The sequence below is a fragment of the Desulfovibrio sp. UIB00 genome (assembly GCF_022508225.1).
Taxonomy (GTDB): Bacteria; Desulfobacterota; Desulfovibrionia; order Desulfovibrionales; family Desulfovibrionaceae; genus Desulfovibrio.
Map to the genome: position 1 here is coordinate 1 of NZ_JAETXJ010000011.1, position 57,671 is coordinate 57,671.

Below are 57,671 nucleotides of genomic sequence, written 5' to 3' on the forward strand. Positions count from 1 at the left end.
TGCTCATCCGGGCCAGCAGGGCCAGCCTGGACAATACGGGCATGGCTTGGACGCTTCACGCGTTTGCGGGTACGCACCGAAAGGTTTTCTTCCTGGTAAATCCTTTCTGTCCGCTTGTGGTTCTGCACCAGCTCTTCCCGGCGCAATAATTCATGCAAGCGCGGAGAACCGAAACGACGTCGGTCATTTGCCAGTTCCAGCATCCGCGTTCGTAAAAGAAGATCACGGTCTTCAGACGGTGATCGCCTGGCTGAACTGCGGTTAAACTGAATCTCTCGGCAAGCCCGCCGCTCTGAGTAGCCATGCGCAGCCTGAATGTGATGTACGGCTTCCCTGTTGGCTGCGGGCTTCAAAAGTTTTTTGAGATCATGTCCTTCAGGACGACGATATCAAGCGCTTGTTCACCTACAAGTCTTTTCAGACGGGCGTTCTCTTCCTCCAACTGGCGCAACACCGCTTGGCATCAGAGATGTTCATCCCGCCAAACTTGCTGCGCCATTTGTAAAAGGTCGCATCCGAGATGCCATGCTGACGGCACAGATCAACGACACGAACTCCAGCCTCGGCTTGCCGCAAAATCCCAATAATTTGCTCTTCAGTGAATCCACTACGTTTCATTTTTGTGCTCCTATGTCAGGAACACTAACTTTTCAATGGCATACTTTTCGGGGGGAGGGTCAAAATCATGAATGGCTCAGCTAGGCAAGACCCTTTATTTTTTACTTACCATTTTCAATGAATTTAAAAAATAGCGAGCAAAATCAGGATATGAATCTACAAGCTTAGGCAATACGGGCTCGACTTTTTCTTCTTCACTCCTCAGTGAATCGTATAAAAGACAATCTGCAAAAACCCCATTGCTTAAATCTTTAAGGATGTGTTCGTATCTTCCTTCAAAATGTTTGTTTATAACATCATAGGCTTCGATTTCCTTCATACCGAAAAGAGACCTATGCTTAAGACGATCTTTCTCGGCAACAAAATATATTCCTTGCTTGTGTCGTCGATATACACTCATTACTTTATTTATGAAGCCAATTTTCCCCTTCTCTGCATGCAACAGGTGCAAATACCAGTCGCCAGGACATAAATCGGATCGGAACCAATCCGGCAATCCTCCACGAAAACGCCACCGATACATAACAGAATTTGTTTGAATAAGATTACACTTAAGCAAATCACTCAAATAATAGAATTGGCAAACTCCACGAGGAAGTTCACTTACTGGAGGATATAAGCGTTCACGTTCTGGCTCATCCTCATACAAAACACGTACAAGATGAAAGCATAGCGATGCAGTTTTATTTTCTTCCAAAAAGTCATACTGAAGTTGCAATTTATAAGGATCAGTAAAATAATCGTCTCCATCACACGAGGCTACATACTGACTTTCAGCACTTTCATAAAGTGCAGCATAATTCTCCCCACCACCAACATGATGTGTATGTAGAATTGGAGTGATAGATCTATACCTGTTGGCGTATTCACGGATAATTTCTTGAGTACCATCTGTAGAACCATCATCAGCAATAATATGCTCCACAGGGAAATTCGTTTGCTGTAAAAGCACGCTCTCAATCGTTTCGGCAATAAAAGCTTTATGGTTGTAAGTCGCTGTAAGCACAGAAACCTTTGGCATGTCAACAACACATATTTTATGATACCCGTGCACACGCTCAACGGCCTGCAAACAGCGCAGTGCGACTTTAGGAAGTTGATGGGAAGAAGTGCGCGCGCCCTTCAAAATACGCTGAGCAAAATCTGAAGATAAAGATTTAGCCAATTCCATAGCCATAGCATCATCTAACAGTTCAAAAGGCTGCCACTTCTTGTAGGCAATATCTCTTTGCTCCAAAGCCTCCTTGAAAAAAACATTTGGATCCATATGTTCGTACAAGCTCTTATCTTTTTTCAAGTACGTTTGCCACAAATCACTTCTTAACTGCGGAGATAATAACGGACTTGTGTTCGTCCCTCTTTCTAAAAAAGCACTTTGATCATACCAAAATAGTCCCGTCTCAGAAACCTCCTTGCATTGGGTGAGATTAATACTTTCAATAAACTTAAGCACCTCCTTTGAAACAAAAGGTAAGATCAGATTATTATTAGAGATTAAACTGACACTATCGTTAGATGAGATGTTAAAAATCTGAAGCAAGTCAGAATGCACATCACTGTTACAACTCATCCCCTTAGCATTACGAAAATGCAATGAACACCCTTCTATCACACTCAATTTTTCAAAACATTCATTCAGAGTTATAATATTTGATAGCTGCTCTTTGATATACTTCCTAATCGAAATATTCCACGAACTACTTAAACTTAAATAACAGGCACTTTCAATTTCGACATCAGGCAATTGAGGATATACAAAGATACGATATTCTGAATCGATGAAGTACTCTTTGAAAAGTTCAACCCAAACTGCAATTTTCAGAAGATCATGTGAGCAATATGACAGATTAATCCCAACAGTATGGATTGTTGTATTTGCATTGCAAGTCGCCAAAACGTCTACTATTGCTTGTCGAGCAGGGCTCGCAACCCTATGATCTCTTAAGAAATTAATATGATTTTCATATGTCAAATCTAATGGGAGATCAAAAGAAGGCACTGAGCAACCAACAATACCGTTCTCATTTAACAATCGAACATTCTGAAGGAAAAAATTACTCATGGATTGCGCAACAGCATACCCTCCAACAAATAAATTTATAAATTTGACCATAGAACGTATTCCAAGGCATCAAAGCCGCAAGTTGAAGAGTTGTATGATGTGTTGTTAGGCTCGATATAAAAATATTGCCTAAACATCAGAAGAAAATTCATGACGTTTACCATAAATGCCCATCCAGCTCGCTTTTGCCCCTAATCTTCCTCCAGTTCCCAAGTACAAACCAACAAAAAATAAATTAATACTAGCCACAAGCAGTTGGGCAATAACATTTTGTCGCCTTTGCGGATAGAAATGTCGAGAGCCACGAAGACGCCAACAATCATTAAAAAACCAAATATCTTCTAGGTACATAACCCATTTAGAGCGCTGCTGTGCAGGGGCAAGCAAGTTCCCCATAAGCATGCGTATACTTTGCGGATAGTATGGACGAACATGAGTTGGATCATAATAAAACCGCTCACCAAGGACAGGACTTATAATTATCAACTTTCCATCAGGTTTTAATAACTCAAGATAGCTATTTATACATGCGGTAAGTGATGCTAAATCCATATGTTCAATAAGATGAGACATAAGAATCACATCATACGATTCTGTCCGAGGGAATTTATCTGGCGTAAAAACATTGTAACCCTGCTCCACGAGTTGAGATACTTGCCGGGGGTTACTGTCAACACCAGTAACTTTGCAGCCCATACGACCCAATATCGACAAATATTTCCCCAACCCGCAACCAACGTCCAACACGGAAGCAGATGAAAACCGTTCAGCAAATAGGTTCACAAGCTGTTTTTCTTCAAAGCGCTGATAATGAGCAAGACTCATAAGCTGTTGCAAATAAGTAGACATAGCCCCCCCCAAAAAAAAATTTATGTAACATGCCTAGATATAGACATTGAGAAAATGCCCAAGAGTGTTTTTGCACACTCAATATCTACAGATTGCAAAGCACTTCAAACTTTATATTTACAAACTTGAAATCACACATCTCGCGACATAAGCAACCTCCTCTCGTGAATAACGGTGGTCTAGGGGAAGCGGCAAAAGATTAGATTCCAGCGATCGCTCAAAAGCTTGCATATTTTCAGTTTCGAGCATGCCTGACCAAAACGTCGGAATAAATATTTTCATGTGCAATAGCTTTTCTTTAGCCCTGCTACTATCACCTGGTAAGAGTAAAGGGTAGACCAAAGGGACATCGTCAACTTCCAATTTGAGAGAAAGCATATTCAACGCCCCTAATTCATCATGCAAAATAGCAAAATTTTCACGCCGTTTCTGTGCGCAGCGCATATAATTTATCATGCTTAACAGTCGCTTAGTGACAACTGACATTGCCTGTAACGGCAGAGACTCTATAAGAACTTCATTTAGCAGGAAGTTGGAGTATCCTTGCTCCAAGTCGCCCTCTGCTCGTTGCAGCAAGTGACTACAACGTCCATTGGAACAATCTTGCTTAAGAGTGAGTGACAAGCTTTTATTGTTAACAATTGCATACCCCCCATCCGGAACTCCAAAAAACTTTCGCGGGGAGTACAGCGCATCAATTCCCGCAGAGTTGAAAAAGAAAGATTGAGAATTGTCTAAAATCAGCCGAGAACGAGTACTTGACAAATGGCGTGCAACTTTACTCTTTAGGCCAAAGTAATTGACATAAAGAAGTGGTATAGGCTCCTGCGGCGCATCCAATGGACAAAGATTTTCATCTATCGAATAATATACTATTCGACAACCTTCATTTTTCAATGCCTGTGGAACGGCTGGGCATATATAGCGGGGTATGGCTAAAGACGAATAGGCATTAACGCGAATGATATAGCGAAGTGCATTGCGGCCAGAGTTTAACTCAACGGCATTAGGATAAAAAGAATAAGGATTTCCCTCTAATTCAAGGAATCCCCCTATCCCACTATTCAAGTTCATAGCACTTTAGCATGTTTGAAATTTCAAGAGGACTATTAAACATCAAAACGTCTATTACTGATAGATTCGGTACAAAAAAATTGCCAAATTGTTTATAGTATACTTGCATCGTCTTTATAAAAGAAAGTGAAATCCCATTTTTCAAAAATTCTTCTTTGTCGTATAGGGATTTACCACCAATGGCATTATAATAAAAATCCCCACCAAGTGATTTGACAAGGCTAATTATCGTTTCTTGCGCTGTTGTTTCTTTTTTCTTATCAAGAAAAGATGATAAAATAATTTTTGTCGTAATACCAAGATAGGAACAAACTTCATTTATCGAATTAACAACAATGTTTGATAAATTATTTCCACATTTACAAACAGCTGACTCGACCATAGGCATTATTTGTTCAAAATATTTAGCTTTTTTATAATTTTGTTCGATCGTTTTTAATAATTTATTTTTTGCTAAATTATTATCCGTCACACAAATTTCATTAATTTTTTTAAAGGGAGACATATTTTGTAGCGGCAGAGTTACATAGTGTTCACTTCCGTTTACTAATATTTTATTCCGATTAATCCATCCATTTTTTATATAATTAACATCATCATACACTACAAAAATATCAACAGCATTAACAAGCTGCCAGTAACCAATATACGGGAAAAAATATGGCTGCATTATTCCTATTTTCATGACTATTAATAGTCCAGTAAGCATTCAAGAGTGTCAACATCAAAAACATAAATACCTTTTTTCTCATAGGCATCTTTGCGCTCGGAAAAAAGATTATCGACAAGAATTGCATTTTTATAAATTATTTTATCAACTTTAGCTTCATGGGCTGCAAGATGAATAATTTCATCAAAAAGCCCCCTGCACAAGTTAATATTTTTAAGGCTTTCATTAAGATCGCCTTCATGCTTTGTGAGCAAAATGATTTTTTTTGAGGAATTTTTACATTGATACAAAAATTGTATAGCTAGAATATTTATTTTATCATTACAAACTAAAGTATCATCGTAATCCATATATACGACGTCGTAATGAATTTTGAGTTTATAAATATTTTGAAGACAGCGACTCAAAGTAACATTCAAAGGTTGAACTAAGACAGAAACATCCATATTCAACGCATCATATGCAGATAATTGTGCAAAATTTACACCTAACTGCCTGTAGAGCCCCATTGTGCCCGCTATTCGGGTAGAAACTTCAAGCAGCTTCAGCCTTCCATGCGTATCCTGCTTCACTTGAAAAAACCAGAGCCCGCGAAATTCCAACTCTGAGTTGAGAGTTTCAGCTATTAAACGACACTCCTCAGTCATTGGCACAGATCGAGAAACAAAAGATATTCCCATCTTCACAAGATCTCGACTGCGCATACCAGCAAAAAGCAAGGCTCCAGATTTACTTGTAAAACAATCAACTGTGTATTCATTACCTGGCAGGTATTCACAAAGGAGCATGGCTGGATCTTGCAAAACAGCACTGATTTCTTGATCAGAATTAACTATTGAACAGCCTTGCCCCCCCTGCCCTCTAGCGGGCTTAGCAAAGAGTGGGAAGATTGACTCATCTTTTTGTTCAAAACAAATAGGACAAAAAGAGAAATTCTTGAATCTATTGTAAAGCAACCTTTTATCTCTGCAGATAAGAGCAGTAGAGACAGAAGAACCAACCACAAGCGCGTCTATCGACTCTTTGTTCTCCAATAAAAATAAAGAAACGTCATCATGAGTTGGAAAAACCATATGAATATTGTGCTCATGCAGGACTGAGTTGAACGCTTCTAAAAAGTCTGGTGATTGAATGTATGGCAAACCATATATATAGCTTTCAGGCTCATACACAAACGCACTGTGGTCTTCAACACTAGATGCTCCAAAGACTCTAAATCGAGGCGCGTATCGTAAAGAACGATAGAGCTCAAGCGCATTTTCTGCACCCGCTGGAAAAATTAGGATGTTCACAGAATGCTTCATACCTTATGCTCCAGCATCTGCTGATGGAAATCGAGTAGCAGGATGTAGAGTACCACCTGCAAAATTAAAAACGCGCTTATCCTGCAGCTGAGGATGAGCCATAATTTCAAGATACTCTGAATGGTAGGGATGACAAGGATTCAAAACATCTTTAAACCAAAAGACATCGGCAGGCATTGTTCCCCACTGATAGCATGGCCTAAGGATCACTTGATCACATTCCAATTCTTCAAAACTTCGATCAATAAATTCTGGTATCTCTCTGAAATTTCTATCTTGTATGACTAGAGTATTGGTAAAGTGTTTTATATATCCATCTTTGCGCAAGCTGCGTAAAAACATAAGATTGTGCATAAGTTTTTTATAATTCCCCCCCCTTGATATGTGATTATAAGTCCATTCATGAAAACTATTTATGGTAACAATAACCCTAAGATCAACAGTTTTTAAATGTTCTATCCTGGTCCAGTGGGCTTCATCAAAATAAACGCCGTTGGTTTCCAACAGGATGCATAACTCAGGGTCAACTGGGTGGATATTACTCAGGATATCCATCATATAGGCGCTCGCAAAGGGGTCACCATGCCCACTTGTTGAAATCGACTTCGCTGTGTTTAAATATGGGGCAATTCTATCTCGAATAGCACGCATAAGGATATGATAATTCTTAGGCGGACGAAATTTGTCAGGTCGGCATGTTTCACAGTACTGATTGCAGACAAAATCATAAGCAAGATTTATGTGCGTCGGATAGGGCTTGAGTTGAGTTTCGATTGTCCTCTCTGAATCGTCAACATCTGGAAGATTACCATTCTGTAAAAAAGGACAGCCTTCTATGCGACAATGCTCAAAAGAATTGTTCAGAATAGACTCACGCAACATATTTGCTTGGTCGTTTGTCCAAAGCTCATCCACACTTTTTTCAAAAATGTTGCCAATACATCCTTGTGGATTACGCATCCAGGGACATAACATTGCGCGACCATCAAAATAATCAAGATAGAAATATTTAAAAGGAAAATCACAAAATCTCATGACTCACTCCGTTGTGATCGATTAAATTGTGCACCATTCCCAGAAATAATTGCTGACACAAGCCCAGCAATATACTCCATGTCCTGACCAGAATAGCGATGATCGCAAGGCAAGACAATGAGGCTGTCTCTCATTTTTCGCGCATTCGGATCTAGCTCTGAAGGAAACTTTGAAAGCCACATACGGCTAACGCGTACACCATTGTTGGCAAGAGTTGTAACAACGGCTGCGGCCAAAAAAGTCGGTGGCAAAATTAAAGGAAATCCATTGGGGCCAAAATCCGGACTGGGCAACGGCCAAAGGGCAAAGGGGTGCAGTGCGCTATAAAGTGTTTCCCAGTTTGTCCGCCTGACAGAAACGACATCTTCCCAAGGTAAACGGCGCAACAAATTTTGTGTCAGGCGACTTGCAGGGCCTTGAGGCAGCACACTCTGGAACTCTTCAGCAAGAGTACATCGCTGTGCAAACGGGCTTATCGCAACTTTTTCAAACTCCTGACATTTGGCCACAAGTGCCTGAAGATGCAGTCCCTCAGAGTTTTCCGCATGACCAGGCTGCATCCTTGCAACGCCTGCCCCCACCATAATACCACCATCAGGAACCCCCACCACCTTACGGGGACTATATATCACTGCACTGGCCTTGCTGGGTGGGCAGGACAGACACTGCGCGCGATCTTCGACCCACAATAGATTTGGGTAGCTAGTTATTTCGGCAGAAGCCACTGCCGACAGCGGCTTTCCAAACCAACAGATCGTTAAAATCATGTCACCAGGACTAGCCGAAGACAAAAATTCTAAGGAAGGTTCCAGATCACTTTGCAAGGCGTAGTATCTGCAAGTCAACTGCAATTCTGTAAGAGCAGCTACGACATCAGACGGACAACAGGAGGGCACCCAAACACAACGAACTCCATGAGCATAACAAAAAGCAGCTAATGCAGCTCGTGCATTACCAAATGTTGCGTATTCTTGCCCTTGTGTCCAATGGTTCCAAATACTATCTGCAACTTGCGGCACAACTTCAAAATCAAGGCCGTGCCCCCCCCCTAAAATTGGTCTAAGCTCTTGTTCTTTGTTCTGGCTATCAAGCTTACGTTGGTTGCTACTCGTGCATGTCCAAGGCGGGAAAAAATCCCTATTTTCAGGATAAAGGAGCCGAATTGCATCTAACAATGAAGCATTTTCGAGAACTGGTTTTTTTATATAATCCCAGTTTTTGTGGAGCAACTCTCGCAACTGATCCAGTTGTCCTGTCTTTATGCAATTATCTGTTATAGCACGCAAAGCAAGTAAAATTCTTTCTCTAATTTGTAAATGAAAACGGCCATGAAAAAATTTATCCATTAAGCGGTAACACGTTATCCAATCACCACCCTCCTTTTGAAAAAATACCCCTTTATCATGCAGTTGACTGAAGGAATAACCACCGTCATGCCGCCGCCACTTACTCATTGGTTCATCAAAATACTTAATCTTTCCATTTGAGGCGATGAGTAAAAAAAGAAAATGATCAAGCAACATCCGTGGCCTAAACCATGTGGGCAATCCCTTTGAATACTGCCAGCGAAAAAGCATAGAACTTGTATGAAGATAATAGTTGTCAACAACTTCATCCGCAAAAAAAATGCCTTGCCTTATACGTTCGTCATCGGCGGAGCAGTCTTTGTAAATATAATGCGGTGACGATGGCAACGGATTGTCCATATACAACAACTCAACTTTGTGACAACAAACTGTAAAATCTGAATGCTCTTCTAAAAAAGTAACTTGTCGTTGCAATTTATCATCAGCGCTCCACAGATCATCACCTTCGCAAATAGCCAAATATTTGCTCCGTGCCAATGCGAGTCCATCTAGCATGTTCCGAATGCCACGGGTATTATGATCTTGTAGAGAAAGGGTTATATTACTGTATTTTTTTGCCCATTTACTAACGATCTCTCGTGTTCCATCTGTAGAAAAATCATCGCAAATGATTAGTTCAAAAGGGAATGTGGTTTTTTGTGATAAACATCCATTCATAGCTTCTTCAATAAAAGGAGCATGATTGTAAGTAGGCATAAATATACTAACGAGAGAGGAAGATTGAGAACGATTATTCACAGCAAAAGATCCTATTTAATTATTGTTTCAGCAACCCCAAAAAAAATTGTTTCCTGCTTGCACCAAACCAATAATCTACGTGATTGTTCTGCTACAACAGAAACGAATATCTTGCGAAATACTATCCACAATTGATTCTTCCAGCCCCTCGTAAAGTGGTAGGCTTAGAACTCTTCGAGAGACACTTTCCGCAACAGGGCAACTTTGCCGCGTCTTCAAATACGGCAATGAGGTTAGCACGGGATAAAAATATCGGCGTGGGAAAATATTTTGAACATTTAAGCGTTCTTGCACCTTCAGAAGAGTTTTTTCATCATCAAATATTACTGGATAGTAAGCATAATTGTATTCAAGGCCGTCTTGTAGTTTAGGACGACCAACCAAATGGGATGGCAACAAGGCATCATACATCTGACTAAGTTGCCTACGAGCTGCAATGCTACTTTTAGTTTTCTCCAAAAGGCACAACCCCATGGCTGCGTGCACTTCAGAAAGCTTGGCATTAACTCCTAAATGAATATGAGTATCTCCGCTGTGACCACAGGCTCTCATGAGTTTGAGAGACTCCAAGGCTTTTTCTGAGTGGGCAACTATGCAACCTCCTTCCACAGTATGAAAAACTTTAGTAGCGTGAAAACTGCATGTGGAGTAATCTCCGTAATCCAACACACTTTTCCCTCGAAACGTACTACCAAAACACTGTGCGGCATCATAAATTATCGGAATACTCTCTGCAACTTTTGCCATAGCGTCCACATCACAAATGGCCCCATAGACATGAACAGGTACAATACCAGCTACGTCAGTAGCCATATGCTCTGCAACACTAGCAGGTGAAAGGCAGAGAGTTTCTTCGTCAATATCAGCAAAAACAACTTCACATCCAACCCAAAGTGGAGCAGAAACCGTTGCAACATAAGAAAAAGGCGTTGTAATTACTTTTTTTCCTGACAGTCCAGCAACGTGTAATGCCAATTGCAAAGCCAGAGTACCGTTGGAACAAACAGCTAGGTGCTCAATATTCAGCCATTTTGCAAGGTTTTTCTCCAAACACTGGCAAAATGGACCATTATTCGTTAGAAAACGGGTAGAAAAGAGTTGGCTCATATATTGAGCATACTCTGAAAATTCTGGCATCTTTGATCTGGTTACAAAAACTGGATTGTCCATAATTATCTGCTTTCTTAATTGAAGAACAACATTACCCAATGACCACCAGAAGCTCTAATCGGAAAAAATATCATACTCACTGATAGTGTTTATATTTTTAAGCAATTGTGCCTCCAACTGTCAACAAACATTGAGAATTAAAAAAAAATACTTTTTAAAGACAACAAGTTTATAACAAAAAAAAATGACTTTTACTTGCAGAAGTATCGATCTGAGCAGCCCTTCCTGTGTCCCACATATTTCCGGGTTCAGTTTGCAAAGTCCACAGATGTGTGCGGCCAGACTTCATCTAAGACCGCTCAGCAATTTTTTGAATAAAGCCAAACAGATAACCAACTACAACCTGAACGTTTGTGGTACTGAATAAATTTTGTTTTAACTATGTAAAAAAATTTAACTCTACCACGCTAAGGCGTCAAATTCGGACGCCTGTTAAGCTGTAATCAGCAGCTTTGGTTTCATCATCCCGTTTCTGACAAACACCGACCGGGAGAGATAGCCAAAGTTGCGGTTAGAAACGCCCCTGCGGTGATGATTAAACTGCTAGTTTTCCGGCATTATACCGGGGAAAGCTGGCCAAGCCTGATTTTGTAATCGTTCGGAGCTAGAGACGTATATATTTTTCAATCAAAGTACTGGTTCGCCTTGCTCTGCACTGACTTTTCGAGAAATATTTCAGCTTCCAGATATGAGAAGAATGACTCAACCCATGCATTATCCAAGGAGCTACCTTTCCGCGAATGGATTCTTTGGAGACGCAACGCTTCATGCTGGTTATGATATAAATTGTGCGTGTATTGAAATCCTTGATCTGAATGCACAACCGCACCTGGCTTTGCCGTAAGTTTGTCTAGTATGGCGAGCGCTAGAGCAAGGCCATTTCTGAATGAGATGGCGTGAGCCACGACTTCGTTGTTGCACAAGTCTGCACCACAGACAGATAAATAACGCCGCTAGTTGTGGGCAAATAGGTTATATCAGTCGCCAGTTTTTTGTTAGGGAGCTGAACTTTGAAGTTACGTCCAAGCAGATTCGGAAATACTATGCTGCCAGATTTACCAAAGTCACGCCGCCTTTTGCGAATGACAGACTGGATAGCGAGTTTGCGCATAAGCCTCTAAATGCATTTGTGGTTCACGGCAAAGCTTTCGCGGCGTAAGGCCACCGCCATGCGGCGATATCCATAAAATGGTTGCAGGGAATGGATAGCTTTAATATGGGCTGTAATGTCGGATTCACTTCAGCTCTTTGTCCTGCTATTCTCCATTTATAATATGATCTGGACAGTCCAGAAAAGTGTAATAGTGCTTTTAGAGATGAATTAATACACATCTCAACAATTATTTTGAAAAGAATTTTTTTGGGTGCACTCCCCATTCGTGCCCGAATCTGGAGCGATACAACCTTTTCAAGCAGCCTCGCTCTGCTTTTACATAGGCGAGTTCTTCTACAGATGAAAAATTCGTTTTTGGTCGCCCACGATGTTCGGCATGGCTACTTTTACCTGGGTCATCCTCCAACGATTCACCAGAGTTAATCTTAGCAACCCATTCTCGAAGAGTCTTTTTATTCTTGATCCCCAATTCTTCACAAAGTTGCCGATAGCTACGCCCACCCTTAAGAAAAAGCATTACGGCTTCTTTCTTAAATGCAGGTGAATATGTAGTCTTCTTAACGTCGGCCATAAAAAAACATCATGGTTTCAAACTTTAAGCCTAGTGGGACTTTTTTGCTTTGTCGGCTCTACATCAAAGATGGGGGCATAGCATCTCCAAGAAAAAATGGATATACCAAGCAAAGCCGGAATACCCATCAGGGCAACCTTTATTTCCCGACTAAAGAAAAAAAGGCAATGGAAGGATTGTTAATTGACTTGTGGGATTTTGCAATCGAAAAGGTGGTGAGTCTTACTCACCCGGTGTTTGAGGCCAGACGGACTGGCAAGAACACGAGCGCACTGCGCATGCGAAAAGCTACGCATCAAGGACTCATTCCGGCAGAATATTCGTAATATTTCTTGTCATTGCAGTATATTAATCAGGGTTATTCGCTGCCACAAATACCGATGCGTGAGCTGCGGCAAGTATTTTAACACCCGTCTTGCAGGCATAAAAGTGTGGAGCAGGACAACGGAGCTGCTCAAGCGCAACATATTTCAGGCTTACAACAAAGGCGTTGCAAGGACATCGCCGACGAGCACCGCATCGGCGTGGCCTGCGTGGAGCGGTACTACCACCAGATGATGCAGCACAAGAGCAGCCACGGGGCAAACCGCACATGCCCGCGCATTCTGGGCATTGATGAGCATAGGTTTACGCGCAGACAGGGCTTTGCAACAACGTTTTGCGACTTGGCCCGGCGCAGGGTCTTTGATGTGGGTAAAGGGCGCAGCGCCGCTGATATGCGCGACCTTTTGCAATCATTGCAAGACCGCCACAAAGTTAAAATGGCCTGTATTGATATGAATTCTGCATATCGGCGACTTGTGTGGGAATGCTTTCCCAATGCGCGCATTGTTGCGGACAGGTTTCATGTGATCAGGCTGGTGAATCTGCACTTTTCAGAGCTCTGTGCAAGGCAATAGATGAAAAACAACTTGCTCATGGGCGCGGCGGCATGATGCGTCTTTTGCTGACCCGCCGAGATCGGTTGAAAGACATATATAAAAAGCGATTACGATCATACTTTGCGACAGGCCGGACATTGAATCGCTGTACGAATTTTTACATGAAACAGCGGATTTATTACGCGTGCGGGCGCAAAGTGTGGATTCATGCCGCAAATATGTGACTGAATTATTGGACAAACTTGATCAACTTCGAAATCGCCCTTCCCGTCGTTGCGCACCTTGGGCAAGACGTTGCACAATTGGCGGGGAGAAGTGGCCCGAATGTTCTGTTTTACCCAGAATAAAAGGATCACAGATGGTTTTCACCGTAAAATGAAGTTCATCCAGCGGCGTGCGCATGGCTTTCGCAACTTCAAAAATACCGCCTGCGCGCACGTATTTTGTGCTGCTAACATGGCTGAAGAATTGATCAGAAAACTGACGGATAAGCTCCCCATCCAAGGGCTTGCCCCTGCCTTTGGCGCAGAGCCTACCCTTCCAAATATAATTAAAGAAAAAAGGCGCTTACAGCCATAAACTGCAAGCGCCTTTGAATTTGGCGTCACCAACGGGATTTGAACCCGTCTTAGCGGCTTGAGAGGCCGCTGATCTTAATTTTCCATAACTATCATTAATTTTTATTATCTTTCATTTTCAAATAGATAACAAATTAACACTTGCATCTAGTCACATCTTTTGGCAACTAGCAATACATAAAAGGTTGGAAATAAGGTTGGAATTTTTGGATAGGAGAAGTCACTATGGCAGTACGCACACGCATGAAGACGAATTACCCGGGGGTCTTTTACCGAATTGCCCAACGAAAAGGTCGGCCAGGCGAGGAGCGCATATATTACATTGTCTTTAAGCAGGACGGCAAGGTTATTGAGGAAAAAGTGGGGAGACAGTACGCTGATGACATGACTCCCGCACGAGCATCTGGCATCAGGGCTGAGCGCATAGAAGGCAAACGTCTATCTCGCAAAGAAATTCGCCAAGCGACACTTGCGGCCAAGACGGCAGAAGCTGCCAAACCGACTATCGCTAGATTGTGGGATCAGTATCAACAAGCATTTCCAGACAGAAAGGATACGAAAACAGACAGATTGCGCTTCAACCTCCATTTGCAAGATATATTTAAAGACAAAATTCCTAATGAAATCACAACCATTGATGTTGACAAACTCCGCCACAAACTTCTGAAAACGGGCAGAAGCCCACAAACAACAAAGCACGTCCTTGCTCTGCTCCGCCGTGTAATCATGTTCGGCGTAAAAAAAGGGCTATGTGCAGCACCAGACCCTTCAAAACTTCACTTTGAGATGCCCAAGGTTGATAATCAAAAAACGGAAAGCTTTACCGCAGATCAGCTAAAAAAATACTTGGAAGCAATTGACAGGGAGCCTGATCAAGATGCTGCAGCATTCTTACGCCTTGCATTAGTTACGGGAATGCGTAAAGGCGCTCTGATGGCACTGCGATGGACCGATATTGATTATGAAAACGGATTTATTTTGTTGCGAGGCGAGGTTGCGAAGAAAGGCAAATCAGAGCGTATCCCCCTTTCACGCGCAGCACGGGCTATTTTGCAAAACATTTCTTCAACCGAGAGCCCTTTCGTTTTTCCGGGAAAAGGCGGTGAACAACGCAAAGATTTCCGAAAAATTGCTGTACGAGTAAAACAACATGCGGGGCTTCCAGACGACTTTCGCCCTCTCCATGGATTACGTCATGCATATGCTTCGCTCCTTGCCTCCAGCGGCAAGGTCGACCTATACACATTGCAGAAGTTGTTGACGCATTCCAGTCCGCAAATGACGCAGAGGTACGCCCATCTCGCCGATGAGGCGATGCAACGGGCAGCAAACGTCGCTGACGAAATTTACGATATGGACACCAATGGGAGTGACGCTTGCTTATCAAACAGGCTCGCTACAGACCTATCTAATGACTAGCATCTCAAGACCCCCATGCATTGCAGGTGCTCTTTGCACACTCAATTTTGATTACCCCAACTGATCTAAATAAAACAATCTACATTTCCCCCTATGAGGATACTCCCATCTGTAAGAGCATATCTTTCACAATTTCCTCTTTATTAGTTTCATTTATCTCCCTAAGAATTCTTGCCTTTATGTAAGGAATTCCATTCGCTCTCGCGATGGATTCAAATTTATCCAGCTTTCCACTAATAAATTTATCGTTAGCTGGCAGCCCCTGCTCACGATCTGGCCATAATTTCTCGTGTATTTTTTTCCAGTTATTTCCTTCTATCGCCATCCGGTAGGCTTTGATTATTATTGTAGTCACGCTATCAACATCATCCCTCTCCAAGTCATCACACTTTTGAAGCATATAACTTCGTGGATCTTGTTTAATCGCGCTTATTGCAATCTCGAGTGATACTTCTTTTTCAATTTCGCTTTCATCAAAGACTAATTTTTCTATATATCTAAAAAATTTCTTCCGTATTTTTCCTTCATCTTCAATGAATTTGAAAAACTTTTTGTACTCTTCATATTCAAAAATAAAAAAATCATCCTCTATCTGCAATGGTTTTAAACATGATTCATCTTCTATATTAAAGTAATCAACTGCATACTGCTGTAAATAAGAATACAAACTATTGATTTTTTGCATATATATATTATTTTTTCGATTAGATTCATCAATAATGATTTTACACAATATGCCTACAAATGGACTCGTAATAATCCGTATGACGTTTTCATCATATTCTGACAAAACATATTTACTGTTTCCAAAGCTGTCTTGAACTTTTTTTATATTCAACTTCGTTATGCAATTCTTTATACCACCACATTGGTAACCATTTAACTCTATGTATTTTAAATCAATTTCACCTTCTTTTTCTTTCAGTTCAAAAAAAATAAGGTCATTATCATAAAGTCTTATTTGATTAACATTTTCACGCCTAAATATGTTATTTACATTATTTTTATTATAATACAACAAATAAACACCATTCATACATCCTATTTCAATCTCATTAATACCATTACGCCACTCATTTTCTATCCTATTAGATTCATTAACAAGAAATTCAATTGATTCATTGCAATTTTTAAAGCTTATTTCATCATTTTTACACTCTTTTATTCTTTTTCCAACATGCAACTTAAAGTTTTCTTTAGTGTTTTTTTCAATTGCAACAATACTAGAACTATTCATTGATTTAATAATAAAGATTATATTTTCTGTGAATTTAAATTTTATATTACACTGGCTCGAAGCAAGAATTGGGCGCCAATCTTCAGAGCAATAAGCTTTCAAACGTCCCTTGTGGCAAAGCTCTGCCAACTTCGAAACAGCGATGCCAAACTTTTCGCAAATCAACCTTCCAGATCGTAAATTCGCAATCCCCATCTGACCAACTCCTACAGTTTGTAATCCCTAGGTAAGCATAGATTCGTATAACTATCCACAACAATACAACAAATAAAAAAAATCCCCAGTTAGTTGGAAAGAAGAATAACAGTGCCGGGTCATTTGTCAGCTGCTAGTATGCAATCAACTTACTTGAAGGAGGTGATTGCAAATGCAGGCAGAAACTCAAGCCAATCAGCCCCGTTGGCTTACTGAAAAACAGGTCGCAATGCTCACAGGCATAAGTTGTTCGTCGCTCCAAAAGCAGCGCTTTAAAGGCACGGGTTTCCCTTATGTGAAAGTCGGCACTCGGCTTGTTCGTTATTCAGAGGCTGACATCGCTAAGTACATGCAGGCGCACAAAATCGAGACGGGCAACTAACCACCCCCTCATCACTACCGGTGGGAATGAGGATGCTTCCAATAACTGTTGCCAAATGAACAGACTGTCAACTATGGGTCAACGCGATTAATCAACAGAGCCTGAAATACTTAAAGCTGGGCTACTCAATATTACATAACACCGTTATCCCGTTAGATGAACGGCCGATCAATCATGCGCCCAATCGCAGCAGCGCTGCCGAGGGCGCTCATAAGGAGATCAACTTTGAACGACCACAACGAAAAAGAACAGGCCTCAATAAGCAGCCATACTGCTCGTGCCGCTGAAACGAGTAAATCCGATTTTGCCACATCCATACGACAAAAAAACGCAACCGGCTTTCTGCCTCTGAAAAAATGGCAAAATGCAAGGCCGTTGCTGACGATTACCGCGCGGGACATCCGGGTCTTGCTATCATGCTGCGTCAGGGTCTGAGCAAATCGCAGTTCACAGAAATCTTGGCGGACCTCTTCATGAAAGACAATCTTACTCCAATGGCCCCGGCATATGAGGTCGTCACTGTGTCTACTGCGATCAAAGCCTTATCACCGTTTGCAGAAAATGACTCAGGGTATGTCCGGGTGGAGTATACTGACGACGGTGCAACCTTAACGCAATACAGCAAGGAGGACTAGGATGAGTACAATCAATGAGACTGGCACCATCCCGAGTCTTGAGGGCAAGACTGTCGATGTGGAAATTCTTCCACTGGAATTTTCGACGACTGGTTTCGGTGCCCCAATTAGCGACACAGTCGAAAAGGTGCTTCTTTCTGCTCTGAAAAATATCGCGGCTACCTCTCGAGAAAAGCTCGATAGGGTGAGTACGATTAGCATTAAGACGAGATATCGGTTTGAGGTTGTCCCTGAGGATTCGGAAATTTCTATTTCCCTGAAGAGCTAACGCCAAGCTACCTGGCGGGAGACTCGCTTCCGCCAGGTGCTTGCAACAAGGAGGAATTTTATGAGTTATGATGGCCTTGTCGATTTCGCCGAGAAAAATGGAGGGGGAGCTAGAATGGGTTTTGGGCCCAATGCTGTCCTCCCGCAAAATAACGTTCCCCTGCCATCTGGACAAAATTTTCTCCGGGCTTCACCTGCACCGAGCAATACGGAGTTTCCCCAGACCGAGTCGCATAGATTTCACTTTCAAGGTCATACCTCTGTGGATCCTCTTGAAGTGTTGGAGCGGGCGAACCGGTGTTGCAAAGCAGCAAAAGAATACAAAAGAAACGCGGAAGAAAATGAGCGCAAAAATCGCATCTACCGATATCAATCGAGGTTAAGTAGGGTTCAAATTACTCCGATCGAAAATTTATCTCTAGACTGGCAGATCCCATTCTCTATGCCACATGGTATACGCACTACCGCAAATTACCTTTCTAGTGTCACTGGCCTGCAGCCTCTTGGAATAGCATATGCCATAATGGGAGCCGTTTCCATTGCAACGTGGGGCAGGGTTTCCATCAAGCTAGATGATTCTTGGTCTGAACCTGCTGTTGATATGTTGCTGCAAGTCTCCAGCGCTGGCACAAGAAAGTCTTCACTTGCAAGCCATCTTCGTGAACCATTCGATCTGTTTTGCGCTCAACTTAACGAAACCCATGAGGAACGCTCAAGGAATGTCAAAGAGAAGAAGCGGCTGACTGCAAAGGCAACGGAACGTCGGTCAAGGACGATAATTGAAGCTGCGCTTAAGGAAGGGGCTGCGATGGGGCAGAAAAACGAGTTGGCTATTCTGCAACGAGCTATTGACGAAGCAGCGCAATTCAATAGCAACCTAGCACAAGCTGTGGAGATTTCCCCTAGGGTCCAGTTATTGGTAGATAAGGCCACACCTTTTCAGCTAGCGGCCACTCTTAGTGAGCAGGGTGAATGTCAAGGGTGTATAACCGCTGAAGGCAATATGGTCATAAGCAAGATGGTTTGTTCGCCAGAGTCTGCAAACCTATTTCTTCGGGGTCACACGCAGGAACCGTACATATACGAAAATGCCAAGAGACAAATCAATTTGACACATCCTGCGTTGCCAATGATCAACCTAGTGCAGCCTGTTGTGGCCTGTAAGTTGTATGGCAACGACACCTTGAATGAAAATGGCGTAACTGCTCGTTTTATACCGTTTTTTCACTCCAGTGTGCAAAATGCCAATTTTGGATTTAATGTGAAAGATTGTCTTACGACATATAGATCAAAGATAACAGACCTCCTCCAAATTTTTCACACGCAAAATAAAAATGCCGACCGCTATGAAGTTGGCGTATCCCCAGAAGCGCTAGAACTTGTGAAAGAATTTGAGCATGATATTCGCATGAACGAGATCCAACGTATGCCTGAAGATGCAGCTCCTTGTATGCTGAAGGCACATGGACAAGCAGTGCGCTTTGCATGGGATATTCATGCATGGAATAACGAGCAACCGCATTTACATCTCATCAGCGCCAAAGAAATGCAGGCAGGGATTGACCTGGTTCGCGCTTCTTTTACGCATATCAATCACGCTTACAGCCCCTCTGGATTGATCGCTTACAGCGTTGCAAGAAGAATCATTGAAAGCTTAATCCATATCAATGATAGCTGGGAACGGGGTAAGCTCATAACGGAGGGGATAGACTCGACAACTCTACAGCAACGCGTTGGAAGTAAGTCTAAAGAGGTAAACAACGCGCTACGGTTACTTGAAGCACATAACTATTTAGCTGTATACGACGATGCCACAAACAATCTGAAGGTCATTCTGCATCACAATTTCTATCGCTGTGCATAATTTTAGAAAAGTGCTTAATTGTCCAATCGCGTACACCAAAAGGCGTCTAGGTTTTTGGCCTAGACGCCTTTTTTGTCTAATTTCCAGGCAAAATCGACGTGTTATTCCTATTTGAAGCTGCCTTATCCACAAACATCGAGGGGCATGACTATGCATAGAGCATAATATTACAATCATTGCGAAAAAGAAACTCGGCATCATTGTCGGCCATCATGAAATAAACTTTGTCGCATAATATATTATGCTGATTTTTATTAATGATATTATTTTTAAGCCCTGCATATACGAATACACCAAATCACAATTACCCCGGAAAATAATAGTATCTTAATAATAAATACAGTCTTAAGTTCATATTTAAAATGAATAAATCAATCATATCCATCAAACAGTCATTAGTAAAAAAAATACATCATTGATCATCTCTTGCTAAAAAGACATGTTACACTTGGATATGCATTACCCAAATGCATATCCAAGTTATTAATTATTTAACAAGATAAATACAATGAACATTTTAAATTTGGATATATACAATGCAAAGCGCCACAACATCAAGTACGTATCGTGGATACACAATCAACACAGGTAAACACAATAATCTTCCATGCAACACTAAAACATTAGATCAACTAACTGACAACATTGAGCACATGACATTAAATCACTCTAAGGTTCTTGCTGTAAGACTTGATATACATTCAGAGAAAAATTCAGGAAGAACACTGACACGAAGAGAAGTCACACGTGCAATTGAAAACACTAAGAGAAATATCAATACAAAGTTTAAATCTTCAAAGAATAAGCCAGATCTCAAAGTCATTGTAGCAACAGAACAAACATCAGCAGAGTCTAACCCGCATTACCATGCCATGATATTTGCCAATGGCAATGCAATACAAAATGGGTACTCAATTTATGCAGAACTTAATGAACAAGTGAAGAACAAGCTTGATACCGATAACGATGGCCTTGTTCATTTTTCTGAGAGTAACGGACGGAAGGGCATAATGATCGATAGGAACTCTGATGATTTTGAACATCAGAAGAATAAAGCAGTTTATGCTGGGAGTTATCTGGCTAAAACAAGATCCAAGGAGCACAATCCCAAAGGGTCAAGAGTGTCATCCTCATCCATGATAAATGATAATATTTATACACAAGAGGCAAATATTAGGTCAAACTAAGACATAATTAAACAGCACAAATAACCACAATCTAAATGCAATAAGCACAATACAACTACGACATCAAAAAAAGACAGCAATCAACATGTAAAAAATGAACGTTTTATAACGTGTACCATATCATTCCCCGAATTGAGTACGTTATCCACTACCCACAGTCGCTAAAGCAATTTTATCAAATTATTTTTTAATGAATCATGTTTAATTACCATTTTCAGCAGATGCCAACGGGACTCAGTTTATTACCTTAGCGTACCTAGACTGCAAAAACTTGATTTCTGCCTCCATTTTTTGCAGCATACAACGCCTTATCGGCCCGCATCAACAAGTCATCGAATTTTTTATCTTTCATAGTGAGCGTTGCAATTCCTATACTTATTGTAAATCTGACAGTAACATTTTCATCGGAAGCAACACAAACATCATTTTGGATATACTCACGTAGACGTTCTGCGATCACAACAGCGCCATTCAAGTCAGTCTCTGGCAATATTATTACAAATTCTTCCCCACCAATACGCCCCACCACATCCTGAATTCTGGTGATGCCTGACATGGCATTGGCAAGAGCCTGGATGGCCCTGTCACCGGTCGGATGCCCCCATTGATCGTTAACAGACTTGAACTTGTCGATATCAATCATTGCTATCGACAATGGCCTTTTATATCTGAGACTGAGTAATACGTTTTGTTCCCCCTCTAAAACCAGTCGACGGCGATTTGCAACACCTGTGAGGTGATCCGTTGTTGCCAATGCGCGAACATCATCCCGTTGCTTTAATGTCAATAAATGAGCGCGCAGTGCAAGCATATACAGCAATATCATGCCAAGAAATCCCCCAAAAAGCTGAAGCACTCGGCTTTTCCATTCATTCAAACTATCATCTAGATCGAAACCTACAACACATAAAAGAGGAATATTCTCTACATTGCTGACACCGTAAGCCCGCATGCGATTATCCAGTGGAGAAATAGCAACAAAGTTCGAAGCAGAACGCGCGTCAGTAATAATTGGCATATTGCTTGATGGTATCGCCGTTTCACCAAGGCTCGCAGAATCCGGGGGATTGAGTGCCAACACTCGAGCATTGCCATCAATCACTGCCAACACATCATGCGGGCTAAGGGGAAAAGACAAAAGCCAATTTTGGAGCTCATCAAAATGGAAAGCTGCCGCAGCACCGCCCAAAAAACGGCCTTCGGATGAAACATGAGATCTGGAGACGAGTATTGCAGGAGTGAGTGAGATGGATTCATCAGCTGGTTGGTACTGAAGGCGCATGCGATCTTCAGTTTTAGGCTGGCGAACCATACAAAATGACAAATTGCCACTCATGCCATTAGGTAACGGTTCTGCCGACACGCGAACCTTACAGTCACTATCAAACAAAAACAGGTTGAAGGCACTGGGTATAGTAGCCATTTTTTTGGCAAGCCAAGGAGTATACCGCTGGCATTCTGGAACATTATCTGCACACGTTACAACTTTCTCTGGTCGGATTTTGTCGAGAATGTCACGAAGGACGTAATCGGCAGATACAACGGTCGTTCCAAACCATTGGCTCATAAATTGACTTTGCTGGGAGGCGAGGTCCAGTTTTTCTTGTATAATCTTGGTTCTCCTCTCAACCAAGTCCAGCCCCAAATCAATAGACACACCAATAATAATCGCAAGTATTGTACCATAAATACAAACCGTTGATAGTTTGGTGTGTCCGAAGTGTGACATAATTGAATCCACCTCAAAAGATTTTCATACAAGCAATCGCATGATTTATTTTATAACTTCAGATGTTAATCAAATTCTCATTCCTTGACTGATATATTTATTTCATAAAAGGTCTATATATTTATTATTACAGAGGTTTATATTTGATATTTATTTTAATACAGTAGTTCCATGGGAAAGAACTCGGTGTGTCTACCGGCCATCACCCCTATTTACATCAGCACTGCAAAATGTTTTTCTGCTTAAACACTTTTCATAAATTGTTACAACATAAAACAAACAAGCAATATAAAGAACGGTGCTAGCGCTTTTCTTGCACCAGTTTGGCCGAGATTTCGCCATTCAGCGAGTGGTCTTCACCAGAAACTGACAGCACAGGGCTACCCTTGGCAAAATTTATTTTGCTGAGGTCTACCCAAAACATATTGGGCGATTCGGCAGCCTGAAAAAAGTAATACAGATTGGTAGAATCGGCCAGCGTAGTCCACAAGGTTGGCCAGGTATCTTCAGACCCAACCATGCTTGATGTATTTTCCGAACCTTTGGGAACAGAGACCGTTTTGGCAATGCCATAAGCCATGGCCAACGCATCGCGCGTATCTTTGGGCGCAGGAGTTGTTTTAAGAAAAGCTGACGCGCGAAGAAACCGGCTTGCAGGGTCAATATCGCCAGGCAATGACTCAGAGCCGCCAAAATACTTGTAGCGCTTCATGTTGTTGAGCTGCCAGGCGAGAGGTGGTTCGTTTGTCATGACATTTGACTCACTCCCATGGTGTACAACCATGGTTCCATCCACAAATTCAATCACGGCCGAGTCGCCCGATGCATCAGAGATTGATATGTGCAGAGGCCAGGTTCGACCGGCCACCTGTTCGGAAACAACCTGTGTCTTATTAAGGGATTCCAGCGCTTCCTTCACAGAGGCCGAGGTATCCAGAAGGAACTGAAGCACCATGGCGTTGGACACACCGGGGCGATTATCGCGAGCTTCATATTTTGTTTCGTGCAGATACAGCAGATTGGCCACAAAGCCTTTTTCATTGATGCCGTCAGAGGTTCCCGCCCCCAGTGAAGACACTGTAACGCTTCCGTACTTTGATATCCAATTATGCGACTGCCCCACCGTAACCGCGCCATTTCTTTCCATGCCTTGCGGATAAACCACAATTTTTGCGTGATCAGGTATGTACAGATCCATGGTACGGGCAACAACATGGTGCGGCCCATGGTTAAACAAAATGCGCGAACAGGCACTGGCAGGCGTGGCATTCAGCCCAAGGCACAAACTGGAGGCGATAACTGCGGCAGCAAGAGCTCGATTTGTAAGCATAACCATCTCCCCGTTAATAGTTTTGCAGCACATCAGCAACTCGCAGAATGCTACCTCACAAGCACTAAAACCAGATGGTCACACGTGTAACCCGTGAGGAAAAAACGCTTTTAGGCATGGTCAGGCGTACACTCGGCAGCCTTTTGTCCGGCCTTAATTTTTTGCGCATACCCAACAACAACCAGGAAAAAGAGCGGGGTAAAATACACGCCAAGGCCAGTCGCAGTCAGCATGCCCGTCATCACCACAGTGCCCAGGGCCTGCTGCGCACCAGCACCAGCCCCAGAGCTTATGGCCAGGGGAATCACGCCAAGAATAAAACAGAGTGAGGTCATGATAATGGGACGCAGGCGCGATTGCGAAGCTTCAAGGGTTGCCTGCATCAGACTTTTTCCAGCCTCGTTCTGAGCCTTGGCAAACTCCACAATCAAAATGGAGTTTTTGGCCGAAAGACCCACAATAGTCAGCAGAGCAATCTGAAAATAGACGTCGTTGTGCAGATTGCGGGCATAAGCCCCGGCAAGCGCGCCAATTACCCCCGTGGGCACTGCCAGCAAGACAGACAGGGGCACGGTCCAGCTTTCGTACAGGGCAGCTAGGCTCAGAAAAACAACAAGCAGCGAAATACTGTACAGCATGGGGGCTTGATTGCCAGAAAGAAGTTCCTGATACGAAAGCCCTGTCCAGGCAACATCAAACCCGGCAGGCAGATCCTTTGCGCTGTTTTCCATGGCCCGCATAGCTTGCCCAGAGCTTTTGCCGCGGGCAGCCTCGCCTTCGATTTTTACCGAAGGCACGCCCTGGTATCTGGTCAGCTTAGGCGATGCTGTAATAGACTTTGCATCAATAAAACTGGAGAAAGGAACCATCTCTCCCTTGAAATTTCTGATATAGTAACGGTTAAAATCTGCAATGCTGGTTCTGAAAGCGGGTTCAGCCTGAAGATAAACCTTCTTCGTGCGCCCCTTATCGATGAAATCGTTGATATACTCACCGCCCCAGTATGCGCCAATGGCATCATTAACCACTGACAGGTCAAGATCCATTGCTCCGATTCTATTGTTATCAATCTGAAGCTGGTACTGTTCGGCATCATCCAGGCCGCTATAGCGGGCGTATGCTATGCCATCCTGCCGCATGGCGCGTTCGAGTAAAGAATCCTTGGCAGCCATAAGCTCTTCATGACCCCGGTTGGCGCGGTCCATAAGCTCCATGTTAAAACCGGTGGAGTTGCCAAGCTCCATAACAGCCGGGGGGGCCATAACGTAAATCTGTGCTTCAGGAATGCTGGAAAACCTGTCGTTGGCACGGGCCAGCAGATCAAAAACACCCTGGCCTGCTCCGCGTTGGCTCCAGTCTTTCAGCTGGGCAAAGGCCATGCCAGAGGCCTGCCCTGTGCCGCTAAATCCCCAGCCCATTACAGTAAACACATTCTGCACGGTGTCTTTTTCTTCCAGACGAAAGTAGTCTTCAATCTGCTCAAGCACCTTGGCGGTGCGCTCAAATGAGGCCCCAGGCGGCAGCTGGATATCCAGAAAAAGCATACCCTGATCTTCGTCCGGCAAAAAAGCGGAAGGCAGGCGCATCATCAAAAAACCGCACAGAGCCAATCCCAGGCCGAAAACAATCACCCAGCGCAGGGGCTTGCGCAGCATGCGGGTAAGGCTGATAATGTACAATCTGGTCAAACGGTCAAACCAGGTATTGAACCGGCCAAAAAAACCGCCGACAGTACCATGATGGTGCGCCCGTAGCATTGTTGAGCACAACGCGGGAATGACCACAATAGCAACAATAACAGAAAGTACCATGGCAGTTACTATGGTGATGGAAAACTGCCTGTAAATCACGCCAGTAGAGCCAGACATAAAGGCCATGGGAACAAAAACGGCAGAGATAACCACAGCCACGCCAACCAGCGCACCTGTTATTTCTGTCATTGAGCGCAAAGAGGCTTCTCGGGGTGAAAGCCCTTCTTCCTTCATTAGCCTTTCAACATTTTCAACAACCACAATGGCGTCGTCCACCAGCAGACCAATGGCCAAAACCATGCCAAACATGGTCAAAGTGTTTATGGAATACCCGGCTGCAGAAAGCACCGCAAATGTGCCCAGCAATACAACTGGCACAGTAACAGTGGGAATAAGCGTTGAACGAAAATTCTGCAAAAACAGAAACATCACAGCCACAACAAGCACAATGGCTTCAATCAGTGTTTTTACAACTGCCTTGATGGATTTTTCAACAATCGGAGCCCTGTCGTCTGCAAAGGCGTAGAGCATTCCATCAGGAAAGAACCGTGCGTTGGAGGCAAGCATTTCCTTGATGGCATTGGTAGTATTGATGACATTGGCCCCAGAAGCCAGCTTGATGGCAACACCCACCGCAGGGTACCCGTTAAAGCGCGACCGAAACATGAAACTTTCTTCATTCAACTCAATACGGGCAACCTGGCTGAGGTAGAGCACAGAGCCGTTGCTTTCTGTTAAAAGCCGTATATTTTCAAACTGTTCAACTGTTTGCAGGCGCGAGGCGGCATTTACCGTGATGCTTATCTCCTGCCCTACCAGGCCTGGGCCATTACCCACCTGTCCACCTGCAATCTGGGCATTCTGCGCCTGAACGGCTGTTATTATATCCTGAGGATTTAAATGGAACTGCTCCATTTTTTCAGGGTCGCACCAAATGCGCATTGCATTTACGCCGCCGTACAGTGTGGTTGAACCAATGCCTTCCACACGATTCAACTGGTCTATAAGATTGCTGCCCACGTAGTCGCTCAGATCGCCAGCGGACATGCTGCCGTCTGTGACGTAAAAGGCAATTGTCATAAACGAATTTTCTACAGCCTTACTGACCTGTAAACCTTGCCGTTGCACGGCCTGAGGCAGCATTGGCATGGCCTGCTGCAGTTTGTTCTGTACCTGCACTTGGGCGATATCTATATCTATGCCCGCATTAAACGTAAAAACAATTTCAACGTTACCATATGAATCGCTTGAAGACCGCATGTAGAGCAGATTATCAACACCTTTCATCTGCTGCTCAATAACCTGGGTAACGCTTTGATCCACAGTAGCCGCAGAAGCACCAGGGTACTGCCCCATAATGGATATCTGCGGAGCGGCAATATCGGGGTAATGGGCAATGGGCAGCGAGCTAAGGGCAAGCCCACCGCACAGCATGATCATGATGGCGATGACACAAGAAAAAATAGGGCGGTTAATAAAGAAAGCAGCCATTTAGTACCTGCCCTGCTGAGGGTTGGCATCTTTCTTTATATTGGCTGCCGAGGCCTGCTCTCCCCTGACCTTCTCAAGGGGCAAGGCTTTTTGAAGCCCTTCAACCACTACGATATCCCCGGCTTCAAGCCCGGATTTGACCAGCCAATAGCCACCATAAGGGCGGTCGAGCACAACATCCTTTTTCACTACGGCAAAAGTCTCGTCCGGGTGTTTTGCACTGGTCTGAACATTCAGTTTTTTTAGAGTGAGCACAAAATGCCCGCCAGACGCCCCAGACAACACGGACCGTTGTGGCAGCAGCAAGGCATTTTCAATAGCACCTTCTTCAATCGATACACGCACATACATACCGGGAAGCAGTAGCCCCTCAGGATTGGGAAATATTGCCCGCAGGTTCACACTGCCCGTGGTCTGAGTCACGCTGATTTCTGAGAACAGCAAGTCACCCAGTATCCATTGTGTAGCTCCGGTAGAATCGGGAGACATGGCATAAGGGCTGCCGTCTTCAAGCGTAAGGCGAGCCCGCGTTGCCGCACTCTTGCCCCAGGCTGAACCAAGCTGGGAAGCAATACGACGTAAACGCAGCATATCTGCGCTTGACTGAGTCATGTCCACATATACACGGTCAATTTGCTGAATGACTGCCAGAGGCGCAGATTGGTTGGCATTAACAAGTGCCCCCGGCGTAACGGACGATCTGCCAATCCGGCCAGATACGGGGGCCTTGATACGGGTGTAGGCAAGATTGATTTCTGCCGTCTCAAGAGCAGCCTTGGCGCGAGCAACTCTCGCCTTTGCGCGTCCATTATCCGCGGTGGAATCTTCAAGTGACTGCTGGCTCACAGCATTGGCAGAAGCCAAAGAACGCACCCGATTTTCTCTTTTTTGTTGAGCCTGTACGCTGATCAAGGCCTCGTCAAGTTCGGCCTTGGCGGTATCGTAGGCAGCCTGGTAGACAGCGGCGTCAAGCTTATACAGCACATCACCCTTTTCTACATCGGCACCTTCTTCAAAAAGCCTTTCCTGAATTATGCCATCAACCTGTGGTCGCACCTCAGCTGTGACCAGTGCCGTTACTCTGCCGGGCAGATCACTTGTCAAAGCAATACGTTCTTTTGAAATCGTTATATATCTAACCAAGGAAATGGTGTTTGAAGACGGATCATTATCAGAGCATCCTGATTGCAAAAAAGAAATACAAAATAAAATAAAGACAATCATGAACTTTTGATGCTTAGGTTTCATGCCGCCCCCTTTTTCTATTATTACTGTGCCATTAAAAAATATATGTGTATAAATTATAATAATAAAAAATACCCATTTATACAATATATTCAAAAAAAAGATAATTTAATTGACAAACCGAATGAGGCAATATCCTCAAAACTAAAAGCCCGCGATTGACCGATCTGTGTTATGCGGAGACTTTTTTGGATGAGCTATTGGCAGATACCACAAGCTCTCTGCCTCGGGCATTACTGACCCGATAATGATGAATGCACACAAAACTTATCCACTACACAGCACCAGCATGGGTATCTGCTGATAACTGAACTTCTGTCCACGGCCTTGCGATTTCTACCCCATGTTCACGCAGGATTTCGGTCACTGCCAGGCGCACCTCTGAAAGAACTGTCTGTTGCGAGCTGACATCAGCAATCCAGACGCGCAGTTTCAAATCGAGCCCCTGTTGCCCAAAGTCATTAAGCACAACAGATGGAGCTGGTTCAGCTAGCACGTCAGCCACACTCAACGCAGCCTGAATCAGCAACGTGGAAACATGACCGACCTCAGAACCATACTTAACGCTGATAGTAATATCCCGGCGCACACTGCGATCCCGGTGGCTCCAGTTAATTATCTGGCTAGAAACAAGGGTTGCGTTAGGAATAAATATTGTCGCATTGTCTGATGTCTGGATTGTCGTGTTAAGCATGCTGACTCTGCGCACGGTGCCGGTTGTATCATTAATCTGTAGCACATCCCCAACTTCAGCCGTTTTACCAAAGATCAATAAGACGCCACTTATAAAATTATTAACTATGTGTTGCAGGCCAAAGCCAATGCCAACTGACAACCCACCGGCAATCACAGCAAAACTTGTAAAAGAAATTCCTAAAATGCATAGCATTGCGACACAATAACCGCCCCACCATGCATAGAAAATAACATTCTGTAATGAGAGAATAGTGCCGGATTCTACACAATAATTATTCTTGCCGTAGACAGTTAAAAGCTCTCGTGAAGCGCGCTCTGCACTTCTGACAAGATAATACCCCAATATCATGAATGTTAGCTTGCCCAAGGTAAGCGAGAACAAGGGTAGCCGCACCTCGTATGACAGCAATGTACCCAGAGCAATTTGCCCCTCAAACTGAACTGACATTAGCCATAAGCACAGAAGGAAACTGCACAAAAATACAAGGGGAAAGCTTGTCCCCGCAACCAGCCCCTTGAAGAATGGCGACCAGATTCGTTGACGGCTTTTTTGCCACACATCCAAAAACTCGCAAAGAGCGTTTGAAAAACGCACACACAAAACAAAATAAAACAAGCAAGAGACAATAAGTATTGTAATTCTACAATATCCATAAATAGACAGCATTGTCAGACTGCCAAGAACGACAATGCTAACCTTATAAATTATGATATCAATTGTTTTTTCTAATGCAGTACTGAAATGATGAAATTTCCATGCTATGAAAACAAGAGAAAAAATTAGAATTGGCTGAACCAATACGTCTGGCACCCTAAGTGAGTTGAGCAACAAACCCAAAGAAAAAATCAACCAGAGAGGCCACCTTGTGGCAGTTTTTGGTTCTGCATGAGATGTTGGGTGAATTGATGTGAAATACTTTGATAAAAAAACAAGGCCCGCAGCAAAAAGTATTTCGGCAAATGACATGACTATGGAAAATACGACTGGCGGCAGCTCGGTGGATGCCCCCATAACGCCTGCGGCGCAACTTGTACAAACTGCAGCCCGAAGCAGCATCAAATTGGAAAACTTGCTGCCTCGTTGTATTTGGCGCAAGCGAAAAAGCAGACTCCAAAATGCACCAACACACATTGCCACACCAACAGCTTTTAGCATGGCTAAAAGAGCATCTGTCATTCCAAGCATATTAGCAGCGATGGTAGCTGTAAATTTAATCCACTTAAGCCATCTTGTTACGCTATAGACAGAAAGTTCCCATACATCAAAGCTAAAATTGAATGAAATTTTATGTGTATAATATCCTATCCAGTTTTTACGTATGCTTTCTGAAATTTTTTTACTTTCACTGTCAATTCGATGCAAAAGCTCTTTTACAGGAGATGTCCCAGATTCAATTATTCTTACGACATTAGAACCTTGTATAATCAGACTATCAATTTCTTTTAAAAACACATTCAGTTTATCTGCTACAGGTGGAAGTCCATCCTCCTGAGATCTAGAAACTATCCGCTCCTTCATTTCCTGCAAATTTAATATATAGCTTGCAAGCTCTTTATTCATGGCTTCAGGATGAACAAGTATCTTTTTTATTTTATCACTAATGCTTGCGTTTGCCTCTAATGCATCACGCAAGTCCCATGGATCTTGCGCTGAACTAAAAAGCAGCACAACCTGATCACGTTTCAGGTTTATATTATTTGCATCGCGTTGCAGGGCAGACATATCCTTGTTTATGCGAGAATCGAGCTCGTTAAGAAGCTTGCTCGCATCTTTAAGCTCTTCCTGAAAAGATTTGATTACTTCTGGGAGAGATACGGATTCTGTATATGACAGTGTAGGAAATATTATTAATGCTGCAATTGCAAAAATTACAACTCTATAAAAAGTATTTTTTTGATTATTATTTCGCAATTTCATTTCTTAAACATCCCATGTCTAAAACAACCATCATAAGCATGTTTAATTTATTGCGTGCTTATGGCAAAGCTAATGATTGCGTTTTTAGTATATAATTGTTTTTAAATTATGCTGTAAACATGCAGACAACAAGAGACAGTTTTTTAATTTTTCTTTTTTACACTATTGCGTTATAAAAAAAATAGCAACAATCTGAGCCAAATGCCGTGGTTACGACTTGCTTCAATATGCCAGAGTGCGGCAAATAAATGCAAATCATTTTCCTTGCCTAACAGACTTTTGCTGTAGCGTAGCGGCTCCATCCATGCAAAACCATTTGCCAAGTACACCAGCAAACGGTATTTTTATCAGATTAGCTACATTGAACCGAGCCCCACAGGAAAAACCTTGCTATGAAGTTCAAAAAAAGCACACACCTATTCCCCACCCCAGCAACCTTCAGCCTATTCCAAAGATCACTGAAGGCCTTGGGCATTAATCTGTCCAAAGGGATTCTGAAATGAAGTGGGGGTTTCAGATCATTGCCCTTTGCAGCATTGTGGTTAGCCTTGGTGCAACGAGCCTGCAAGCCGGTGAAGTTTTTGATCGTGTAAGGCAATCTGGCGAGGTGCGATGCGGGATATCAGATGCCAATCTGCCGGGGCTTGCCATTCTCGAATCTAACGGCAGGTGGACTGGTTTCTGGACAGATATGTGCAGGGCAATCGCTGCTGCCGCTGTGGGTGATCCGGAAGCTGTGCAATTTGTTCCGATAACCGAAAGCACCCGTGCTGCCGCACTTGTTGGCAACGCAATTGATGTCATGTCTTCCAACACTACTTGGACTCTGAGCCGCGAGGCGGGTACAGGTATTCGTTTTACCGAACCTGTGCTTTACGATGGACAGGGCTTTCTTGCTCATGCTGGCTCAGGAGCCACGGATCTCAAGTCGTTTGGCCCTGCCAAGGTCTGTGTACGTGACGGAACAACAACACTGCAAAACATGCAAGAATTGGCCAAGACCACATATCCGGATATCACCCTAATCCCTTTTCAGTCGGCCAAAACTCTGATGGAAGGCTTCTTTCTTCAAAAGTGTGACCTACTGACAGCAGACAGAACTATTTTGGCGACGACCCGCCTGTCGAGCGGAGCACCTAAAGAACATTTTGTATTCCTGCCAGAAGTTGTCTCAAAAGAGCCTCTGAGCTTGTCTGTGCGTGATAATGACCCACAGTGGTTCAACATTGTGCGCTGGTCGATGCTGGTGATGGTTACTGCCGAAGACAAGGGCATCACCTCTTCGAATACTGACAGTTTTGCCAATAGCACTGACCAGGAAATTCGTAGACTACTCGGCCTCGAAGGGGAACTGGGAAAAGCACTGGGCCTGGACAACGCATGGGCAAGGCGAATCATCCACGCTGTTGGCAATTATGGTGAAGTATTTGCCCGCAACCTCGGCCCGGATACGCCGATGGGAATGGAGCGGGGCCAAAACGAACTATGGTCCAGAGGGGGGCTGCTCTACTCTCCCCCAATACGCTAGTGAACCAAACACGCCATGACTCGTAGCCGATTCGGAATTGCGTTTCGCCTGATAGGAGGCTTGCTGACGGTCGTAGCTGCCACAACGCTGGTCAGTCTTGCAGGCTTTTTTGCACTCTATCAAGTGGGCCAACAATTCTCTTGGACTGCCCATTCTGAAGTTCCCCGGCTTGTTGCCGCGTCCCGTCTGTCACACGAGAGCCAGCGAATTGCCTTCATTGGGCCTACTTTCCGCAAGATCGACAATCACTTTACCCTTGCAACCAAGATGGGTGAGGCCAACGACAAGCTTGCCTCGCTAGAAAACCTCATCCAGTCGTTTTCTTCATTGGGGGCAGACTCCGCAATTATCGAAGACATTCGCACCACTAGCGACTTGCTTCGCCAGCATTTTGCCAGCTTGGCCGAAGTTGTTGGTCACCGCATTGATGCCGAATCCGAAATTCAGGCAAGATGGAATATGATGGTCAAGCTGGGAGAGGAAATTCGCGCGCAGAGCTGTATCTTTAGGGGCGCAGTACGGCATGAGGCTCCCGACTGGCTGCCGATTGCTGCATGGACGGACGTTGCGAATGCCCTTGTATCTAACTCCATAGCTATCTTGGGTTACAAAAACAGGTCACAGCTGAAAGGTCTGGCAACACGTCTTGACGATTTGTGGCACGAAGCTGAGGTCCAGTATGGGCGCATGACGCCAAACATGCAGGCCCGCCTTTCTCCTTTGCGAAAGATGCTTGCCGAAAACGCAGAAACCTCACCAAACTTTGCGAAGAGACGCTTGCAGCTTCTGGAAGCTGAGCAAGCAGAGGTGGGAATGGTCAATAGGGCTGAAATACTATCTTCCAGTCTGGTCATTGCCGCTACCGATCTATTTGTAAAAACGCAGAACGAAGTTGACGGACGAAACACCAAGGTAGCCGACATCATTAATAAGACATCCAAATTGCTGGCAGGCGCGGTTGCTTTCACGCTTTTGGTGTCCATTATTATGCTGCTGTACATCAACCGTAGCGTCATACAGAGGCTCACCGCCTTGCGCACTGCCATGACCGATCATGCGCAGGGAGGCGGAGGCCCCGTAGAGATTGTTGGCAATGATGAGATCGGTGAAATGTCCTGTGCATTGAGTTATTTCGTTGGCGTTATCAAAAATCGGGAAGACAAGCTGCATGCTATCAACGCCGATCTCTCTCAGGCGCACAGCAATCTTGAAAAAATAGCCGTTACCGATCGGCTGACAGGACTGTACAACAGAGCCAAGCTTGATGAAGTTTTTACCAGCGAAATAGCCTGCGTTGAACGGTTGGGCAATCCCTTTGCCATTATCCTGGCAGACATTGACCACTTTAAACTGATCAATGATACTCATGGGCACCTGGTTGGAGACAGCGTGCTCAATGAATTCGCCACAATTCTGCGTAGAATGACCCGCGATACTGATACCGCAGGACGGTGGGGCGGAGAGGAATTTCTTGTCATCTGTCCCAAGGTTGACCTCAATGATGCCTTTGCTCTGGCCGAGCGCATTCGGGCAGCCGTTGCAAAGCATTCTTTTCCTGTTGTAGGCAAAAAAACCTGTAGCTTTGGGGTTGCCAGCTATCGTTCAGGGGATACGGCAGACACCATGGTTAAACGGGCAGACGAGGCCCTCTATAAAGCCAAGCAGCATGGCCGCGATCGGGTAGCGATTGAGAGCAGAGCTTTAACTTGCAATGCTCATGCCTAACAGACACGATACATATTCAACAGTAATTGCGCTCCTGTTGATGAAATTGCAGCGTTAAACGTGTATCAGTCCTTAAAATTAATTACTGGGGCTCCCAGCCTGCAAGAATAACGGTTATCAATTATACTATTTATAGAAATTTTTTCATATATTTGAATATAATTTTTACTTATTTTTAATCAACATAAGTTATCCCATGCACCTGAACAATACATATTACATGTGTTATCCAAACTAGTCTCAAGCAATCATAAAAAATTTGGATATATATTACACATGAAAGACCAGCTGAATAACCATGATGCTGCAACTAATCATACTCCCTCGCAGTTTTGCAAAGCAGGCATGCCCTTTTTGAACTATCTCTCACGCGGTTTCTAAGCGCAATCTTACCTCACTGACCATCATATCTTAAAGAGCCCGGTTCCTTGATAGGAACCGGGCTCTTTCAACTATTAAGGAGTCACAACTATGGATATTAATTTGCAAGATAATCTTAGCACGTTGCAACAAGAAGAATTTGATGCAGGCCAAATATTCAGCGGCAAGCCCTCCGGCACCACGGTCAGAGGCTACGCCGTTCCTTCGGCCTACACCCCAGCTATTGACCCTGACTATATCTTCCATGAGTCGAGCCGCGATGTTGTGGTCTGGTTTCTCAACCCGCAGGAACCGTTGTACGTCTTTGGGCCTTGTGGGAGTGGCAAGACTAGCTGCATTAAGCAGCTGTCAGCCAGGCTTAACTATCCTGTCTTTGAGGTTACCGGACACGGGCGGCTGGAATTTGCCGATGTGGTTGGTCACCTGACAGTCAAAAACAGCAGCATGACCTTCGAGTACGGCCCGCTTGCGCTTGCCATGCGCTACGGCGCACTTTTGCTGCTGAATGAGATCGACCTGACATCCCCTGAAATTGCGGCAGGCTTGAACAGCGTGCTGGACGGCTCCCCCCTGTGCATAGCGGAAAACGGAGGCGAACTGATTGTACCGCACCCCATGTTCCGTCTGGTTGCCACGGCCAACACCAATGGCGGTGGTGATGACACCGGCCTCTACCAGGGCACCCTGCGGCAGAACCTTGCCTGGCTGGACCGCTTTACTATCTGCGAAGTGGGCTATCCTTCTGCCGATGTAGAAAAGAGTCTACTTGCTCGGCGATTTCCTTCGCTGCCCGAATCGTTGTGCGCTACCATGGTGGACTACGCCAATGAGGTTCGAAAACTCTTCATGGGCGAGTCCTCTACCAGCAATCTGACCAACGCCATAGAAGTAACATTCTCCACGCGCAGTTTATTACGCTGGGGTGATCTGACCGTACGCTTTCAGCCTATGGCCCATCAAGGCGTACAGCCTATCACCTACGCCCTCGACCGGGCGCTGGCCTACCGTGCAAGCCGTGAAACCCGGGCAATGTTGCACGAGCTGGCTCAACGCATGTTTCCACAACAGGTTGGGGCTGAAGGTCTCAACGCTACATCTTCCGATAAATCAATGTAGGAGTTTATAATGACACAGCTTGTTTCTGACATCCGCATTTTGGACAATTTGCTGGCCCTTAACCTTAACGTCAGCTTGTGGTCTGCCCGCCGCAAAATGAGTCAGGAAGACCTGGGCGGCGCAGAACTGCCCCCCGAAGATCTGACCACGCTGGGCTCAAAGCGCATTGCCGACCCGGAAAACCTCAAAGTATTCGGCACACTCAAGGCCCGCGCCTTCAACTACCTTGATCGGCACGGGGTACGGTTCATGTCTGGCTGGGCCATCCCCGAAGAAAAAGCCGGCGAAATCGTGCAGGAACTGCTTAACATCCGCACAGAATTCCAGAAAGAAAAGGAAACTTTTCTGGCAGGCTATGACCAAAATGTACAGAAATGGATTGAGAAGCACCATCAGTGGGGCGAAATTATCCGCAACTCCCTCGTGGGGCCTGACTATGTACGCGCCCGCATGGATTTCCGCTGGCAGCTGTATAAGGTCGCCCCGCTTGAGCAGCACACAGACAACACTGCTGTGCTGGAAGCCGGTCTGGCGGAAGAGGTACAGGGCCTCGGCGGCACCCTGTTTGATGAGGTGGCCAAGTCTGCTAACGATATCTGGCGCAGGGTTTACCATGGCAAGACGGAGGTAACTCACAAGGCACTTTCGCCGTTGCGTACTCTGCATGCCAAGCTCACTGGTTTGTCTTTCGTAGAGCCGCATGTAGCCCCGGTGGCAGACATCATGCAGGCTGCACTACTGCGCATGCCCAAGAAGGGCAACATCACCGGCGCAGACCTTCTGCTGTTGCAGGGTCTGGTCTGCCTGCTTAAAGACAGTACGGCCCTTGTGGGCCACGCCCAAAAAGTTATTGAGGGCTACGGCCCGGCCTTAGTGCTGGATGCCCTGTTGACTGGTCCGGGCGTTATCCATGAATCGGACGGCCCTGCTGGACAGATGGATGGCACCGTGGATGGCACCGTGGATGGAGAAATGGACGATGAGCCCATCCTATCTGAGATTCCCTTGCCAGATAGCCCTTTGCCGCATCCTGCCATCCCCAGCCTGGGCCTGTGGTGACGTTATGATACGTACAAAAGATGTACTCAACTGCCTGCCCATGCTGGCGTCCATCCTTGGTGACCGTTATGGAGTGCAGGTTCGTATTGGCGGCAAGGAAGCCTGCACCAACGGTAGAGTTATCCATCTGCCATCTTTGCCCATTGATTGTGAGCCGGAATTATTGGCTCTGGCCAAGGGGTTCACAGACCATGAGGCTGCCCATATACGGCACACAGATTTTAGCGTGCTGAAAGCGGCAAACCTTGATCCAGTGACCTTCAATTTGTTCAACTGTCTTGAAGATTGGCGCGTTGAAAAAATGCTGTCAGGCATTTTTCCAGGCTGCCGGAGAAACCTGAACTGGTTGATACGACGATTCTTTGTAGAGCAAGCACAGCCGAGGGCCGGGGACGATTCCCCGGCCCTTGCTGTTTTGGACTATGTGCTGTTGACCGTGCGAGCCTGGGATGTGGATGCGGTGACCCCGGCACGCCAACATGCGGCAAGCATCGTGGAGCAGCACTTCCCCAGCTTGAAAGAGGCCCTGGATGCCATCTTGGTCAAGGTCTACATCCATTGCCCAGATACAGCAGCGGCAGTCGAATACGCTCGACAAATTGCCATATGCGTCAAACAGTGGGAACCACCTCAGCCAACTGCAACCAGCGAAGGGATGAATAATAATGGTCAGGGAGCCACACCAAGGGCGACAGGGGAAGCCAACGATTCTGCCACACAAATCAACCAGCAATCTGAACCGGTCCAACTGCCGAGTGCTTTACCGCTCAAAGCCTTGTTTCATGCAGAGGCGCAGGATCTCCCCCAACATCTCGGCGAAATCATGTCGATTGAGCTTGCCAATAGCAGCGCAGAATCCGCTGGTGACGCACTGACCGTGGCCGTGGAAGGCACCCGACATGCAGCCCCCTTGCCAGCAGAGCAAAAGCTGCAAGCGTTACAGGCCAGCATTGCCCTACGCACTCGCCTTCAGGGATTACTGCAGGTGCAAACCCAGAGGCGTTGCAGCATCGGGCGCAGAGGGACTCTGCACGCTAATTCACTTTATCGTCTGCAGGTTGGCAATGCTCGTGTTTTCCAAAAGGAGTCTGTGCAATTGGGCCTCAATACGGCTGTCCACGTCCTGCTGGACGTAAGTGGCAGCATGGCTGGCGCACCGATTAATCTTGCCAATCGGGCATGCTTTGCCGTGGCAACGGCGCTGAGCCATATCCGTGGCGTGAACCCTGCAGTAACAGCCTTTCCCGAAGTCACGGAAACCAATTCAGTATTCCCCATCATGCGACACGGGCAGGCCGTGCCAGACATGTTCGACATTCGGGCTTCTGGAGGGACTCCCCTAGCTGGGGCCGTGTGGTGGGTTCTGCAAACCATGCTGCCCCTCAAGGAACAGCGCAAGATGATTCTGGTTATCACTGACGGCATGCCGGACAACCCGCTCGCTGCAAACAATGCCATAGGGGTGGCCCAAAAACTTGGCTTTGAAGTTTACGGCCTGGGCATGCGAGATGAACACATCACACGTCTGCTGCCGCACACCAGCAGAGTACTCAACGACTTGCCCGATCTGGTGCCTGCAATGTTTACCATACTGCAGGTTGCATTACTAAAAGGAGTGAAGAATGGCTGAAAATAACTCTGCTATTGGGCTTGATGCCTCAGCTTGGCTAGTTATTGCAATAGCGGTACTAAAAGCCGTCAAAGCGATCTTGGATGAAGTTTCAGATTAAAATAAATAGTGGGCAGGTACTCCCTGCTCACTATTCAATTATGGACTAGATATGAAATTAAGATCAATACAAGATTTAATATAGCCCATGGATAGATCATGTTATATTTTCATCACACTACGACATAAGACGAATACCACAACATAGGAAATTAACAGATATAATACTACAACGATTAGGAAGAGAATTTTATCCAATAGTTTTTTAACAACCAACTAATTAACCAGAAGTTTTTTTAAAAAATTCAGTACTCTTGATGATAGCAAACTTCCCTGCCATGTTTTGTGTAGCTGATATCGTGGGTCGAAGGATGTGATCATAACTTTTATTACGCAGCAAAGACTTTCAGCAAAAAGGTTGGAAATAGGGTTGGAAAAAACAAAAGGCACTTGCAGCGCATAACCGCAAGTGCCTGATTTAATTTGGCGTCACCAACGGGATTTGAACCCGTCTTAACGGCTTGAGAGGCCGCCGTCCTAACCGGATAGACGATGGTGACAACGAGGAGTTAAATAAGGCTCTCAAGCCTTATTTGTCAAGCAGTTCATACACAGGGCAGTAAAATCAGCCGTTGCCGTACCTGCGTCCAAGGTGCTAGGTATGGAGTTGCCGCTGGCGGCGGCCCAAATCTGAAGGAAGGAGCAGCCCTCATGAAATCTCGTCTTCACCTTCCCCTGCTTATCGCCTGTTTTGCCTTGTTGGCCGCATGCGGCGGCAAGGTGATCCCCACGCGCGATGGTGACATGCCCACATGGATGGGAACCCTGGAAGACCTCCGGCGCTACCCGCAAAATCTGGACGTGTACGCCAAGGCCGCCGGAGAGGACAAACTGCTTGTTTCTCCTGCCGAGCAGGCCAATCAGGCGGCCAGATTTATGCGCATCACCTTTGGCCCGTGGGAAATGACCAAGACCTCAATCCGCAAGCGTGATGTGGCCGTGCTCTTCAACAAGGCACGCGGCTACAAAATTGGCGATGTGCGCTGGACGCAGCCGGAATGGGATGCCATGAGCGCCAACGCGGCTCTGGGTTCCTACCCTTCGCGCAGCCAGGCAGCCATAACCGTGCGCAACGCGAACCTGCGCGAACTGCCCACCAATGAGGCGCGTTTTTCCGAGCCCACGCCAAATCCCAAGGCCAATCCCTTTGATTATTTTCAGTATTCCCTGCTACCCGTGGGCACACCGGTACTTATCGCGCACACAAGCCGCGATGGCCGCTGGCACTATGTGGAATGCCCCGTGGCTGGCGGCTGGGTGGCGGACGAAGATCTGGCCCCTGTCAGCGCTGAATTCAGATACATGTACCGCAACAGCACATTTGCGGCCCTTGTGCGCGACAGGGTGAACATTGTTACGCCAACAGGTTCCATACTAGCCAACATCGGCGCATTGCTGCCCATGCGTAGCGGATACTCTTCGCCTGCGGACGCCGGTTCCGGCGGTCAGGCCGCAATCGAACTGCTTGTGCCCACACGCGGTGGGGACGGCATGGCTCAACTGACCCCGGTGTCGCTTACCACGGCAGACGCCGCTCCGTGGCCCATGCGCATGACCCCTGGCAATGTGGCCAAGGTGGGCAATTTCATGATCGGCCAACCCTACGGATGGGGCGGCATGTTTGGCGACAGGGATTGCTCTGCTCTCACGCGCGAACTGTTCACGCCCTTTGGCATCTGGCTGCCGCGCAACTCCGTGGCGCAAGCGCGCACAGGCGCGGTCAACATGCTTGAAGGCATGACGACGGCGGAAAAAGAAGAACAGATTATGCGCAACGGCGTTCCCTTCCTCAGCCTTGTGGGCATGCGCGGGCACATCATGCTGTATGTGGGCAAGTATAATGGCCGCCCCGCCATTTTCCACAATGTATGGGGCGTGCGCACAGTTGAGGGCAGCGACACTGATGGCCGCTTTGTCATCGGCAGGGCCGTTGTCACCTCCATCACCCCCGGCGCCGAGCTGAAAAACCTTTACCGTACAACGACGTTTGCCGACAGGCTCCGCACGTTGAGCACTCCGGCGGATACCCTTCAGTGACAGAACTGCGCCATACAACAACAGCCGAAGATGCGGGCCAGCGGCTGGATCGCGTGCTACATCAGGTTGCCCCCGAGATGTCGCGGGCAGCGTTGCAAAAAGCTGTTCAGGCCGGGCACTGCCAGGTGGACGGTCTGCCGGAACCCCGCGTAAATGCTAAGATGAGGGCCGGACAGACAATCACGCTACGCCTGCCGGAGACCTCCACGACCTTGCAGGCGGAGGAAGGACACCTCGAGCTGCTCTGGCAGGACGAACACATGGTTGTGTGCAACAAGCCTGCGGGCCTGACGGTGCACCCCTGCCCTTCCTGCCCGGAGCAGACCCTGGTGCAACGCCTGCTGGGGCGCTTTCCGCAACTGGGCAGGATTGAAGGGCAGCGCCCCGGCATAGTGCACCGGCTGGACAAAGACACGAGCGGCATCCTGCTGGTGGCCCTGACAGAGCAGGATCGCCTTGTACTCAGCGAGGCCTTTGCCCAGAGGGAAGTACATAAGGAATATCTGGCCCTTGTGAGTGGTAGGCCTCCCGCTGCGGGTGAATGCCGCGAACCCATTGGCCGCCACCCCACAGCCAAGGTCAAGATGGCCATTGTGCCGGAATCGCGCGGCGGGCGCGCAGCCCATACGGAGTGGAAAACCCTGTGGACAGCGCCCGACAGGCGTTTCTCCTTGCTTGCCGTGCGCATCCATACCGGGCGCACGCATCAGATACGCGTACACATGACCCACCTTGGGCATCCCCTGCTTGGCGACAGGCTCTATGCGCCCAAAGCAGTGCAGGCCCTCGCCCCGCGCCAGATGCTGCACGCATGGCGCATCAGCTTCATCCACCCGGCCACGGGCGCGGCCATGAATTTTGCCTGCCCGCCGCCGGACGACATGCTCATGGCTGCACTTCAGGGCTGCCGCCGCATGCGCCGCGTGGTGGTAACGGGCAATCCCGGCAGCGGCAAATCTGCCTTTTCCCAATGCCTGGCCGATATGGCCGTGCCAGTGTTCAGCGCCGATGCAACGGTTGCCGCCCTGTACGCCCCCCGAGGGGAGGCTGCGCAATGGATCGGACAGATCGGCGGCAGCGCCCTGCTTACTCCAGCAGGCGCCGTGGATAAAACCGCGCTGCTTGAGGCCATGCGCGCCAACCCCGTGCTGCGCCGCGAGGTGGAAAACATGGTGCACAGCCTGACGCACAAGGCGCTGGAAGCATTCTGGATACAGCAGGAATCTCTGGGCATGCCGCTGGCCGTGGCCGAGGTGCCCCTGTATTTTGAAACAGGCTGGCAAAACAGCTTTTCACCAGCACCGCACGTTGTCGGGGTGCGCTGCGCCATACCCCTGCGCGCACAGCGCATAGAAGCGAACCGTGGCTGGACGCAAGACAAGCTGAAAGCTATTGAAGGCTGGCAATGGACGCAAGACCGCAAAATGGCCGCCTGCAACACCGTTGTGGATAATGAAGGTACGCTGGAAGCGTTATGCGCCCAGGCCCAGGAATTTTTGACAAGCATGCGCACTCAGGATCAGAAGGATGAACAGGCCCTTGCGCTGCACCTCGCAAGACTGTGGCAGTAACTACTGGAGTCAGATACTGTCTATCCACTCAAGTTCCATGAGTTTTTCACCTAATTTGTCATTTCTTGACACAATTCGCGGTATTCGCGTATAGGCTATCTTTAAATTTTCAGACCAAAAGCATCCGTTGAAGCAAAACATGTCAGACGCACAACAGCCGCATCAGGGCAATCTAGCCAATCCCCTGGTGCTGGCCTTGGAAATATCAAGTTCAGCCCTTCTGCACGTCAGCAAAGAGCCTTTTCTCAGAGCAGCCATGGCCAGTATTGGCGAATCCTTGCACTGTGAGCAGGTGTCTCTTGTGGAATTTGACGATGAGCAGTGGTCTGCCCCAGTAGTCTGGCGGTCGGGCATTCGCAGTGCAACTGGTGATATGCCTGCGGCAACGCTCAACGACATGTCGCCGGTGCTGAACATGTTTGAAGAGGGCAAAAGCCTGTGCGTTGCCGATACCTCGGCCATGCCTGAAGGCCCGCAAAAAGCCCTGTTTCTCTCCCGTGGCATCAAATCGGCAATCTGCGTGCCCATCGCCCACGATGGCCAGCTTTTTGGCGGCATCTGCCTTTTGCGGCATCGCTATCGCGGGCAATGGTCCATTGAGGATTCCAGCCTTTGCCACCTTTTGAGCAGCATCCTTGCCATCACGTTGACGCATTTCCGTCTTTACGGGCAGTTGCAGCGCAAGCACAGACAACTGCACGACATCCTTGATGCCTTCACTGATCCTGTCTGCATTGTGGACATGGAGACATACAAGATTCTTTTCGTCAACAACAGTGTTGAAGAAACATATCCGCGCAAAGACGGCACGTTGTCCAACATCTGCTACAAAAGGCTCATGGGGCGGGATACGCCCTGCCCCTTTTGCACCAATGCCATTATTGCCGCCTCCAGCGAGCCCTATCAGTGGACGTATGAAAACAAGGCCACCAGACGCACCTATACGGTCGTGGACAAGGCCATCAAGTGGGACAACGACAAAACGGTTCGCCTCAGCATTTCACGCGATGTGACTGATCTGCTGCAAACCCAGCACGAAAAGCAGGATGCCGTGGTGGCCTCGCAGGCCAAAAGCGAATTTCTGGCGCATATGAGCCATGAAATTCGCACGCCCATGAACGGCATCATCGGCCTCACCCATCTGGCCCTGCAATCCAATCCCAGCGACGAGCAGAAAAACTATCTGCAAAAAATCCGAACTTCCGCCACAAACTTGCTGGCCATCATCAACGATATTCTGGATCTTTCCAAGATCGAAGCCAACAAGATGGTGCTGGAAGACGCCAACTATCCGCTGGAAGACGTGCTTGAATTCGTACACACCTCGCTGCGCTTTCCCATTGAGCAGAAGGGGCTTGAGTATGAATGCAAACTTGGCGACGATGTGCCGCTGAAGCTCTGGGGCGACAGCCTGCGCCTCAAGCAGGTTTTGCTCAACCTCATGAACAATGCCGTCAAATTCACCGCCGAGGGGCGTATCACCCTGCGAATTGACCGCGAGCTTTCTGGCGACAAAGACAGCCTGCACTTCAGAATTGCCGATACGGGCATGGGCATCAGCCGCGAATACCAGCAGCACCTTTTTGATCCTTATACCCAGGCCAATGCGAGCATCAGCCGCCGCTTTGGCGGCACCGGCCTTGGGCTGAGCATCTGCAAACGCATTGCGGAACTCATGCACGGCACGCTGTGGTGCGAGAGCGAGCTGGGCAAGGGTTCCACCTTCCACCTGAGCATTCCCTGCACGGCTGCCCGCAATATCTATTGCCCCCAGGAGCAGGCCGTCGCCACGGCAGAGCCGCTGGACGGAGCGGCAGAGTGCAGCATTCTGGTGGCGGAAGACAACGAGATCAACGTGGAAGTATTGCGCGCCATGCTGCGCCAGCTGGGCTTTGAATGCGATGTTGCGCCCAACGGCAAGGAAGCCCTGCGCATGGCCATGGAAACCCCATATGATATTGTGCTGATGGATGTTAACATGCCCGTCATGGACGGCCTGACCGCCACGCGCGAACTGCGGAGCATGCTGCCGGAAAATGACGAGCAAAAAGCCCTGCCCATCATTGCCCTCACCGCCGCGACACTGCCTGACAACATTGCCGAAATCATCAACGCGGGCATGAACGACCACATTGGCAAGCCCTTCAGCATGGCTACCCTGCGCAATAAACTCGCCAAGTGGCTCAAGCTCCACTGAACATCCCGACAAATCATGGCTGCCGCAAAAGTCTCCAAAACCAATGCCGCCAGAATTCTTGAAGGCTTGGGCATTTCCTACGAACTGCACACTGCTGACGTGGACGAAAATGACCTGTCAGCCGTGACCATGGCGCACAATCTGGGGGTTGACCCTGCCTGCGTTTTCAAAACTCTGGTAGCCAGAGGCGACAAAACAGGCGTGCTCATGGCCTGCATCCCTGCTGCGGCGGAGCTTGACCTCAAGGCGCTGGCTGCCGCATCTGGCAACAAGCATGTGGAAATGGTTCCGCTCAAGGATGTTCGTCCCCTCACCGGCTATATGCGCGGCGGCTGCTCCCCCCTTGGAGCCAAGAAGGCCTATCCGGTTTTTTTGGACGAAAACGCCATCCTGCTTGAAACCATCTTTGTGAGCGCAGGCCAGCGCGGCGTTCAGCTGTGCCTCAAGCCGGATGATCTGCTACGCGCTGTTGAAGGGCAATACGCCCCAGTGGCGCGCATTTAGTAGTTCCGCCCGCTAGTTCCTGCATAAAATCAGCCCACCGGGGCAGACACGCACAAGCTGCCACGTGGGTATCATCACCAGCACTTCACGGCGCATGCTCGGCCCATCTGCCCATCGGACAAGGAGATCCATCCGTGCAGTATTATCACGCAGATGTATTTTGCAAGGAGCCCATGACCGGCAACGGGCTGACTGTTTTTATTGCCAAGACCTTTCCAGAAAGCGCAGTCATGCAGCAGATCGCCAGGGAATTCAGGCAGTTTGAAACAATCTTCCTTGTGCGGCGGGGCGATGCTGTTTTTGACGCGCGCATCTTTACGGTTGAAGAAGAACTGGATTTCGCCGGGCATCCAATTCTAGGCGCTGCTGCGGTTGTGCAACGCGAATTTTTTCAGGAGGCCTCCAGCACGATTCTGTTCACCCTGAACAGCAAGCAGGTCTCTGTTTTTTGTTCGGCGCATGGCGATTTTTATGATTGCTGCATGGATCAGGGACCAGCGGAATTTATTTGCGCCCTGGAGCCGGAAGCGTACACAACGTATTTGCAGCCGCTGAATCTTGCACCGCACAATATTGCTGCCGGATTTCCCCTGGAAGTAGTTTCCACAGGGCTGCCCTATCTTCTGGTGCCCCTTGCCTCAGGCCTGGAGCAGGCCCGCATTCTCATGACGGATTACGAATCAAGGCTCGCACAGATCGGCGCAAAATTCGCGTATATTTTTGACGTCAACGCGGTTGAAGGCAGAACCTGGGACAATGCGGGCATGGCGGAAGACGTAGCCACAGGCAGCGCCGCAGGACCAGTTGGAGCCTACCTGTACAAGCACAACAAATTTTCGCCCGCACAGGAAATACTTATTCGGCAGGGGCGCTTTGTGGGGCGTGACTCGGAAATCAGCGTCCGCAGAGACAAAGCCAGCGGCAACATGCTGGTGAGCGGTCAGGTTCGTTTGCTCGTGCGCGGGGAATGTCTTCCGGGCATGTAAAACCTATCCTGTCAAAAGCGCGCAAAAAACAAAGGCCCGCTTCCTTCTCTGCCATTGGCAGCACAAGGAAACGGGCCTTTTCAAAACTCACCGCAAGGGTATTGGATTCTTGGCTTAGCCTTCGTCACTCAAAGGACGAAAGCTCTTTTTTGTTGCCCCGCATACAGGGCATTTCCAGTCTTCTGGCAGATCTTCAAAACGGGTTCCAGCCGGTATTTTATGGCGTTTGTCGCCCCGGTCGGGGTCGTAAACATAGCCGCAATTGACCATCTGGCAACGCCACATATCCTTGGGTTCAGCCATGCTCTGCCCCGCCTGTTAGCCCGCTGCGGGCGTTGCGGTCACAAAGCCCTTGCTGGCCGGGCCAGTGGTGGAAGGCGTACCGGCAATCTTGGCAAGGTAGGTATCGCCAAGTTTTTTGATATGCCCGTCAATATTGTCGTAATAGGTCAGGTGGGCCTGCTCCTCGTCAATGATCCGTTCAAAGAGCCGGGCAGAAACAATGTCGCCCGCATCCTTACAGATGGCGAGAAAACCGCTGTAAGCCTCAATGGTGGCTTCTTCCTGATTGGCGTCAGCCTCGTAGATAACGGTCACTTCCTGCCCGGTAACGATCTTGCCGTCTTTCTGGGTAGTGGGCTCGCCGCCCAGTTCCTTGATGCGTTCGGCAAAATTTTCGGCATGACGCATTTCGTCAATGGCGATAAGCTTCATGTTGGCAGCAAGCTCGCCATAATCCATATCGTCCAGATTGTAGTGCTGGTTCATATACTGATGGATGGCGAACAGCTCCATGGCGCGCGCCTTGTTCAGTACTTCGATGACGTTAGCCTTCCGGCTTTCCCTGTTTTCAGCCATGACGCAAGCTCCTTGGTTATAACAGGTTCAAGATGCTATTTGCATAATACGAATAGCAAAATCTCACAAGCAGCCACAGCGCACACGGAAAATATTCGACAATAGTTACTGGGTTATTTCAAGCGATCTCGCGCAGGTTTCGCACACGCCGTCGTATTCCACCCGCGAACTCAAAATACTCGCAAAACCCATTGCCTGCATGCCTTCAACTGTGGGGGCCTGCTTGACGTCTTCAACATCGCCAACCCGGCCGCAATAAATGCAGCGAACATGCTGATGGTTTGAAATATCGCCATCAAAACGTTTGGTTGATCCTGCTGCTTCAAGACGGCGGATCTCTCCGCTGTCTGCCAGAAAATCCAAATTCCGGTACACAGTGCCCAGGCTTATTCGGGGCAAACGCTCGCGCACGATGCTGTACAGCTCATCCGCAGTAGGATGGCTCTTGAGCTTGCGCAGTTCTTCCAAAATGACTGCCCGCTGCCGGGTCATTCGTGTTTGTGTTTGAGCCATGCCAGCCTCCAGTGTTGCTAAAAATTACTGTTATCGCGGAATACTGTCAAGCCCAAACTCAACCAAAAGACTAAGACTTCTGCCTGGCGAAAAACAGTGCGCAATGGCTGCTTATCGGGAATATGGTTCCCATGCGGAAAAAAGCCGTGAGGCGGCTCCAGTCCAGCCAGAACGCGCGCCACAAGGGCATAAAAACATACCATCGCAGTGCGGGTAAATAAATAACTTTCAGAAAAGCGTCAAGGCGTAACCCCAAATTACATCAGTCTACAGGGGCCGCGCTTGCCTAGCCCTTTTCCGCCTGGGGCATATGGCAGAAATGCTCCACAGCTGCGCACGCCGCACCCCACAGACCACTGTTTCCATCGGCGATAAGATAAATAGGAACAGAGGCCGCAATGCCGCCAATATCGGGCACCAGACCAAGCTCTTGCAAAAAGGCCGGATGCGTCAGGCACAGGGGATTTTTGGCGGCGATGCCGCCAGCAATCCACAATCCGCCACGGCAGAGCGTGGTCAGGATCCACTGGCGGCAAAAACGACCCCAAAATCTGGCATACCACAACAGCGTGGGCGTTTCGTGCGACAGCGCCTCTGCACCCACGGCGGGGGGGTAAAAAAACTGGCCGGAAAGATAGTAGTGCAGCACGGAGAGCCCTTCACCGGAAAGCACATTTTCCGCCGTGGGGTAATCGCGTCCCAGTTCACGGGCTAGGAAGGCCTGATAGGCCTGTTCTTCCGGCCCAACAAAAGCAAAGGCCGTATGCCCGGCCTCCGAGGGCACGGCCAGCCAGCTTCCGGCAGAGTCAGGCCCGCCCGAGCGCACCAGCATGGCAGCGCCAAGGCCAGTGCCAGCGCCAAGCACGGCCCGGGTTTCTCTGGATTCGTCAATGGATCGGGTGCTGCTGCGTACAAGCGCGGCCGCTGTACCGCAGGGCGTCAGCGTGGCAAAGGCCTGCGCGCTGAAATCGTTGAGCAGCAGGCAGCAGGCCAGGCTGTACTGCTGTGCTACGCCATTAAGATCAACACGCAACTGCCCGTTGGTGAGTTTGCCGCGCAGACCCTTCACAGGCCCGGCAAGGGCAATGACGAGAGAATCACCCGCAGAAAATGGAGATTGTAAAAGCTGCTGCATGGCTTGCAGCACATCGTGGGCATTGCCCAGATCAGCCGACTTTGCCCACACCGCAGAAATAAGCGTGAGATTGCCCTCATACACTATGAACAGGGCAAATCTTGCGTTGGTTCCACCTATATCTGCTGCGAAGATGCGTTGCATGTACGGCTGAAAACTCCGGCGGCTGGTCTAGGTGACATCCCGCTGGTTATCGATTTTGCGCACTATGCCCGTAGTGCTGCAACCGTCTACCAAGCGGGCAAGATAGACCCTGCCGCCCCCCTGCTGCACGACATCGGCCCCAACCACAGTATCAATGGTGTAGTCGCTGCCTTTCACGAGCACATCAGGCCGCAGGGCCGAGATGAGTTCAAACGGGGTATCTTCGTCAAAAAGCACAATGGCGTCCACGTCTGACAGAGCAGCCAGCAGCAAGGCGCGGCTGTTTTCGTTCTGGATGGGACGGGTCGGCCCCTTAAGGCGGCGCACAGAGGCATCGCTGTTGAGTCCCACAATCAGGTGGTCGCCCTGAGCAGCGCTCTGCCGGATAAGGGAAATATGACCAGGATGCAGCAGGTCAAAGCAACCGTTGGTAAAAACCACAGTTTCGTTTTTTCTGCGCCATTCTTCAATTTTTTCAACAAGATTCTTAACGCTAAAAAGCTTGGGATTGTCGGCCTGTTCGCGCAGCGCCTCGTTAAGCTCTGCAATAGACACGGGCGCAGTGCCCATTTTACCCACGGCGACCCCTGCCGCCGCATTGGCAAGGTGCATGCTTTCGGCCCAGGGCAGGCCTTTGCCCACGCATGCTGCCAGAGTGGCAATGGCGGTATCGCCTGCGCCGGAAACGTCGGCCACTTCGCGCACTGCGGCGCGGCAGTAAACAGGTGCTTCATCAGGGGTGAACAGGGCCATGCCCTTTGGCCCCCGCGTTATAAGCAGGCGGTCAATGCCGTAGCGGGAGCGCAGCTCCCCGGCAAGAGTTTCGCGGCGGGGCCTGCTGAGCGTTACGCCAGCGTCCAGACCGCAGGCGGCGTCAAATTCCCCGGCATTGGGGGTAACGCAGTGCGCTCCGGCATAGCGCCGCCAGTCGCTGCCCTTGGGATCAACCAACACGGCGATGCCGAGACGGCGAGCTTCTTCAATGATTATCTGGCACAAATTGCAGCCGCTGGCCGATTCAAGCAACACGCCCTTGGCATAATCAGAGAGAATAACCGCATGCCGCCCCGGCAACAGAGAAAGGACCTGTTTTTTCAAAGCGCCAGCTTCTTCTGCACCGAGAGGAGCGCTTACTTCCTCGTCAAGGCGCAGCAGTTGCTGCCCCTGCGCAAGAACGCGCGTCTTGCAGGTGGTGCGGCGGCTGGGCGAAACGGACAGCCCGTCTGCAATTCCCTCAGCCGCGAGCGCCGCGCGCAGGTCGCTGGCTGCGGCATCCTGCCCCACTACGCCAGCCACTGCCACATCAACGCCAAGGCGCACAAGGTTACGCGCCACGTTGGCAGCACCGCCCGGCACAGACCAGCGTTTTGCCGCAGACACCACCGGCACCGGGGCCTCGGGAGAAATCCTTTTGACCTGTCCTGCAATGTAATGGTCAAGCATCACATCGCCCACAACCAGTATGCGTACTCCGTCAAAATTCATGACGCTCTCCCGGCGTGGTTCAGGCCTTGCCGCAGGCTTTTTTGATCAGCTCGGTCAGGCGGGCTTCGGTGCGGTCTGTATCGACAAGGGTGACTACCGACTTGCGGGCGGCCTCGCCAAGACGTTTGCGCTCCTCGGGACGGGAGGCAAGTGCTTCCAGAACGTCCGCCAGCGCGCCCACATTGTCTTGCGGCACAAGGCGTCCATTGCCGCCGTCCGTAATGGCTTCCGCATGGCCGGGCAGGTCGCTGGCAACAACCGCAAGGCCAAAGGCCAGGGCTTCCACCAGAGCCGAAGGCACACCATCGGCCTCCCCGCCAGTGGTCTTGCGTCCAGGAGCCACAAAAACATCCGCACGGTTGTACATATCCGCCATGTTTTCATGGGGAATCTGCCCGGCAAACTGCACCGAACCACGAAGCCCAAGCCGCCAGACAAGCCAGCGCAAGCGCAGCTTTTCCGGCCCCTGGCCCACAAAGGTCAGTGAAAAGTTCACATTTCTGTCGGCCAGCAGGCGGCATGCCCGGAGCAGCAGATCGTACCCTTTGCGGCGTGCAATGGTGCCCACTGCCAGCAGGTTGAAATCCGCAGCCTTATCCGCATCATTGGCGGCATCGCCCCCAGCGGGAACAGGCATCTGCTCTTCCATATCCTCCGGAGGCGTGAGGGTAAGGGGATCGCGCAGCACGAGCAGTTTGTCTTTCAGCTCGGGCAGCAATTGCAGCATGGCATCGCGCGTGGCCTCTGTATCGCAGCGCACAAACTCTGCATCCGCGCCCTTGGCGGCCCAGTTGAGGCCGGGCTCAGTCATATCCTGAGCGCGCACGGCAAAAGCATACGGCACATGCAGCAGGCGCGAGGCAACCCAGCTGGCGGTTGCCGGGCCGTGGGCCCCTGCCGCGTAGAAAAATTCGATCTTTTCTTCCTGGCCCCAACGCGCCAGCATGGCCCCGGCGCAGAATGCGCGCAGGTGATCCCACCAGCGACGGCCCCAGCGGCCCCGCCCCGGCAGTTTGCGCCAAAGCGCCCATAACTGCGACGAAGATCCTCGCATGAGCCTGAGCATACCCAGGCAGGCCGCAAGCACACGCAGCGCGCCAATGCGCCGCACAGCCAGCGGCAGGGCATAGCCCTCGGGATTTCCCAGAAATCCATTATCGCGGATGGCGTAAATACGGGTAAGCAGGCCCGACGCATGCATACGGTGGGCCTCATCCATCAGGCACTGACCGGAGGCCTCTGGAAAGCTCTCGGCAACCATGGCGCCGCGCACCACAGGGGCAACCCCCTGGAGCAGGTTGTGCGAAATGGTGTCGGGCATTTGCGGCAGGTTGCGCTGGCGGCAGTGCAGAATGCCGTCTTCAAGGGTATAGATGCTGTCGCAAAATTCGGCCATCTTGGGGTCATGCGTAACCATAACCATGGAAACGCCGCCCGTATGGCAAAGCGAACGGAAATTATCCATGATAAGGCGGCTGGTTTTGGCGTCCAGCGCGCCCGTGGGTTCGTCAGCCAGCAGGATGCGCGGATTGTTGACCATAGCGCGGGCAATGGCCACGCGCTGCTGCTCGCCGCCCGAAAGGCGGTTGCTGCGGTAGTGCACACGCGCAGAAAGGCGCACAAGTTCAAGAGCGCGGATAACCCGCTCCCAGCGTTCCTCTGGCGGAATTTTCTCAAATATCAGGGGAAATTCAACATTTTCAAACACAGTCGAGTGGTCAAAAAGGTTGCTCGACTGCATGACAAAGCCCATGGTCCCACGGCGAAAACTGGCAGTCTGCTCACGGTCAAGCGTCAAGACATCCTTGCCAAGAATTTGCAAAGAGCCGGAGTCGGGCGCGTGCAACATGCCCAGCACGTGCAGCATGGTGGATTTGCCGCAGCCCGAAGGCCCCATGATGGCCACCATCTCGCCGGGAACAACTTCAATATTCACGCCACGCAGCACCGGTGAAAAACCGGCGTAGCATTTATATAAATCTTTGGCGACTATAACGGGTGCCATGATCCACCTTGTGCATGTGCGGCAGAGCCGCAAGAACGCGGGCAAACCCGCGCATTGTGTGCTATTCGAATCGCAGAGCGGTTACCACGTCCATGCGGCTTGCCTGCATGGCAGGGAACAGACCGCCCGCTATGCCAATGACGGCAGAAAAAACGATGCTTCCCACGCTGCTGAAAAACAGCAGCGGATACGAAACACCCGTTCCAAGCGATAGGGAACCGATCTCAACCAGCGCGCAGCCAATAAGAATGCCAAATATGCCGCCAGCAACCGATTTGCAAAGAGCCTCGGCCAGAAACTGCGCCAGGATGTCTATATCCGAGCCGCCCATGGCCTTTTTAAGGCCCACTTCGCGCGTTCTGGCCCGAACTGCGGCAAATGTGCCATACCAGATGCCGAAACCGCCAAGCATGAGCGAAGCGGCAATACCAAGCCACAGCAGAGCCTCAACCCACATGAAGGTGGTTTTGATGCGATTGAGTTGATCTTCCTGCGTCTGCACCACGATATAGGGGGCGGACTGATGCTCGCGCACCATCTGAGGAATAATCTTGACAAGCGGCGGCACGTCTTCCCAGCCGATGGCGCGGATAAAGAGTCTGCGCACCTTGCCCCGGCCCCAGTTGCGGTCGGCCATGGTGGTATAGGGCAGAAAGCCGCCATGGCTCCAGCTGCCGAGCATGACGCCGCTGACAACGCCCACCACTTCAAAAACATCCTGCTCCAGAAAGAGCAGCTTGCCTATGGCTTCTTCCGAACCGCCAAATAAATTTCTGGCCGCATCCCTGCCAAGCTGGCATACGCGCCTGTGAGAGTCCACATCTTCCTGATTGAGCAGCCGCCCGGCCGTAAGATCAATAGAGTAAACCTCGGCGAAATACTGGTCGATGCCGATAAAATCCAAATTCAGCGTGCGTTCGCCGGTGCCGCGTATGGGGAAAGTTTTATTGTCGCGCAGGTTTCTGCTCACCAAGCTGACGCCGGGCAACTGAGAAAGGGCTTCCACTGTTTCAGGATAAAACTCGCGGTCGGGCTGGCCGGGGTACTGGGCATCATCCATGTATACCTGGATGACGTTGACGCCACCCATGAGCACCATATCTTGGCCCACCTTGTACCGAATTTCTCGGCCAAGTACCGCCAGGACGATAAACGCCGTGATGCCAAGGGCGATGGAAAGCATCACCCCGAAGCCGCGCTGGCGCACAACCTGCCTGAGGCTGACGCGAATAAGGTCTGACATTGCAATCATGGCGCAATCACTACTCTGACAAAAAACGATAAAAAAAGCCGTGGCTTATGCCGCGCACATGCGCAACGCCATTGCCGCATCCTGCTGTCGGGCTGCATACAGATATATTGCATCCGGCCCGTGACAAAAGGGCAAAAGACGATACACGCCACCATGGGTGTATGTCAAAGCCTCTATTTCCATACCCTGTCACGGACCGCATGCGCAAATAAGAAAGAATCTGGCGCACCACGCCTCCATCAGGTGTGGTTTCAAATTGCTACTTCGTTCCCTGACAGTGTTCAGAGCGCAGCACTACCCCGCCCTTGCCGACTTCATACCGTATGCCGTGCCAGACAATATCCCACGACTTTATGCTCTGCCAGTAAACAGAGGTGAACATGCGTACGGCGTCCACAAAGGCCATGCACCAGCGCCACAGCGGCACGGGCTTGACAAGCAGACCACGCCACAGATGCAGCGCGCTGACCACCGCCGCCAGCCAGAACAGGCCAAGCAACACTCCAGCGCCGCTGCCCACGTTCACAATCCAGCCCAGAAAGGCCAGGGCCGCGCACACCATGGGCAGGGCCATCATAACACACATGAGACCCAGCAGCTTCCACTGGCCGGGCATGCAGAACTTGAGAAAAAGCACCTGCCTGTCCATCCAGGCCCGCCAGACGGGCGTGGAGTGGTTAACAGCATCGGTCCGCAGCAAAGCACCGGGGCAAAGACGCACCTTTGCGCCACGTACCTGAAGCAGGGCCGTGAGCGAGCAGTCGTCCACCACGTTCTCAAGCCACAACTGCGCCACGCCGTATTTTACGTAGGCCGCTCGGGTCATGGCCATAGCGCCGCCCCACAACTGGGTAAAGGCAGACATGGCTTGCAGGTAGCGCATAAGCATGACGCACAGCGTATAGGCCAGTGTTACGGGCTGGTCGTCGCGCGGCTCCACCACATGATAACCGGTGCTGAACGAAGCCTCGCCCCTGGCCATGGGCGCCGCCAGATGCCGCAGAAAATCAGGTTCCGCCATGTGGGTGCTGTCGCAAAACACATAGACGTCCACTTCATCGCCCAGAGCGGCAATACCCTGAAGGCTGTTATGGTTTTTTTGCCCGCAACCCGTGGCGGTGCCTGCCACCACATGGCGCAGAGCGGGAAAATCCTGCTTGAGTCTGCCCACAAGCTCGGCGGCGGGTTCATTTTCTTCCGCAGTAACGAGCACGGGGACAAAACGGGGATAATCCTGGGTCAAAAGGCTGCGCAACGCGCCTTCCATACGCGGATCGCGCCCGGCCACAGGCACAATCATACCCACCGATGGCCATTTGTCTTCAGGTATGGCGCGGTTGGCCTCGGCTTCTTCCTCAATACGGCGGGGCATGCTTTCGCCCCTGCGGGCCAGAATATACAACAGAGCGCATTGGGAGGTGGCCAGCAAAAACCATATCCAGAACATAGGCACTCCTTCATGTTATTGTTGAATGGATCAGCAATCGGCAGCAAGGACATGGATCCTTTGCAGCGCTTGCAGCAACCGCGTATTCAGGCAAGCCATGCCGCAGCAGGACGTAAAAACGCCCTGTCCCAGCTCAAATTCTATTGGGGCAAGGGGGCGCAGTCTTCCGGCGCAAGCGGCGCATCGTGGATGCGCTTGCCCTCCAGACGTACGTTCATGCCGTTCTTCAGGCTGATGACGCCCTCGACTTTTTCGGCAGAAGCAAGACGCCCCTTGAATGAATGCCCGGATGAATGGTGCGCCTCAATATCATTGTTACGCACCGTTCCATCTATGTGGTACACGTCAACCTTGCCGTTGTACAGACGCAGGTGCACCACGCCGCGCACCGTGCCCTGAGCGGAAACACACACTCCCACACGGTATGTTGATGAATAGAGCGAGCCTGTCCAGAGTTCACGCACTTCCACAGGGGCGTTGGCAGCAGACGGCGTTGCCGTGGCTGTGCCTCCGGCAGTAGGGGGGGTACTTTTCTGTTCGCCGTGCTGTTCCACCTGGGAGCCGGGATTTTGGTCCTGCGTGGTTTGAACTTCGGCAGCGCGAGCCGCAAAAACACCCACGGTCATCAGGCAAAAGCAAACGCAAAGCGCCGCAAGACACAAAACTGCATATTTCAGCCGCGCGCGCCTGAGCCGTATTGCCCGCGTTGCCTGTGCAGCCCTGGAGCATACACGCAGTGAATTTTGATCTAATTCCATATATACCTGCGCCTTCCGCACTTGGGCAGAAGACTGATTGACAAGTTCAGCTGTCAGTTGCGGCGCAAGCCGGCAAAAACGGCCTGATGCGCCTCCACCATGGCAGTGAAGGAAAAATCCCGCTCCACGCGCAAACGCCCGGCCTGCCCCATGGCATCGCACAACGCGCCGTCTTCAAGCAGACGGCAGCAGTTCTCCGCCAGGGCCGCCACATCGCCAGCATGCGAAAGCAGGCCATTCTGGCCGTTTTCCACCAGCCGGGGAATGCCGCCAACAGATGTAGCACACACAGGCAGGCCGCAGGCCATGGCCTCAAGGATCACATTGGGCTGGCCTTCGCGCACGGATGAAAGTGCGAAGATACGTCCAGCTGCATAGTGCCCGCGCATATCAAGCCCACCGGGGATAAAGTCCACGTTGCTTCCGGCGGCATGATCCTTGGCCCACTGGTGCAGATTGGCTTCTTCCGGGCCATCCCCCACAATGCGCAAACGCGCCGAGGGGTGGCGTTGCAGCACAATCTCAAAGGCGCGCAAGAGGGTCAGGTGATCCTTGTCGCCCGCAAGGCGCGCCACGCAGACGATCTCGGGGGCACGAGCCGAGGGCGCAGCCCCGGACGGCGCAAAAAATTCCGTATCCACCCCGTTGGGGATGTAACTCAAACGGGATTGCGGCAAGCCGAAATACAACAAAATTTCATGCAGTGCTTCGGAATTGCAGATCATATGATCCGTAAGCCGCCAAAGCCAGCGTTCATGCTGCCGCTTGGGGCCGCCGCCGCCACGGCAGGTTCCCACAATACGCGGGGCTTTTTTTTCGCCAAGCCAGCCCAGCCGCCCCCAGATGCGCCCCCAGATATTGGGTAGGGCCGTGCAAGGCACGATGACATCTGGCTGCAACCTGCGCAGCTTTGAATACAGGGCGGCAAAAAACAGGGGCGGTACCTTGCGGTCATGCCCCATGTGGTGCAGCTCTATGCCCGCATCCCGCGCGGCTTCATCCAGGTCAGTGGGGCCAGTGAGCGTAAGCATGACCGGCGTAAAACGTGTGCGGTCCAGGCGGCGGGCCAGTTCAAGGGTCTGGCGTTGCGTTCCGCCATAACAAAGATCCTCCATAAAGAAGAGGATGCGCTGTGGGATGGTCATGCTTCTCCTTCAGATAACCGGACGGCTGAAAGTTGCGGCGCAAAAGCCGAACAGCCGTATGCATTATTGTATGCATTCCGCCCGGTTTTGCAAGGCCGCCCAAGCCACCACCTCATATTACACTTAAAATACACGCAATTTTTTATACCGCCTGAGGCAGGCCCCCCAGGTGAGCGGCTCGGGAACGCCCATGATTGCCATGCGCCCTGCTTGGGCTTACAGTTAAGGAATGACTGACTGCACCAATGACACATCCTTTAATAATCAGGCTGACAAACCCGCCCTGCGGGTGATTGTGAGCCTTGATGTGGAAGAAGAGGGGCTATTTTCCGGCAATTATGCGGCGAGAGGCTGCGGCGTGCGCAATGTGGCCCTGCTGCGCAGGCTTGCCCCCCTCACCAGTGAGCTGGGTTTCCCGCTCACGCTGTTTTGCGCGCACACGGTTTTTGCCAATGCCGAGGCCTGTTCCCATCTGGCCTGGATGCGCGACCACTGCAATGCGGAAATAGCCGCGCACCTGCACCACTGGAGCACGCCGCCGCTTGGGGACGACACGACCCAGCCCGCCCCGGAAAAACAGGGGCCGCCCACCCGCACAGACCGCCTGCCGCGAGAATTGCTGCGCCAGCGCCTGCGTACCCTGCTGGATGCCGGACGCGAATTCCAGGGCGCGGATCTGACCAGCTTCCGCATGGGACGCTGGGATCTCAAATCCACTG

At 48.9% G+C, this 57,671-nt stretch carries 46 protein-coding genes, 1 tRNA gene and 1 pseudogene (1 of these 48 running past the window's edge); 20 read left to right on the forward strand and 28 right to left on the reverse strand.

What is annotated here, in order from left to right:
* The 11 genes from JMF94_RS13825 to JMF94_RS13875 form a co-directional block, all read right to left on the reverse strand.
* Positions 1-203, reverse strand: a 203-nt coding sequence (locus JMF94_RS13825) for an IS3 family transposase (protein ID WP_240825817.1), incomplete at its 3' end; no start/stop codon positions are given.
* 214 nt (positions 204-417) lie between these two features.
* Positions 418-618 (reverse strand): transposase, encoded by a 201-nt coding sequence (locus JMF94_RS13830; protein ID WP_240825818.1) that lies wholly within the window; start codon positions 616-618, stop codon positions 418-420.
* Positions 619-712: 94 nt separating this feature from the next.
* Positions 713-2,731, reverse strand: a complete 2,019-nt coding sequence (locus tag JMF94_RS13835; RefSeq protein WP_240825819.1) for a glycosyltransferase — start codon at positions 2,729-2,731, stop codon at positions 713-715.
* A 78-nt stretch (positions 2,732-2,809) separates the two neighbouring features.
* A complete protein-coding gene (locus JMF94_RS13840; protein ID WP_240825820.1) occupies positions 2,810-3,529 on the reverse strand; it encodes a class I SAM-dependent methyltransferase in 720 nt (239 codons plus the stop codon).
* A 117-nt stretch (positions 3,530-3,646) separates the two neighbouring features.
* Positions 3,647-4,603, reverse strand: a complete 957-nt coding sequence (locus tag JMF94_RS13845; protein ID WP_240825822.1) for a hypothetical protein — start codon at positions 4,601-4,603, stop codon at positions 3,647-3,649.
* Positions 4,590-5,288, reverse strand: coding sequence for a WbqC family protein (locus tag JMF94_RS13850; protein WP_240825824.1), 699 nt, complete (start codon positions 5,286-5,288; stop codon positions 4,590-4,592). The genes JMF94_RS13845 and JMF94_RS13850 overlap by 14 nt, the downstream gene beginning before the upstream one ends.
* 5 nt (positions 5,289-5,293) lie before the next feature.
* Positions 5,294-6,577 carry an ATP-grasp domain-containing protein gene (locus tag JMF94_RS13855; RefSeq protein ID WP_240825825.1) on the reverse strand — a complete coding sequence of 428 codons (1,284 nt, stop codon included), beginning with the start codon at positions 6,575-6,577 and terminating at the stop codon, positions 5,294-5,296.
* Positions 6,578-6,580: 3 nt separating this feature from the next.
* Positions 6,581-7,612 (reverse strand): radical SAM/SPASM domain-containing protein, encoded by a 1,032-nt coding sequence (locus JMF94_RS13860; RefSeq protein ID WP_240825826.1) that lies wholly within the window; start codon positions 7,610-7,612, stop codon positions 6,581-6,583.
* Complete coding sequence (locus JMF94_RS13865) at positions 7,609-9,717, reverse strand: glycosyltransferase (protein WP_240825827.1); 2,109 nt, start codon at positions 9,715-9,717, stop codon at positions 7,609-7,611. Before JMF94_RS13865 ends, JMF94_RS13860 begins: the two co-directional genes overlap by 4 nt.
* A gap of 75 nt (positions 9,718-9,792) precedes the next feature.
* Positions 9,793-10,887, reverse strand: coding sequence for a DegT/DnrJ/EryC1/StrS family aminotransferase (locus JMF94_RS13870; protein ID WP_240825828.1), 1,095 nt, complete (start codon positions 10,885-10,887; stop codon positions 9,793-9,795).
* Positions 10,888-12,227: 1,340 nt separating this feature from the next.
* Positions 12,228-12,572 (reverse strand): transposase, encoded by a 345-nt coding sequence (locus JMF94_RS13875; protein WP_240825829.1) that lies wholly within the window; start codon positions 12,570-12,572, stop codon positions 12,228-12,230.
* A gap of 11 nt (positions 12,573-12,583) precedes the next feature.
* Between JMF94_RS13875 and JMF94_RS13880 the strand changes: the two genes are divergently transcribed.
* From JMF94_RS13880 to JMF94_RS13895, 4 genes and pseudogenes are all read left to right on the forward strand, one after another.
* Positions 12,584-12,898, forward strand: coding sequence for a hypothetical protein (locus JMF94_RS13880; RefSeq protein WP_240825830.1), 315 nt, complete (start codon positions 12,584-12,586; stop codon positions 12,896-12,898).
* A gap of 105 nt (positions 12,899-13,003) precedes the next feature.
* Positions 13,004-13,471, forward strand: coding sequence for a transposase (locus tag JMF94_RS13885; RefSeq protein WP_240825831.1), 468 nt, complete (start codon positions 13,004-13,006; stop codon positions 13,469-13,471).
* Between the two features lie 237 nt (positions 13,472-13,708).
* A pseudogene (locus JMF94_RS13890) lies at positions 13,709-13,908 on the forward strand (transposase); the annotation flags it as partial.
* Between the two features lie 348 nt (positions 13,909-14,256).
* Positions 14,257-15,450, forward strand: coding sequence for a site-specific integrase (locus JMF94_RS13895; protein WP_240825832.1), 1,194 nt, complete (start codon positions 14,257-14,259; stop codon positions 15,448-15,450).
* A 91-nt stretch (positions 15,451-15,541) separates the two neighbouring features.
* On the opposite strand, the gene JMF94_RS13900 is transcribed toward JMF94_RS13895, so the two are convergent.
* Positions 15,542-16,882 carry a hypothetical protein gene (locus JMF94_RS13900; RefSeq protein WP_240825833.1) on the reverse strand — a complete coding sequence of 447 codons (1,341 nt, stop codon included), beginning with the start codon at positions 16,880-16,882 and terminating at the stop codon, positions 15,542-15,544.
* Positions 16,883-17,054: 172 nt separating this feature from the next.
* Between JMF94_RS13900 and JMF94_RS13905 the strand changes: the two genes are divergently transcribed.
* The 5 genes from JMF94_RS13905 (at position 17,055) to JMF94_RS13925 (ending at position 21,217) form a co-directional block, all read left to right on the forward strand.
* The gene (locus tag JMF94_RS13905) at positions 17,055-17,264 is read left to right on the forward strand and encodes a helix-turn-helix domain-containing protein (protein WP_240825835.1); all 210 of its coding nucleotides are present in this window, start codon (positions 17,055-17,057) and stop codon (positions 17,262-17,264) included.
* Between the two features lie 356 nt (positions 17,265-17,620).
* Positions 17,621-17,899, forward strand: coding sequence for a hypothetical protein (locus JMF94_RS13910; RefSeq protein WP_240825836.1), 279 nt, complete (start codon positions 17,621-17,623; stop codon positions 17,897-17,899).
* Between the two features lies 1 nt (position 17,900).
* Positions 17,901-18,167 carry a hypothetical protein gene (locus JMF94_RS13915; RefSeq protein ID WP_240825837.1) on the forward strand — a complete coding sequence of 89 codons (267 nt, stop codon included), beginning with the start codon at positions 17,901-17,903 and terminating at the stop codon, positions 18,165-18,167.
* Positions 18,168-18,227: 60 nt separating this feature from the next.
* The gene (locus tag JMF94_RS13920; protein ID WP_240825838.1) at positions 18,228-20,030 is read left to right on the forward strand and encodes a DUF3987 domain-containing protein; all 1,803 of its coding nucleotides are present in this window, start codon (positions 18,228-18,230) and stop codon (positions 20,028-20,030) included.
* A gap of 536 nt (positions 20,031-20,566) precedes the next feature.
* Positions 20,567-21,217: an inovirus-type Gp2 protein gene (locus tag JMF94_RS13925; RefSeq protein WP_240825839.1), complete on the forward strand. Its 651-nt coding sequence runs from the start codon at positions 20,567-20,569 to the stop codon at positions 21,215-21,217.
* A 256-nt stretch (positions 21,218-21,473) separates the two neighbouring features.
* On the opposite strand, the gene JMF94_RS13930 is transcribed toward JMF94_RS13925, so the two are convergent.
* From JMF94_RS13930 to JMF94_RS13950, 5 genes are all read right to left on the reverse strand, one after another.
* Entirely contained in the window at positions 21,474-22,946 is a 1,473-nt protein-coding gene (locus JMF94_RS13930) for a diguanylate cyclase (RefSeq protein ID WP_240825841.1), read from the reverse strand.
* A 301-nt stretch (positions 22,947-23,247) separates the two neighbouring features.
* Entirely contained in the window at positions 23,248-24,309 is a 1,062-nt protein-coding gene (locus JMF94_RS13935) for a linear amide C-N hydrolase (protein WP_346770026.1), read from the reverse strand.
* A gap of 77 nt (positions 24,310-24,386) precedes the next feature.
* Positions 24,387-27,518 carry an efflux RND transporter permease subunit gene (locus JMF94_RS13940; RefSeq protein ID WP_240825844.1) on the reverse strand — a complete coding sequence of 1,044 codons (3,132 nt, stop codon included), beginning with the start codon at positions 27,516-27,518 and terminating at the stop codon, positions 24,387-24,389.
* Positions 27,519-28,766: an efflux RND transporter periplasmic adaptor subunit gene (locus tag JMF94_RS13945; protein WP_240825845.1), complete on the reverse strand. Its 1,248-nt coding sequence runs from the start codon at positions 28,764-28,766 to the stop codon at positions 27,519-27,521.
* Between the two features lie 271 nt (positions 28,767-29,037).
* Positions 29,038-31,377 (reverse strand): mechanosensitive ion channel domain-containing protein, encoded by a 2,340-nt coding sequence (locus JMF94_RS13950; protein WP_240825846.1) that lies wholly within the window; start codon positions 31,375-31,377, stop codon positions 29,038-29,040.
* 499 nt (positions 31,378-31,876) lie between these two features.
* On the opposite strand from JMF94_RS13950, the gene JMF94_RS13955 reads away from it, so the two are divergent.
* The 5 genes from JMF94_RS13955 (at position 31,877) to JMF94_RS13975 (ending at position 38,816) form a co-directional block, all read left to right on the forward strand.
* Positions 31,877-32,905, forward strand: a complete 1,029-nt coding sequence (locus JMF94_RS13955) for an amino acid ABC transporter substrate-binding protein (protein WP_240825847.1) — start codon at positions 31,877-31,879, stop codon at positions 32,903-32,905.
* A 15-nt stretch (positions 32,906-32,920) separates the two neighbouring features.
* Positions 32,921-34,630, forward strand: coding sequence for a diguanylate cyclase (locus tag JMF94_RS13960; RefSeq protein WP_240825848.1), 1,710 nt, complete (start codon positions 32,921-32,923; stop codon positions 34,628-34,630).
* Positions 34,631-35,101: 471 nt separating this feature from the next.
* Complete coding sequence (locus tag JMF94_RS13965) at positions 35,102-36,127, forward strand: AAA family ATPase (protein WP_240825849.1); 1,026 nt, start codon at positions 35,102-35,104, stop codon at positions 36,125-36,127.
* Positions 36,128-36,136: 9 nt separating this feature from the next.
* Positions 36,137-37,186 (forward strand): DUF3150 domain-containing protein, encoded by a 1,050-nt coding sequence (locus JMF94_RS13970; RefSeq protein WP_240825850.1) that lies wholly within the window; start codon positions 36,137-36,139, stop codon positions 37,184-37,186.
* A gap of 40 nt (positions 37,187-37,226) precedes the next feature.
* On the forward strand, positions 37,227-38,816 hold the full coding sequence (locus JMF94_RS13975) for a hypothetical protein (protein ID WP_240825851.1): 1,590 nt from the start codon (positions 37,227-37,229) through the stop codon (positions 38,814-38,816).
* Between the two features lie 523 nt (positions 38,817-39,339).
* Here the strand turns inward: JMF94_RS13975 and JMF94_RS13980 are convergent.
* Positions 39,340-39,415: transfer RNA gene (locus JMF94_RS13980), tRNA-Glu, on the reverse strand.
* A 151-nt stretch (positions 39,416-39,566) separates the two neighbouring features.
* On the opposite strand from JMF94_RS13980, the gene JMF94_RS13985 reads away from it, so the two are divergent.
* The 5 genes from JMF94_RS13985 (at position 39,567) to JMF94_RS14005 (ending at position 46,210) form a co-directional block, all read left to right on the forward strand.
* On the forward strand, positions 39,567-40,952 hold the full coding sequence (locus JMF94_RS13985; RefSeq protein ID WP_240825853.1) for an NlpC/P60 family N-terminal domain-containing protein: 1,386 nt from the start codon (positions 39,567-39,569) through the stop codon (positions 40,950-40,952).
* Positions 40,949-42,523 carry a dephospho-CoA kinase gene (coaE, locus tag JMF94_RS13990; RefSeq protein ID WP_240825854.1) on the forward strand — a complete coding sequence of 525 codons (1,575 nt, stop codon included), beginning with the start codon at positions 40,949-40,951 and terminating at the stop codon, positions 42,521-42,523. The genes JMF94_RS13985 and coaE overlap by 4 nt, the downstream gene beginning before the upstream one ends.
* A gap of 139 nt (positions 42,524-42,662) precedes the next feature.
* A complete protein-coding gene (locus JMF94_RS13995; RefSeq protein WP_240825855.1) occupies positions 42,663-44,720 on the forward strand; it encodes an ATP-binding protein in 2,058 nt (685 codons plus the stop codon).
* Between the two features lie 15 nt (positions 44,721-44,735).
* Positions 44,736-45,224: a Cys-tRNA(Pro) deacylase gene (gene ybaK, locus JMF94_RS14000; protein WP_240825856.1), complete on the forward strand. Its 489-nt coding sequence runs from the start codon at positions 44,736-44,738 to the stop codon at positions 45,222-45,224.
* Positions 45,225-45,358: 134 nt separating this feature from the next.
* Positions 45,359-46,210 (forward strand): PhzF family phenazine biosynthesis protein, encoded by an 852-nt coding sequence (locus JMF94_RS14005; RefSeq protein WP_240825857.1) that lies wholly within the window; start codon positions 45,359-45,361, stop codon positions 46,208-46,210.
* Positions 46,211-46,324: 114 nt separating this feature from the next.
* Here the strand turns inward: JMF94_RS14005 and JMF94_RS14010 are convergent, their stop codons facing one another.
* The 10 genes from JMF94_RS14010 to JMF94_RS14055 all read right to left on the reverse strand — a co-directional run bounded on the left by JMF94_RS14010 (position 46,325) and on the right by JMF94_RS14055 (position 56,952).
* Entirely contained in the window at positions 46,325-46,513 is a 189-nt protein-coding gene (locus tag JMF94_RS14010; protein WP_022659169.1) for a rubredoxin, read from the reverse strand.
* A 15-nt stretch (positions 46,514-46,528) separates the two neighbouring features.
* Complete coding sequence (locus tag JMF94_RS14015) at positions 46,529-47,068, reverse strand: bacterioferritin (protein WP_240825858.1); 540 nt, start codon at positions 47,066-47,068, stop codon at positions 46,529-46,531.
* A gap of 105 nt (positions 47,069-47,173) precedes the next feature.
* Positions 47,174-47,581 carry a transcriptional repressor gene (locus tag JMF94_RS14020; protein ID WP_022659167.1) on the reverse strand — a complete coding sequence of 136 codons (408 nt, stop codon included), beginning with the start codon at positions 47,579-47,581 and terminating at the stop codon, positions 47,174-47,176.
* A gap of 286 nt (positions 47,582-47,867) precedes the next feature.
* A complete protein-coding gene (locus JMF94_RS14025; protein WP_240825859.1) occupies positions 47,868-48,860 on the reverse strand; it encodes a glucokinase in 993 nt (330 codons plus the stop codon).
* 27 nt (positions 48,861-48,887) lie between these two features.
* Positions 48,888-50,345, reverse strand: coding sequence for a D-glycero-beta-D-manno-heptose 1-phosphate adenylyltransferase (gene rfaE2, locus JMF94_RS14030; protein WP_240825860.1), 1,458 nt, complete (start codon positions 50,343-50,345; stop codon positions 48,888-48,890).
* A 19-nt stretch (positions 50,346-50,364) separates the two neighbouring features.
* Positions 50,365-52,281, reverse strand: coding sequence for a glycosyltransferase (locus JMF94_RS14035; protein ID WP_240825861.1), 1,917 nt, complete (start codon positions 52,279-52,281; stop codon positions 50,365-50,367).
* A gap of 130 nt (positions 52,282-52,411) precedes the next feature.
* Entirely contained in the window at positions 52,412-53,593 is a 1,182-nt protein-coding gene (locus tag JMF94_RS14040; protein ID WP_240825863.1) for an ABC transporter permease, read from the reverse strand.
* 268 nt (positions 53,594-53,861) lie between these two features.
* Entirely contained in the window at positions 53,862-55,049 is a 1,188-nt protein-coding gene (locus JMF94_RS14045) for a glycosyltransferase (protein WP_240825865.1), read from the reverse strand.
* A 140-nt stretch (positions 55,050-55,189) separates the two neighbouring features.
* The gene (locus JMF94_RS14050) at positions 55,190-55,675 is read right to left on the reverse strand and encodes a hypothetical protein (RefSeq protein ID WP_240825867.1); all 486 of its coding nucleotides are present in this window, start codon (positions 55,673-55,675) and stop codon (positions 55,190-55,192) included.
* Positions 55,676-55,860: 185 nt separating this feature from the next.
* Positions 55,861-56,952: a glycosyltransferase gene (locus JMF94_RS14055; RefSeq protein ID WP_240825869.1), complete on the reverse strand. Its 1,092-nt coding sequence runs from the start codon at positions 56,950-56,952 to the stop codon at positions 55,861-55,863.
* Between the two features lie 229 nt (positions 56,953-57,181).
* Here JMF94_RS14055 and JMF94_RS14060 point away from each other — a divergent pair, with 229 nt between their 5' ends.
* Positions 57,182-57,671 carry the 5' end (the start) of a hypothetical protein gene (locus tag JMF94_RS14060; protein WP_240825871.1) on the forward strand. Its footprint extends 536 nt past the window's final position, so the window shows 490 of its 1,026 coding nt (coding positions 1-490); the start codon lies at positions 57,182-57,184; its stop codon lies off the right edge, out of view.

What these genes read in the sequence shown, in the direction of transcription:
- JMF94_RS13845 (WP_240825822.1), bottom strand. Translation starts at nt 4,603, where the DNA reads ATGAACTTGAATAGTGGGATAGGGGGATTCCTTGAATTAGAGGGAAAT.
- JMF94_RS13945 (WP_240825845.1), bottom strand. Translation starts at nt 28,766, where the DNA reads ATGAAACCTAAGCATCAAAAGTTCATGATTGTCTTTATTTTATTTTGT.
- ybaK (WP_240825856.1), top strand. Translation starts at nt 44,736, where the DNA reads ATGGCTGCCGCAAAAGTCTCCAAAACCAATGCCGCCAGAATTCTTGAA.
- JMF94_RS13900 (WP_240825833.1), bottom strand. Translation starts at nt 16,882, where the DNA reads ATGGGGATTGCGAATTTACGATCTGGAAGGTTGATTTGCGAAAAGTTT.
- JMF94_RS13910 (WP_240825836.1), top strand. Translation starts at nt 17,621, where the DNA reads ATGGCAAAATGCAAGGCCGTTGCTGACGATTACCGCGCGGGACATCCG.
- JMF94_RS14010 (WP_022659169.1), bottom strand. Translation starts at nt 46,513, where the DNA reads ATGGCTGAACCCAAGGATATGTGGCGTTGCCAGATGGTCAATTGCGGC.
- JMF94_RS13960 (WP_240825848.1), top strand. Translation starts at nt 32,921, where the DNA reads ATGACTCGTAGCCGATTCGGAATTGCGTTTCGCCTGATAGGAGGCTTG.
- JMF94_RS13895 (WP_240825832.1), top strand. Translation starts at nt 14,257, where the DNA reads ATGGCAGTACGCACACGCATGAAGACGAATTACCCGGGGGTCTTTTAC.
- JMF94_RS13855 (WP_240825825.1), bottom strand. Translation starts at nt 6,577, where the DNA reads ATGAAGCATTCTGTGAACATCCTAATTTTTCCAGCGGGTGCAGAAAAT.
- JMF94_RS14025 (WP_240825859.1), bottom strand. Translation starts at nt 48,860, where the DNA reads ATGCAACGCATCTTCGCAGCAGATATAGGTGGAACCAACGCAAGATTT.
- JMF94_RS13930 (WP_240825841.1), bottom strand. Translation starts at nt 22,946, where the DNA reads ATGTCACACTTCGGACACACCAAACTATCAACGGTTTGTATTTATGGT.
- JMF94_RS13970 (WP_240825850.1), top strand. Translation starts at nt 36,137, where the DNA reads ATGACACAGCTTGTTTCTGACATCCGCATTTTGGACAATTTGCTGGCC.
- JMF94_RS13915 (WP_240825837.1), top strand. Translation starts at nt 17,901, where the DNA reads ATGAGTACAATCAATGAGACTGGCACCATCCCGAGTCTTGAGGGCAAG.
- JMF94_RS13940 (WP_240825844.1), bottom strand. Translation starts at nt 27,518, where the DNA reads ATGGCTGCTTTCTTTATTAACCGCCCTATTTTTTCTTGTGTCATCGCC.
- JMF94_RS13850 (WP_240825824.1), bottom strand. Translation starts at nt 5,288, where the DNA reads ATGAAAATAGGAATAATGCAGCCATATTTTTTCCCGTATATTGGTTAC.
- JMF94_RS13995 (WP_240825855.1), top strand. Translation starts at nt 42,663, where the DNA reads ATGTCAGACGCACAACAGCCGCATCAGGGCAATCTAGCCAATCCCCTG.
- JMF94_RS14040 (WP_240825863.1), bottom strand. Translation starts at nt 53,593, where the DNA reads ATGTCAGACCTTATTCGCGTCAGCCTCAGGCAGGTTGTGCGCCAGCGC.
- JMF94_RS13935 (WP_346770026.1), bottom strand. Translation starts at nt 24,309, where the DNA reads ATGTGCTGCAAAACTATTAACGGGGAGATGGTTATGCTTACAAATCGA.
- JMF94_RS13870 (WP_240825828.1), bottom strand. Translation starts at nt 10,887, where the DNA reads ATGGACAATCCAGTTTTTGTAACCAGATCAAAGATGCCAGAATTTTCA.
- JMF94_RS13950 (WP_240825846.1), bottom strand. Translation starts at nt 31,377, where the DNA reads ATGAAATTGCGAAATAATAATCAAAAAAATACTTTTTATAGAGTTGTA.
- JMF94_RS13975 (WP_240825851.1), top strand. Translation starts at nt 37,227, where the DNA reads ATGCTGGCGTCCATCCTTGGTGACCGTTATGGAGTGCAGGTTCGTATT.
- rfaE2 (WP_240825860.1), bottom strand. Translation starts at nt 50,345, where the DNA reads ATGAATTTTGACGGAGTACGCATACTGGTTGTGGGCGATGTGATGCTT.
- JMF94_RS13860 (WP_240825826.1), bottom strand. Translation starts at nt 7,612, where the DNA reads ATGAGATTTTGTGATTTTCCTTTTAAATATTTCTATCTTGATTATTTT.
- JMF94_RS13955 (WP_240825847.1), top strand. Translation starts at nt 31,877, where the DNA reads ATGAAGTGGGGGTTTCAGATCATTGCCCTTTGCAGCATTGTGGTTAGC.
- JMF94_RS13965 (WP_240825849.1), top strand. Translation starts at nt 35,102, where the DNA reads ATGGATATTAATTTGCAAGATAATCTTAGCACGTTGCAACAAGAAGAA.
- JMF94_RS13830 (WP_240825818.1), bottom strand. Translation starts at nt 618, where the DNA reads ATGAAACGTAGTGGATTCACTGAAGAGCAAATTATTGGGATTTTGCGG.
- JMF94_RS13920 (WP_240825838.1), top strand. Translation starts at nt 18,228, where the DNA reads ATGAGTTATGATGGCCTTGTCGATTTCGCCGAGAAAAATGGAGGGGGA.
- JMF94_RS13835 (WP_240825819.1), bottom strand. Translation starts at nt 2,731, where the DNA reads ATGGTCAAATTTATAAATTTATTTGTTGGAGGGTATGCTGTTGCGCAA.
- JMF94_RS14055 (WP_240825869.1), bottom strand. Translation starts at nt 56,952, where the DNA reads ATGACCATCCCACAGCGCATCCTCTTCTTTATGGAGGATCTTTGTTAT.
- JMF94_RS13985 (WP_240825853.1), top strand. Translation starts at nt 39,567, where the DNA reads ATGAAATCTCGTCTTCACCTTCCCCTGCTTATCGCCTGTTTTGCCTTG.
- JMF94_RS14050 (WP_240825867.1), bottom strand. Translation starts at nt 55,675, where the DNA reads ATGACCGTGGGTGTTTTTGCGGCTCGCGCTGCCGAAGTTCAAACCACG.
- JMF94_RS14015 (WP_240825858.1), bottom strand. Translation starts at nt 47,068, where the DNA reads ATGGCTGAAAACAGGGAAAGCCGGAAGGCTAACGTCATCGAAGTACTG.
- JMF94_RS14045 (WP_240825865.1), bottom strand. Translation starts at nt 55,049, where the DNA reads ATGTTCTGGATATGGTTTTTGCTGGCCACCTCCCAATGCGCTCTGTTG.
- JMF94_RS14020 (WP_022659167.1), bottom strand. Translation starts at nt 47,581, where the DNA reads ATGGCTCAAACACAAACACGAATGACCCGGCAGCGGGCAGTCATTTTG.
- JMF94_RS13880 (WP_240825830.1), top strand. Translation starts at nt 12,584, where the DNA reads ATGGTTTCAAACTTTAAGCCTAGTGGGACTTTTTTGCTTTGTCGGCTC.
- JMF94_RS13840 (WP_240825820.1), bottom strand. Translation starts at nt 3,529, where the DNA reads ATGTCTACTTATTTGCAACAGCTTATGAGTCTTGCTCATTATCAGCGC.
- JMF94_RS13905 (WP_240825835.1), top strand. Translation starts at nt 17,055, where the DNA reads ATGCAGGCAGAAACTCAAGCCAATCAGCCCCGTTGGCTTACTGAAAAA.
- JMF94_RS13875 (WP_240825829.1), bottom strand. Translation starts at nt 12,572, where the DNA reads ATGGCCGACGTTAAGAAGACTACATATTCACCTGCATTTAAGAAAGAA.
- JMF94_RS13925 (WP_240825839.1), top strand. Translation starts at nt 20,567, where the DNA reads ATGCAAAGCGCCACAACATCAAGTACGTATCGTGGATACACAATCAAC.